General features: G+C 41.9%; 58 protein-coding genes and 1 tRNA gene. 6 read left to right on the top strand and 53 right to left on the bottom strand.

What is annotated here, in order from left to right:
- From RIN67_RS12665 to RIN67_RS12770, 22 genes are all read right to left on the bottom strand, one after another.
- The coding region (locus RIN67_RS12665) for a phage portal protein (protein WP_313872951.1) at positions 1-1654 on the bottom strand (1654 nt) is incomplete at its 3' end.
- Entirely contained in the window at positions 1611-1955 is a 345-nt protein-coding gene (locus tag RIN67_RS12670; RefSeq protein WP_215811449.1) for a hypothetical protein, read from the bottom strand. The genes RIN67_RS12665 and RIN67_RS12670, both read right to left, overlap by 44 nt.
- Before the next feature lie 172 nt (positions 1956-2127).
- Positions 2128-3438 carry a PBSX family phage terminase large subunit gene (locus tag RIN67_RS12675; RefSeq protein ID WP_313872952.1) on the bottom strand — a complete coding sequence of 437 codons (1311 nt, stop codon included), beginning with the start codon at positions 3436-3438 and terminating at the stop codon, positions 2128-2130.
- Positions 3435-4034 (bottom strand): terminase small subunit, encoded by a 600-nt coding sequence (locus RIN67_RS12680; protein WP_313872953.1) that lies wholly within the window; start codon positions 4032-4034, stop codon positions 3435-3437. The genes RIN67_RS12675 and RIN67_RS12680 overlap by 4 nt, the downstream gene beginning before the upstream one ends.
- 39 nt (positions 4035-4073) lie before the next feature.
- Entirely contained in the window at positions 4074-4250 is a 177-nt protein-coding gene (locus RIN67_RS12685; protein WP_313872954.1) for a hypothetical protein, read from the bottom strand.
- Positions 4251-4476: 226 nt separating this feature from the next.
- Positions 4477-5415 (bottom strand): DNA adenine methylase, encoded by a 939-nt coding sequence (locus RIN67_RS12690; protein WP_313872955.1) that lies wholly within the window; start codon positions 5413-5415, stop codon positions 4477-4479.
- Entirely contained in the window at positions 5399-5566 is a 168-nt protein-coding gene (locus RIN67_RS12695; protein ID WP_313872956.1) for a hypothetical protein, read from the bottom strand. The genes RIN67_RS12690 and RIN67_RS12695 overlap by 17 nt, the downstream gene beginning before the upstream one ends.
- 401 nt (positions 5567-5967) lie before the next feature.
- Positions 5968-6025 (bottom strand) — tRNA-OTHER (locus RIN67_RS12700).
- A 74-nt stretch (positions 6026-6099) separates the two neighbouring features.
- Positions 6100-6525 (bottom strand): transcriptional regulator, encoded by a 426-nt coding sequence (locus RIN67_RS12705; protein WP_313826211.1) that lies wholly within the window; start codon positions 6523-6525, stop codon positions 6100-6102.
- A gap of 143 nt (positions 6526-6668) precedes the next feature.
- Complete coding sequence (locus RIN67_RS12710) at positions 6669-6992, bottom strand: hypothetical protein (RefSeq protein ID WP_313826210.1); 324 nt, start codon at positions 6990-6992, stop codon at positions 6669-6671.
- Positions 6993-7003: 11 nt separating this feature from the next.
- Positions 7004-7219, bottom strand: a complete 216-nt coding sequence (locus RIN67_RS12715) for a hypothetical protein (protein ID WP_168868680.1) — start codon at positions 7217-7219, stop codon at positions 7004-7006.
- An 8-nt stretch (positions 7220-7227) separates the two neighbouring features.
- Positions 7228-7425 (bottom strand): hypothetical protein, encoded by a 198-nt coding sequence (locus RIN67_RS12720; RefSeq protein ID WP_313872957.1) that lies wholly within the window; start codon positions 7423-7425, stop codon positions 7228-7230.
- Positions 7426-7580: 155 nt separating this feature from the next.
- Positions 7581-7997 carry a hypothetical protein gene (locus RIN67_RS12725; RefSeq protein ID WP_313826206.1) on the bottom strand — a complete coding sequence of 139 codons (417 nt, stop codon included), beginning with the start codon at positions 7995-7997 and terminating at the stop codon, positions 7581-7583.
- Positions 7998-8167: 170 nt separating this feature from the next.
- Positions 8168-8938, bottom strand: a complete 771-nt coding sequence (locus RIN67_RS12730; protein WP_313826205.1) for an ATP-binding protein — start codon at positions 8936-8938, stop codon at positions 8168-8170.
- A 1-nt stretch (position 8939) separates the two neighbouring features.
- Positions 8940-9659 carry a conserved phage C-terminal domain-containing protein gene (locus RIN67_RS12735; protein ID WP_233670538.1) on the bottom strand — a complete coding sequence of 240 codons (720 nt, stop codon included), beginning with the start codon at positions 9657-9659 and terminating at the stop codon, positions 8940-8942.
- Positions 9634-10341 (bottom strand): putative HNHc nuclease, encoded by a 708-nt coding sequence (locus RIN67_RS12740; RefSeq protein WP_233670539.1) that lies wholly within the window; start codon positions 10339-10341, stop codon positions 9634-9636. Before RIN67_RS12740 ends, RIN67_RS12735 begins: the two co-directional genes overlap by 26 nt.
- Positions 10342-10355: 14 nt before the next feature.
- Complete coding sequence (gene ssb / locus RIN67_RS12745; protein WP_313872958.1) at positions 10356-10787, bottom strand: single-stranded DNA-binding protein; 432 nt, start codon at positions 10785-10787, stop codon at positions 10356-10358.
- On the bottom strand, positions 10780-11463 hold the full coding sequence (locus RIN67_RS12750; protein WP_313872959.1) for an ERF family protein: 684 nt from the start codon (positions 11461-11463) through the stop codon (positions 10780-10782). The genes ssb and RIN67_RS12750 overlap by 8 nt, the downstream gene beginning before the upstream one ends.
- A gap of 9 nt (positions 11464-11472) precedes the next feature.
- Positions 11473-11958, bottom strand: a complete 486-nt coding sequence (locus RIN67_RS12755; protein WP_108477718.1) for a siphovirus Gp157 family protein — start codon at positions 11956-11958, stop codon at positions 11473-11475.
- A 2-nt stretch (positions 11959-11960) separates the two neighbouring features.
- Positions 11961-12215, bottom strand: a complete 255-nt coding sequence (locus RIN67_RS12760; protein ID WP_313872960.1) for a hypothetical protein — start codon at positions 12213-12215, stop codon at positions 11961-11963.
- Positions 12216-12397: 182 nt separating this feature from the next.
- On the bottom strand, positions 12398-12520 hold the full coding sequence (locus RIN67_RS12765) for a hypothetical protein (RefSeq protein WP_313872961.1): 123 nt from the start codon (positions 12518-12520) through the stop codon (positions 12398-12400).
- Positions 12510-12674 carry a hypothetical protein gene (locus tag RIN67_RS12770; RefSeq protein WP_313872962.1) on the bottom strand — a complete coding sequence of 55 codons (165 nt, stop codon included), beginning with the start codon at positions 12672-12674 and terminating at the stop codon, positions 12510-12512. The genes RIN67_RS12765 and RIN67_RS12770 overlap by 11 nt, the downstream gene beginning before the upstream one ends.
- A 57-nt stretch (positions 12675-12731) precedes the next feature.
- On the opposite strand from RIN67_RS12770, the gene RIN67_RS12775 reads away from it, so the two are divergent.
- Entirely contained in the window at positions 12732-12914 is a 183-nt protein-coding gene (locus RIN67_RS12775) for a hypothetical protein (RefSeq protein ID WP_084995037.1), read from the top strand.
- On the opposite strand, the gene RIN67_RS12780 is transcribed toward RIN67_RS12775, so the two are convergent.
- Positions 12892-13023 (bottom strand): hypothetical protein, encoded by a 132-nt coding sequence (locus RIN67_RS12780; RefSeq protein ID WP_263851898.1) that lies wholly within the window; start codon positions 13021-13023, stop codon positions 12892-12894. The two genes, RIN67_RS12775 and RIN67_RS12780, sit on opposite strands and share 23 nt — an antisense overlap.
- Positions 13024-13123: 100 nt before the next feature.
- Between RIN67_RS12780 and RIN67_RS12785 the strand changes: the two genes are divergently transcribed.
- The gene (locus RIN67_RS12785) at positions 13124-13333 is read left to right on the top strand and encodes a hypothetical protein (RefSeq protein WP_233741342.1); all 210 of its coding nucleotides are present in this window, start codon (positions 13124-13126) and stop codon (positions 13331-13333) included.
- Here RIN67_RS12785 and RIN67_RS12790 read toward each other — a convergent pair.
- The 3 genes from RIN67_RS12790 to RIN67_RS12800 are packed head-to-tail and all read right to left on the bottom strand — an operon-like array spanning position 13330 to position 14481.
- Complete coding sequence (locus RIN67_RS12790; protein ID WP_159074733.1) at positions 13330-13497, bottom strand: hypothetical protein; 168 nt, start codon at positions 13495-13497, stop codon at positions 13330-13332. The two genes, RIN67_RS12785 and RIN67_RS12790, sit on opposite strands and share 4 nt — an antisense overlap.
- 12 nt (positions 13498-13509) lie before the next feature.
- Positions 13510-14214 (bottom strand): Rha family transcriptional regulator, encoded by a 705-nt coding sequence (locus RIN67_RS12795; protein ID WP_233741343.1) that lies wholly within the window; start codon positions 14212-14214, stop codon positions 13510-13512.
- 15 nt (positions 14215-14229) lie between these two features.
- Positions 14230-14481 carry a helix-turn-helix transcriptional regulator gene (locus RIN67_RS12800; RefSeq protein WP_203639916.1) on the bottom strand — a complete coding sequence of 84 codons (252 nt, stop codon included), beginning with the start codon at positions 14479-14481 and terminating at the stop codon, positions 14230-14232.
- A 160-nt stretch (positions 14482-14641) separates the two neighbouring features.
- On the opposite strand from RIN67_RS12800, the gene RIN67_RS12805 reads away from it, so the two are divergent.
- The gene (locus RIN67_RS12805; protein ID WP_313826191.1) at positions 14642-15364 is read left to right on the top strand and encodes an XRE family transcriptional regulator; all 723 of its coding nucleotides are present in this window, start codon (positions 14642-14644) and stop codon (positions 15362-15364) included.
- 563 nt (positions 15365-15927) lie between these two features.
- Here the strand turns inward: RIN67_RS12805 and RIN67_RS12810 are convergent.
- Together RIN67_RS12810 and RIN67_RS12815 are read right to left on the bottom strand one after the other, a co-directional pair.
- Positions 15928-17268 (bottom strand): S-layer protein, encoded by a 1341-nt coding sequence (locus RIN67_RS12810; RefSeq protein WP_313872963.1) that lies wholly within the window; start codon positions 17266-17268, stop codon positions 15928-15930.
- 639 nt (positions 17269-17907) lie between these two features.
- Entirely contained in the window at positions 17908-18186 is a 279-nt protein-coding gene (locus tag RIN67_RS12815; RefSeq protein ID WP_216765608.1) for a BRCT domain-containing protein, read from the bottom strand.
- 759 nt (positions 18187-18945) lie between these two features.
- Between RIN67_RS12815 and RIN67_RS12820 the strand changes: the two genes are divergently transcribed.
- Genes RIN67_RS12820 through RIN67_RS12830 form a run of 3 tightly spaced genes read left to right on the top strand, consistent with a single transcriptional unit; the run spans position 18946 to position 20306 of the window.
- A complete protein-coding gene (locus RIN67_RS12820; RefSeq protein ID WP_313826189.1) occupies positions 18946-19734 on the top strand; it encodes a ParA family protein in 789 nt (262 codons plus the stop codon).
- On the top strand, positions 19727-19957 hold the full coding sequence (locus RIN67_RS12825; protein WP_313872964.1) for a hypothetical protein: 231 nt from the start codon (positions 19727-19729) through the stop codon (positions 19955-19957). Before RIN67_RS12820 ends, RIN67_RS12825 begins: the two co-directional genes overlap by 8 nt.
- Positions 19958-20012: 55 nt before the next feature.
- Positions 20013-20306, top strand: a complete 294-nt coding sequence (locus tag RIN67_RS12830; RefSeq protein ID WP_313826187.1) for a DUF5388 domain-containing protein — start codon at positions 20013-20015, stop codon at positions 20304-20306.
- 181 nt (positions 20307-20487) lie between these two features.
- On the opposite strand, the gene RIN67_RS12835 is transcribed toward RIN67_RS12830, so the two are convergent.
- From RIN67_RS12835 to RIN67_RS12955, 25 genes are all read right to left on the bottom strand, one after another.
- Complete coding sequence (locus tag RIN67_RS12835; RefSeq protein ID WP_233741310.1) at positions 20488-20757, bottom strand: hemolysin XhlA family protein; 270 nt, start codon at positions 20755-20757, stop codon at positions 20488-20490.
- Entirely contained in the window at positions 20757-21575 is an 819-nt protein-coding gene (locus RIN67_RS12840) for a GH25 family lysozyme (RefSeq protein WP_313872965.1), read from the bottom strand. Before RIN67_RS12840 ends, RIN67_RS12835 begins: the two co-directional genes overlap by 1 nt.
- Entirely contained in the window at positions 21568-21996 is a 429-nt protein-coding gene (locus RIN67_RS12845; protein WP_313872966.1) for a hypothetical protein, read from the bottom strand. The genes RIN67_RS12840 and RIN67_RS12845 overlap by 8 nt, the downstream gene beginning before the upstream one ends.
- A gap of 148 nt (positions 21997-22144) precedes the next feature.
- On the bottom strand, positions 22145-23539 hold the full coding sequence (locus RIN67_RS12850; protein WP_313872967.1) for a hypothetical protein: 1395 nt from the start codon (positions 23537-23539) through the stop codon (positions 22145-22147).
- Positions 23540-24142, bottom strand: a complete 603-nt coding sequence (locus RIN67_RS12855) for a hypothetical protein (protein ID WP_313826182.1) — start codon at positions 24140-24142, stop codon at positions 23540-23542.
- Between the two features lie 9 nt (positions 24143-24151).
- The gene (locus RIN67_RS12860; protein WP_313872968.1) at positions 24152-25387 is read right to left on the bottom strand and encodes a baseplate J/gp47 family protein; all 1236 of its coding nucleotides are present in this window, start codon (positions 25385-25387) and stop codon (positions 24152-24154) included.
- Positions 25371-25769 carry a hypothetical protein gene (locus tag RIN67_RS12865; RefSeq protein WP_313826232.1) on the bottom strand — a complete coding sequence of 133 codons (399 nt, stop codon included), beginning with the start codon at positions 25767-25769 and terminating at the stop codon, positions 25371-25373. The genes RIN67_RS12860 and RIN67_RS12865 overlap by 17 nt, the downstream gene beginning before the upstream one ends.
- Complete coding sequence (locus tag RIN67_RS12870) at positions 25766-26179, bottom strand: hypothetical protein (RefSeq protein WP_313826231.1); 414 nt, start codon at positions 26177-26179, stop codon at positions 25766-25768. The genes RIN67_RS12865 and RIN67_RS12870 overlap by 4 nt, the downstream gene beginning before the upstream one ends.
- Positions 26172-27104: a hypothetical protein gene (locus tag RIN67_RS12875; protein ID WP_313872969.1), complete on the bottom strand. Its 933-nt coding sequence runs from the start codon at positions 27102-27104 to the stop codon at positions 26172-26174. The genes RIN67_RS12870 and RIN67_RS12875 overlap by 8 nt, the downstream gene beginning before the upstream one ends.
- A gap of 5 nt (positions 27105-27109) precedes the next feature.
- Positions 27110-27445, bottom strand: a complete 336-nt coding sequence (locus RIN67_RS12880; protein ID WP_313872970.1) for a phage baseplate plug family protein — start codon at positions 27443-27445, stop codon at positions 27110-27112.
- Positions 27445-28629 (bottom strand): LysM peptidoglycan-binding domain-containing protein, encoded by a 1185-nt coding sequence (locus RIN67_RS12885; protein WP_313872971.1) that lies wholly within the window; start codon positions 28627-28629, stop codon positions 27445-27447. Before RIN67_RS12885 ends, RIN67_RS12880 begins: the two co-directional genes overlap by 1 nt.
- Positions 28629-32720: a tape measure protein gene (locus RIN67_RS12890; protein WP_313872972.1), complete on the bottom strand. Its 4092-nt coding sequence runs from the start codon at positions 32718-32720 to the stop codon at positions 28629-28631. Before RIN67_RS12890 ends, RIN67_RS12885 begins: the two co-directional genes overlap by 1 nt.
- A complete protein-coding gene (locus RIN67_RS12895) occupies positions 32720-32917 on the bottom strand; it encodes a hypothetical protein (RefSeq protein ID WP_042253738.1) in 198 nt (65 codons plus the stop codon). The genes RIN67_RS12890 and RIN67_RS12895 overlap by 1 nt, the downstream gene beginning before the upstream one ends.
- 61 nt (positions 32918-32978) lie before the next feature.
- A complete protein-coding gene (locus RIN67_RS12900; protein WP_060463133.1) occupies positions 32979-33608 on the bottom strand; it encodes a hypothetical protein in 630 nt (209 codons plus the stop codon).
- A gap of 215 nt (positions 33609-33823) precedes the next feature.
- On the bottom strand, positions 33824-33913 hold the full coding sequence (locus RIN67_RS12905) for a putative holin-like toxin (RefSeq protein ID WP_107504371.1): 90 nt from the start codon (positions 33911-33913) through the stop codon (positions 33824-33826).
- A 153-nt stretch (positions 33914-34066) separates the two neighbouring features.
- Positions 34067-34567 (bottom strand): hypothetical protein, encoded by a 501-nt coding sequence (locus RIN67_RS12910; RefSeq protein WP_265000482.1) that lies wholly within the window; start codon positions 34565-34567, stop codon positions 34067-34069.
- A gap of 13 nt (positions 34568-34580) precedes the next feature.
- A complete protein-coding gene (locus tag RIN67_RS12915; RefSeq protein ID WP_313826224.1) occupies positions 34581-35669 on the bottom strand; it encodes a hypothetical protein in 1089 nt (362 codons plus the stop codon).
- Between the two features lie 3 nt (positions 35670-35672).
- A complete protein-coding gene (locus tag RIN67_RS12920; protein ID WP_024526950.1) occupies positions 35673-36158 on the bottom strand; it encodes a phage neck terminator protein in 486 nt (161 codons plus the stop codon).
- Positions 36151-36522, bottom strand: a complete 372-nt coding sequence (locus RIN67_RS12925; protein ID WP_313872973.1) for a hypothetical protein — start codon at positions 36520-36522, stop codon at positions 36151-36153. Before RIN67_RS12925 ends, RIN67_RS12920 begins: the two co-directional genes overlap by 8 nt.
- 2 nt (positions 36523-36524) lie before the next feature.
- The gene (locus RIN67_RS12930) at positions 36525-36845 is read right to left on the bottom strand and encodes a hypothetical protein (protein WP_313872974.1); all 321 of its coding nucleotides are present in this window, start codon (positions 36843-36845) and stop codon (positions 36525-36527) included.
- A 4-nt stretch (positions 36846-36849) separates the two neighbouring features.
- Positions 36850-37452, bottom strand: a complete 603-nt coding sequence (locus RIN67_RS12935) for a hypothetical protein (RefSeq protein ID WP_042253726.1) — start codon at positions 37450-37452, stop codon at positions 36850-36852.
- Positions 37449-37790: a hypothetical protein gene (locus RIN67_RS12940; RefSeq protein WP_313872975.1), complete on the bottom strand. Its 342-nt coding sequence runs from the start codon at positions 37788-37790 to the stop codon at positions 37449-37451. The genes RIN67_RS12935 and RIN67_RS12940 overlap by 4 nt, the downstream gene beginning before the upstream one ends.
- A 16-nt stretch (positions 37791-37806) precedes the next feature.
- Positions 37807-38883 (bottom strand): phage capsid protein, encoded by a 1077-nt coding sequence (locus RIN67_RS12945; protein WP_313872976.1) that lies wholly within the window; start codon positions 38881-38883, stop codon positions 37807-37809.
- Positions 38884-38895: 12 nt separating this feature from the next.
- Positions 38896-39534 carry a DUF4355 domain-containing protein gene (locus RIN67_RS12950; protein WP_313872977.1) on the bottom strand — a complete coding sequence of 213 codons (639 nt, stop codon included), beginning with the start codon at positions 39532-39534 and terminating at the stop codon, positions 38896-38898.
- A gap of 212 nt (positions 39535-39746) precedes the next feature.
- Entirely contained in the window at positions 39747-40682 is a 936-nt protein-coding gene (locus RIN67_RS12955; protein WP_313845731.1) for a phage head morphogenesis protein, read from the bottom strand.
- Between the last annotated feature and the right edge of the window lie 54 nt (positions 40683-40736).

Genomic DNA, 40736 nt, shown 5'->3' on the forward strand with positions numbered 1-40736 from the left:
TATTTGTTGTTCGTTCATCTTGATCGCCAGACTCATCATCTACTCGTTGCTTTTCTTGATCAGCCGGAATCCCAGTAATCGGTTCAGCTAAATTACGCAATGTTTCTGCAGAAAATTTGCCCGTCTGATTGAGACCTTGAATAAGTGTCATCGTTTCCTGATTGTTCTTAGGCAGATTAGGCGTGAATGCGATTGTCACATTGTCGGCCGGATTGTTTTCAGCGGTGATCGTAACGTCGTTATTTTTGAGATAGCTCCAATACGTCATTAGTAACCGCAACCGACGCCGTATACCACGCTGATAAAGTGTTTCCGACATAGCCATCTCTTGGTCACTGCCCCATAGCTTGTAAGCCATGGCTACGCCCGACGCATTGGCTGCAAAGTTTTGGTCAGTTGTGTCGGGTGTATTTGTGTCCTTATGAATGTCGGATAACAATTGGTTAATGTAAATTTGCCACTCACTAGCATTCAACGACTTAGTCAGATAAGCTGCCGATGTTGGCACAATAGTTGGCGATCCGTTTGGATTTTTCTGGACATATGGCCGTAGATACAAAACGTTTGTGTTGCTATCAAGCACCTTTTCAACCATAACGGGTGCATTGCTTTTCCCGTTGGTTGTGGATTCATTTGTATATCCACCACTCACATTGTCAATGTAAACTGGCTGGCCGTCTGGTCCTAGTTTTTGCTCTGACTTACCGGAATTGTTGGCAACTTTCCCGTTGATCATCAGCATTGAATTGCTAAAGTCTTCTTGGCTGTTAGCCATTTCGGATAACGCTTGGTCATAGGCATCAATTTCATCAAGTTTAGTCTCCCAAGCGCCCACGCGTTCTTCATTTAAGCTATATTCAGTTAACGGTACTTGTTGGAAAAAGTGTTCTTCGGTGTCTGTCAGAGTCCAATCACTATCGGGTTCGTCCCCCGCTTTAAAGTGATAAATGTTCTTATCCGTATAGACTTCAACTTGATAGTTTGTTTCATCTGCCACCTTAACGACGTAATAACGCACAGCAAATAGTTCTACGGGTTCTACGTCGGTAGACCAGACTACAAACGTACTATTGGGATCGATTGCCGTAACTCGTGGACGTTTTGACCCGTCTGCTACATATAGCAGTTCATACGCACGACCAGTATTCGCTAAGTTCTTGCCCATAATCTTTTCGTGATACGGTTCATCATTAGTTTGATTAAAATCATCTAGTGCTTGCATTGGCCCTTCGCCAGTGTCGGTGTCATCATCTTTGTTTTGGTACCCGAACGTTAATGGCGTGCCAAACTCATATCCTACTTGAATGTTAGTAATATAGCGCGCCAATGCACTAGAGATACGGTTATCTGCTCGATGGCTCTTCTTGTTAGACAACCAGTAGTGAATGTTATTGTCTGCTTGGTAATAACGTTCCAATTCAAGAATTCGTGGCAATTGATTTGTGTAGTGATCGTTAACGTACCACTGCACTAACTCTTCAAACGCCGCTGGGGTATCTTTAATAGCGTCCCAGGTTGCTTGCGGAATGCTGTATCTTTGGTTAGTGTCGAACGCATAGCGCCCACCATAACGTTTGCCGTTTAGCAGGCTAATCGAGTCTGGCTTAGGATTAATCGACAGGCTGTGAGCTGTTTTGTCGTTTGTCTCTGCCATCATTGTTCACCTCGCTTTCATGCAGCTTGCAATAATTGTGTGCAAACTTAACGGCCAGCAACCTATTAGAGTCGCTGACCGTCTTATCTTCTTCGTTAATATTCTCGTTAATCAGTTCTGCCATCGCTTCAATAATATATTTGACATCTAAGCCAATTGGCACTGAATAAGTAATGCCTCTATCGGTAAATTCAAGTGGTTTACCATTAAGCATCGGCTCAAACACATTCATATCAAGCGGCGCTGTGTCCTTGGTAGTTGCTTGTTTTTTCCACTCTTCCATCGTCATGAGCTTTGCCATCAATTTCACCTCAAAACCTATGCTTAAATGTCCAATCTAGGTGTACTCTATATAGACATTACAACTTAAAAGGCCAAATCCCCTATAAAACCAAAACCCGTAAGCTTAAGACCTGCTTTTTAATTGTTTAATCAACTGTCCATTTTGAGTGTCTATTTTAGACATGAATAAATTACCAAAAATCATCAGGGTAATCGATCAACCCATTATCAGCTAATAGCTTTGTCTGATCGTTATAACTGTTATCCGGTTGTTTGTTATTTTGATTCCACAGCTTGGTTGCAATCGCATATCGTACAGCGTCCATGACATGGTCATGCTCTTTAACCGGCTCACCCGTTTTGTCATTCCAGACGTACTGATACACCTCGTCTAAGAACTGCTGTATGCCTTCTTGAACAGCCATAAACTTATGCTGCTTAATAAGCCCCGCAACTTGTTCAATGCCCTTTAAAACTGATTTATACGCATACTGAGCGTTGATGTTGTTTTCCTTGAACTCATCAATATGTTCAACCCGGGCTGTGTCACAATAAAATGGAATATTGTGCCCATAGTCTTGCTGTATCTGCTTAGCGACATTAACCCAATGGTCAATCTGTTGTAAATTACCGGTGTGTTCCTCAACCAAGTACGTATTACCCTGATTATCGTCAGCAAGCACCACAAGCGACGTATCGTGCTCGTAGCCCCAATCGACGCCACAATAGTACGTTAACTGTTGATCAGCAGTTCGTTTATCAAACTCGGCGCGAGTAATTAGATTCTTTGATTTGTCAAAGTCTTGATAGACCAGGCCTTCACCAGCAACCCATAATCCTAAGATACTGCGATCATAGAACATGCCGCTCATTTGAGCCTTCATATCATGCACGTACTTCTTAGGCAAAAATGTATTGTCGTCCATCGTGAAATGATTGTAAATGATACCCTTTGACTCGTCCTTAGCCTGATCAATGTACTTTCGCTTAAGCCAATGGGTTGGCGTATCTGGGTTGGTATCACCAATGATTCTAGCCCCTTCAAATCCACGAACACGATTACGAATTTCTGTGAATACTTGTTCATTAGCTAATGACATTTCATTAATATAAGCTCCCCAGGCATTCATACCACGAATAGATGCCATACCAGCAATTGAACCCGTATAGGCTTGTACAACCCGCACGCCAAACAATTCAAAAGCACCATGCACATCAAACTTAATATTAAGCATAGGGTAAGCCTGCATGATTTCTTGCAGCACGTTGTTAGCGATCGTCTTACTAGAAAATCCGGCTAGAATGTATTGCGCTTTCTTATCCATTGATTGGGCTAACTTGCCAATCCGCAGTAGCTCACGCAAGAACATGTCATTGTCAATGACCGTCTTGCCAGAACCAACGGCCCCACTGTTGATCATTAGCGACCAGTCGTCACGGTCAAACTGCTTGAAGACTTCAACTTGCTTCTTTGTATACTTCAAATCGGCATAAGTTGTCATTTGTCGCTGTCCTCCTTCAACCGCTCGAACATCTTGTCAAACTGCTTACCAACATCTTGGCCACCGCTTCTAGCATCACGAGCCTTTTGTTCTGCCACATCAGCTTCAGCTTCTAGCTTGCGAATCTTTTGTTCTTCGACCTCTTTGCTGTCATTTTTGAGCTTGCCATTTAGTTTGAACCACAGTTCAGCTGCAGCTACCTGCTCTTTAGTGGCCGCTGGCGTTATAGTGGTCTCATTCGTTTCATATCCAGATCTCATAGTAGCTGTTGGCTTAGATTCCTTTTTCACGCCTCTCAAAGCAATTTCTTTTTTTAAGTTGTCGGTTTGAACAAAATCACGTTTGATAGGCTTACCAGCAGCAATTCGATAGACGTTTTTGAGCACTTCATCAGCTTCATCAGATTCGTGTTTTTCAACATTTTCAGTCTTTTTAATGATATATTCATGAATTCCAGTGTTTTCCAGTAATTGTTTAGTTGCGTTGCGAGCTGTACCCTTTGCGTAGCCTGCTTTTATAGCTGATTTATATGCGTTGTTAGTTTTAATGAATTCGTTAGCAAACTTGCGCTGTTTTGCTGTTAATTTACGTGTCATTACATATCACCACGCCTCCGTCCTTTAGAATTTCGTTTCTTAATACTTAAGCACATTTTCCGTTATTTTTTTGTACAAATTTTCTGTATCTTCTTTTGATTTCTGATCATCACCGTACCCAATCTTCGATAGAATCTTGATACAATCTTCGACCTTACCTTCGAACTTCACATTTTGTTGATTTTCACCGATGTTACTATCAATAGTTACTTTCATGGTCAATGACCTCCTGTGCTTGCTTATGGTTGCCCCACGTCATGGCACCCTGGTTGTCTACAGCGTCTTACCCTTGGCATGATCACCACCACCTTTGTATAATTGGAATTAATACCACTTGGCAAGATCATTACTAGCTAGTGTGCTGTCTAACATATTGTCTAATGGATTTACAATCTTTTATCGTTTCAAATGTTGTCAAGCCCATCCTCGTGCATCATGGCGTCTAATGGACTACTCTTAGCAGCAACTCATCTCTACGTTTGCCTGCTGCAGAAAAGTTTGTTTTCTTGCCAAAATTAAAAGCCACCTCGGTATGAGGTAGCTTTGTGTATTCGCTAATATAAATTTCTTTTGCTGGGCATTCATGTAGATACCAATTCTCGAATGCTTTATGGTCGAATCCACCATAATCATGCTGAGTCCCAACGTATGGCGGATCACAATAAACAACGTCATCAGTATCGATGACTAGTTCGCGATAGTCATTTACGGAATATTGCAGTCGCTGCAGTCGCTCCAGTTGTTGCAGTTGTTCCAGTTGTTGCAGCCGTTCCAGTTGTTGCAGTTGTTGCAGCCGTTCCAGTTGTTCCAGTTGTTGCAGTTGTTGCAGCAAATCATAACGAGAACTAATATTCATTTGTTCTCGTCGCCATTTATGGAATAATCTGTACTTCTCACTAATTGTATTAGCATTTAAAGAATAGCTATATAATTGGTCAAATTCCGTCCCAGTGTTTCCGTAAAAGAGGGCCCTAGTTAGCAATAACTTTTCCTCTTCATTCTTTTTATTCCACAAATAAGTACTCTGATTATTGCTAAATGAATAAGCAATTAACACTAACGTTCGTTCGATCGAATCAGGTTGATTATCTCGCCAATCAAAAAATTGTTCTCGTGTTAATGCTACGTAATCCATCAGGTTGAAATGCGGTTCATCATTGACTAATGCTCTTAATAGCTCAACTACAGTTTTTCTTCGGTCATTATATATTACTTCTTCGTATTTACCAGATGAAGCAGCTGTCAAGCTAACACATCCACCACCGCCAAATACATCAACAAATCGTTTGCCATTGGGTAAGGATTCCATAATTTGTTCAACCTTCTGTCCCTTGTTGCCAACGTATGGCAGTCCACGCTTCCATTTATCTTTTACTTTCATCTTGGCTATGTTTTCCTTTCGATTCCAAATTAAAAGCGCCATGCTTATCAGCACGACGCTCACGTTTCTTCTTATCAGCCAACCAACGCTCTAAGTCACGATAGCAATAATCTTCTATTGGGCTAGCATAACCATACTCAGTGTGTCGCATGAAGCCACACTCCCAACACGATAATGAGTAGCACCATCAGCAGGCCGAATATTAAGTCCCAACACGAGTTGTCCCGTTGATAGTTTCTCATTACATCACTTCCGAACTAAAAGGCCGCCTCGTTTGAGACGACCGTGTATGTGATTGGTGTGGAATCGAACCACACGCGGTAATGAACCTCCTGACGTGGGCAGTCCCCATTAGTGGGGAATTTATTCAGCCACGTTTCAACCACCCGTCGACTTACGCTTTTAGCTTAGCGTATAGAACTCGCATTTTGGGATTGCGCAATACCGCGGTTGCTGACCAATGGTCCCGGTGGGAATCGAACCCAAAACATTTCACAATTATAAGTTGTGCGTACTAGCCTTTATACATTACGGGACCTAACTTAATTGCAATACGTGCAACGGGAGTCGAACCCGTATCTTCTTTACTCTGCCGTTGAGCTATGCACGCCCATTTCATCAATCGCTTATGGTACCAATTTACACCCAAATTAGGGGTCAAAAGTGCGCAATTAGTGCACGATTTTATAAATCATACAGCCCTAATTCTTTAGCACAATCATGTATGAACTGCTTTTTTAAATAAAATGCCTTTCTACGGCTTACATGGATCAATCCATTAGTGATTAACCCATCAATCGTATATCGAGGCCGTTTTCTGAAATACAGTTCGTCAATAATAATCTCGGTATCTTCTCCCACTTCATCTAAGCAGTCATCGATAACCTGACGCTGCTTTTTGAGTGCGTTAATCCGTTTGTCCTCATCCAGCGTTATAATTAATCGGTCTGTTCTGTCGTTGAATCCGTTCTGTGCTCGACCGCCGCCAACGTTCTCATCAACTGGTGTTACCGGATAACGTAACTCCTGCGCACGTTGTTCAATGTACTTATCAATCTTAGGATAATCACGCAGAATATCTTCTACTGTTCTAATCGTTGATCGTTTCACCCATCATTCCTCCATCTTAAGCTTATTTTAAGTTTGCTTTAATGTTAATGGCATAATATTTCATTCGTTGGCTGCGGAGTAAGAGTTAATTTAAATAGTCAATTTGGGGTAAGGGCTGCCGGTAAGTGGCCCTTTTTTGCTGTCTAAATATTTTGTGATTGCTTTTCCAGCTCTAACCCATGCTCATAAACCGAATGGTTGAGTTCCGCATCTACTGACTTGGCCTTTTGTACGTACTGCTCAACGCTTGTAACGCGCTCATCTCCACGTTTCATCATATCCTTAGCAACCGCCTGCAAAGCTAGTGGCATAGAGTTGTAGTAGCCCAAAATGCGCTCATTAAAAGCCTTTCCAGTCTTAGTTGTGATAGTTTTAGGCGTTCCATCGTCATTAATCTTAGCTAGTGACACAATGTAATTTCGTGGTTCACTCGTAATGTGATACTCACTGATTCGCATATCGATCATGATCATTCCTCCTAAAATGGCCGTGTCAGCTCGTGTAGCACGTTAGTAATCTCCGCATTGCTCAGCATACCCAAAGCAATGTAAACTTCCTTAGGAACGCTGTGATTGCTTAATTTTGATTGGAATACAGCTAGTCCCATAAGCACATCATCTTTTGGCACTAATGATTCCAGATAGCTAAGTAACATACGCTGGTTACCGTTCATTACGTCTCGTGTTTTATCCATACGTCCTCCTACATGAATACCATCGTCAGCTCATGGATAACCTGGTTTCGTTCCTTCGCTGACAGCTTGTTAATCGCGCTGCGTTGGCTATTGCTCAACTTGATAAAGTGATTGCCACACCACACTAACGCCTGTGCCACATCGCCGTCATAGCTTTCCATGCCTTGCAGCACGTAATTGCGATACTCGATCTGTTCGTGTGTCATCGTTCGCCCTCCCAATCTCAACATCACTCGGTGCCACCTCAATATGCCTGTGGCTACCTTCAACTTTAATCATCGCTAACCGCCTATCACCACGCGTAATCCAGCATATCCATGTAGCAGGCTGTTTATCGTGGCGCCGATGGTAATACACCTTATCACCGTGCTTCATTGGCTGCCTCCCGTAGCTTCTCTCGCATACAGCGCACCCAATCCTTATCACGGTGCATAACACTAGCGACTCCTTTATTATTAGGCTTGTTCATGTGTTTGACGTTGTATTTCAGTTGTGTCAGCTCATCTGGTGTGGCTTGGTAATCCAATTCGTCACGTTTTCGCATTCTGTCACGTAATTGCTGTATATATTTCGGTTTATTGGACCGTTCTTGTGCAATATATTTGTTGGTATATCCGTGTAAAATCATGTGGCGCAGCACATTATTTTCTGCTGTGTGTTCTTCCTCAGTTTGACCGCGGATCTCTTTTTTAACATCTTCCGGCCAATCATCTGGATCGTCGCCATAATTGGCATAAGCCTCCCTGATTGCGGCCGCCATTTTCTTGTTTGATGACATACACCTCTACCCCTTTCTCAATAGTCGTTTTGTCTCGTTCCTTAGTTCTTCAAATTCAAGTTTACGCCGTTCTTTCAAAACTTCATTGCAATTAGGACATGGGCTAGCTGTGACGGTGCTTGCCGTGCAGTGGTGAAAAACGCCAGTGCCATGACACAATGGGCATTCACTCATATGTTACGCACCCCTTTCATGCCGTCAAAAATAAGTTGCTGTTCTGGGTTGTCTGGATATACGCGATCAATGAACTTGCCTTCATACATCTGTTTCAGCTGTCCTTTGGTGTTGTTGGTTGTAATGATGGTGATACCCTTAGCAGTGTTGTGGTTAAAATCAACTCTAGCGTTAGACACCCGATACATGATGTCTTGCAGATCCTTATGAACCGGTTTAATGTTGCCAGTCATACCGCCTTCTGTGCCAAAATCATCTAGTACCAATACATCAACCTCAATCATTGAACGCGTTATGTTGAGTAGTTTGGAACGAATTGAAGTGTCCTCATATTTATCATTGACCATTCTTAGCAGTTCAGCAGTTGATACAAACATACCACTACGTCCATGGCTCATCAGGTGGTCCAACATAGCTAGTGCTAAAGACGTTTTACCAACGCCACGATCACCCATCATAGCCACGTTAAAGTTTTGGTTTTCCAATTGCTTGGCCAACACGAATGCCTTCTTGCCTAGTGATTTAGCTAAGTGTGGATTGTCCTGCTTAGCAATATCCCAGTTGCCAAACGAGAATTTGAGCGGTATGTTTCCTGACCAAACCGAGTAGCTATAGTACCGGGCCATTTTGTCCCGTTTCAATTGTTGAGTTGCTTGTTCGGCCGTCTTACGATCTAATTCTTCTTTAGTCGGCAAGTGGTTCAGGTCAACATGGTGGGCATTGGCTAGCCGCTGAATATATCTCTTGTCAAAAGTAACGTGCTCCATATTAACCTCCCGTCCAATACTCGCGGCCCTCATGTTTTGGTTCATCAGGTACTGCATTCAAATATCCTTCAAATTTACTAGCTCTAAATAAAGTAGATGGCCTTAAATACTGAGCCATATCTTTATTGTTGAGCCACAGTTTGCATTGATGGTCTATTACTTTTTGCATATCTTCGGCGCTAAATCCATCATGCTGTCGTGCCATAACTAATCCCTTGTTAGTGTTAGTGTGTTTGAAATGCTTGCCAGTCTTTTCGTTGAGATAGTCAATTACAGATTGCCAAGAAAACTCAGGTGCTGCGTTAGCTGCACAATGGTTTTTACTTGTATTTAGTATTTCTTGTTTTTGGTAATTCTTATTATTGGTAGTTCTTAGTGACGGGTTTTCCCTTGGACGGCTTTCCCGTCCGACGGGTTTCCCGTTCGACGGATAATCGGATAAAAACCATTCCATTCCTTTTATTTGCTTAGCTTCATCAAATTTTACAGATCTGATTAAATATCCAGCATTTTCCAGCTCCTTCAACCCATTTTGTAAGGATTCTCGTCCATCAACAACTGAATGCTTCTCAATTTCACTTACGTAGAATTTCCAGTTGTCCGCCTGGCTCCAAAGATAAAGGAATATTCCTCTTGCTTTCCAGCTAAGGTTAGAATCTCTGACAACTTTATTGCTTACGTTCGTGTAAGTATTATTAGTGCTCTTTATGAGTCTCGCCATAATCTCCTCTAACTCCAATCTTTTCCAACGTTTCTTCGTCCAGCTTGATCCCAGTAACCGGAATGTGATGCTTCTCGCCAAACGCTGTCGGCCCGATTTTGTGCCATTCTGTATGGTGCTCACGACACAAACAGTTAACTCGTAGTTGCGTATGGTCAAGATGATTCCGATCACGGCCAGACCCAACCGTATCAACATGGTTAATATCCGCATGTTCACGGCCACACACCATGCACCGACGATGCCGGCAACACTGATATTGGTAATACTCTTGCTCTCTCGGTAGCAATTCATAGCCTTGTTTGAACGGTACACGCCACGTAAACATGAAGTCGATAACTAGGTCGAGTAACACGTTAGCATCGCTCACAGACGATTCTGTCGTGTCTGACAGGCTAATCTCATTACCGTTGGTATACTCACGATATTGGCCATAAAACATTGCTTTCAGGAAGTCTTGTGGCACCACGAAGTAATCAGCAATATCATTTAGCAGGGCAAAGAATAGACGCCGTTGTTGCGGTCTAGCTTTGCGTGTGTCGGCTAGTTCCCAATCTAGGTAAAGTTGGTCACGCGAACCGCTAACGGTCTCGATATGGTCTAAATTAGGCTGGTGGTCAAGCTCAACTAACAAGTATGACTTGCCATTACGTTCAAAGTATTTCGATCGTGACCGCTGCATTTAATCACCTCAAATCAGAATGGTAACTGATCATCCTGAATGTCAACATTGCCAGCGTTGTTAGCAAACGGATCACTCGTATTATTTTTCGGCCGGTTGTTTTGATAACTACCGTTACCAGTAGAGTTTTTTGATTCTAAGAATGAGAAGTTTTCAACAATAACTTCTGTGACGTATACGCGTTGGCCTTGCTGATTTTCATAGTTGCGTGTTTGAATACGTCCTTCAATGCCGACAAGAGAGCCCTTGTGGAAAAAGTTGGCAAAGTTTTCTGCCGACTTACGCCAGATAACGCAACTAACAAAATCAGCTTCCCGCTCACCTCGTTGGTTGGTAAACCGCCGATCAACGGCCAGATTGAAAGTAGCTACAGCAGCACCGCCTTGCGTATACCGTAAATCCACGTCACGGGTTAGTCGCCCAGTTAAAACTACTCGATTAATCATTTGAATTCCCCTTCTCACTTTGTTTTTTTAATTGAGCAGTCACTAGGCTGATCAGTTGGTTAGCACCATCATGCGTCAAATCGTTGACCTGGCTAACGTTTAATTTTTCCAGATAACCGTTTCTAACAGCTTCAATTGGGGCGCTTGCTGCCTTACTCATTGCCTCAAACAATCCATTAAGTGTTGTGGCCTGCTGTTTAGTTACAGGCAGGGGTTGACGATTGTTTTGTTGTGTCCCGTTATTTCTATGAGCTGGTTGTTGTGCCGTACGGTTGCTAGGAGCCGCTTTAGTTGCTTGTTGTCCATCGTCATCTTTAGAAGCGGATACACCGAATGCGGCTGATAAACTATATCGTCGTGCATAAGTTTCGGCAGATCCGAATGCCTGCGCGTCTTTACGCTGTACTGGCATACTAAGCGGATTGTAAATAATGTACTCGCCACTAGCATCAAACAGCATAGTCGTAATAGAAACACCATTAGGATCGCTGGTCGCTTCCTGCGTATAACCTAACGACTCTGGCAACGCTCCATCTACTGCAGCGGTTAGGTCTTCCAAAGTTACATAGTTCCCATAATGACTTTTTCCATCTTTACTTGGTTGCGCTTTGAGTAAATTCTTACGGAATTGTGCCATACTGGTGGCCAAGTTTTTAATTGATTCACTTTTTTCCATAATTTCCTCCTACTTGATTCGAATTGACCGTGTCTGTACTAGCTTGGCGCCAGGAACCTCTTCGCCATCATTGAGGGCCTGCTTAATGGCCGTTTTATTCAGTTTCTTTTCTACCTCAGTAAATTCACCAGGAATAAGTTTATCGTCCGTCACAGCAACGCTAACAGGGTTATTTTGAATCCAAATAGACAGATCAATATCTTTGATTTTGTCCTTACCTGCTGTTTCCATTCCGTGTTGTAATGCCAATTTCAGCCGACTAATATTGTTGGACAACGCACGCTTTCGTTCTTGATCGTGTTTAATTTTATCTGCAAGTTGCTTTTCATCAGCTACCAGCTGATTAATAACTTTGCCGTAGCCAATTGCTTTGTCAGCGATGCTGTCTTGTAAACTTTCAATTGTGTCAGCAAACAGCTGCTGATCTTCTGGTTTGGCACTATTGGCTAATTCAACGACATGCAATAAGTTGCCCTCAAGTTCGTATAGATTCATACTTATCCCTCCGTTCGTAACTGTTCTAATCGCTGATTAGTGCGGTCAAGCTTAACTGCCAAATGCCGCTTATACTTTTCGTCAGTGGCGTGTTCCAGGCAATTCCGTAAATCTGTTGCTAATGTTTTCAGCGCCTCAACATGGACGTTATGTTCTAAGAGCGCTTGCTCCTCGTCAGTCTGATTAATGTGCGTGACCACAGGCTCAGCAAATTTTCGGTCATATTCCGCGCTTGTTCCGCCTAAAGCCATTGCCAACGCCCCGCTTTCTGAGTAGAATCGTCATAGAATAGTTTTGACAAACGTTTCATCTTTTCGAGTTCTGACGGCCAGGTCAGGGCTCTTTTTTTGTGCCATAATTTCATCGATCAACGACCTCCAATCCGTTAGTGAACATTTCAAATGGCTCATGTCCACGCTGCTTAATGACAGCAATTTTCTTATTCGACTTTCCGTAAACGTCTGGCTTGAGTTCCTACTTTACCAACACCAGCAGACACCACCTTGATACCTGCGGCATACGTATCTTCGTAACTGACCTTGTCACCAACATTAATTTTCATGTTGATTCTCCATTCCAAAAAAGTTTTTCCAAAATGGTGCCCATCCGCCGGCACGCACCACTGACTTACGTAGCTGATAACCGGCTGAGGCAATCAATACAATTACTGTTAGCCAGAAGGTTAGAAAGCCAACTAGCAGATAAGCTTCGTACATATAACCATTCCTTTCAGTTGTATACTTGGGTTATTCCAATTAATCGAGGTGATATAAATGGACAAGTATTTGTTGGACAAAGCCATTGAGTTAACAGGACACGAATTGAACTTTAATGCTTTGACTGCTATCGGAAACGATAGAGTTTCAATGCAAGCAGCAGATCACGATGAAGTCATGTCAATGGTCAAAACATTCTACGGTGATCTTGAGAAATTCAAGAACGACGCTGAGAAATAGCCTCACCATTTGCTTTAACTAGTATCTTTTTATTTTGGACTTCAGTGTTACTTGCGATAACACTGAGGTCTTTTTCAATTGCCCATAAGACGTTGATCAGTTTCTTCATGTTGTTTCCTCCTTATGCTGTCTGCTCAGCTTCAATTTGCTTAAAAAATAATTCTATCCGCCTTTTAAGTGACATAATTATCACAAAGGAGGTGAATGCTATGCCGAAACGTGTCAAGGTAACTCAGGAAGACAAGACTGGTCGAAATACCAGGTTTCACGATAACTTCACCGGCGAAGATTTTACTCGCGCTCAATTCAACAAAAAAATTAAGAGTGGAGATTACGTTGGATATAAAGTCAAAATGATAAACGGTGTTGAAACGCCTGTCTCTAAGCCTGACAAGACCAAGAACAATAATCTTGGCTAGTTACCCTCACCAACATCAAACAGGATTTTGTAGCCTTTTTTGGTAATTAGTTCATCCGCTGCGATGACTGCCACAGGCTCGCGATCCTTGTTAATGACGGTGATATTTGAGTAGCGTTTCCCAGCAATTTCTATTTGGGGACACTGCTCTTTTTCTTTTTCCATCAGCTCACCTCCTTATGCTGTCTGCTCAATACGTGGCAAAATTCCTTTCGATTTCAGGAAACTGTATAAGAACTCTTGCCCTTTTTGTGTCCACTTCATGGTGTTGCGTACCTTTTCAATACCATCACTGTTGGTGTATCCGTAGGGTTCGACATGTGTGTAGCCTTGATCCTGATACTTGGCATACAGCAACCACGTTTTACCTTGCTTGTATTGAATACCTAATCCATGCAGTAGCTTATTAAACTCACGCGCTGAGTAGCCGTAGTTCTTAGCGATTACCGATGTTGTTTCCAATCCTGGATTAGCTAACATCTTGTCGGTGTAGTCTGCTTTGGGCTGCAGCACTGAAATTTTCTCTGCTTGGTCAGCGGCCAAACGTAATGCTTCTGGCAACGTAGCTGGAATTTGAAATTTAACTTGCTGTTCCATCTTGTTGAATGCATCAATGTACTGTAGCTTGAATTGAAGCGCTTTGCTACCAGTGAATCCCATTGCTAGTAAGGTGAAACCATCACGGTTCAAGTAATATCCGCGTCGGTTCCGACCATAAGAATCGGGTAAATTGGTTTCCGAGAACATCTGCGCAAAATTGCGCACATCTTTCAGGTCGTCAATTGCTCGCAACACATCACGGTGATTCTTACCAAATGTTTCTGCTACTTTCAGGCTACTAGTAACTGCTTGTTTGTCTTTCATAATTACTAATTCATTCATGTGGTTCATTCCTTTCTATACTGGTTGTTCGATAGGAAACTTCGGTTTTTCCGAAGTCGGGTTTAAAAAAATATCGTTTACAGAAACATGCAAAGCTTTTGCCAGTTCATCTAGTCGATCATAGTTAGCCTTTCGTAGTGAATAAACATCACTTTCATAGCTAGAAATCGTCCGTTCAGTAATGCCCGTTTCCCTTGATAAATCAGCCTTTGACATGCCTCTAATTCCTCGCCATTGCGAAAGAGTAAACTTTTCTTCCTTAACCATCGCTTCATCTCCTCTTGTTTACAGTTACTAATATACACTTCGGATTTTCCGAAGTCAACCTGAAAAATCGGAAAATCCGAAATTATGTTTCGGAAATGCCTTTCGGTTTTTATGAAACAATGCTATAATTAGCTTATAAATTAAGGGAGGGAAATTAAAAATGTTTTCTGATAATCTGAAATACCTGCGAGAAAAAAATAATATGAGTCAAATTGAACTTGCTATAAAGTTGGGACGTAAGAGTACCTCCTCAATCAGCGAATGGGAAAAAGGAAAATATCAGCCAAAAGCTGGTGTGCTTTCTGATATTGCACACATTTTTAATGTTAATTTAGATGATCTCATGAACAAAGATTTGCGCAATGAGAACGAGGTGTCCTCTCCTAAGCTTGATGTGTTAAGTATTTTTAATCAACTAAACCTAAAACGTCAACAAGCTTCTTACAATTACATTTCTAATCAATTAAAGGAACAGCAAAACAATAATCAAAACGTCATCAAGTTCCCCAAGAACGATGATACCCTCGAAATTACCGCCAGCGGTGTCCTCTCTGCTGGTGTGGGTGAGTTCCTTGATGATTCTACTAAGCCATTCACTGTAACCGTACATAAGCCCGTCCCTAGCAATTATGACTATGCCTTCCAGATAAACGGCCACTCAATGGAACCGGTTTACCAGGATAAGCAAGTTGTCTTCGTCAAGAAGGAAGACGATTACCGTGATGGTCAGATCATTGCCGCGGTTATGGACGGTTGCGCGTATCTGAAAAAGCTGTCAGTAGTTGATGGTGAAGCTATGCTGGTATCACTCAACCCACAATATCCTAATATCAAAGTTGATAAAGAGACTGGCGTCAAAGTATTAGGCGTTGTGTTCTCGTAAGTCCCCTACACGGGGATTCTCTTAGCACTCAAAAAGAACATACGTTTGATTAGCCGGGTGGTTGGTCATGGGTCCGAGTCCTGTGTAATCAGTTGATTAATTAAAAAATAATACCGCCAGTCCTCAGGATTAGCGGTATTATAACTATATAAGACCAGATACGGAAGTCGGTAAAAGCTGGACCCGTTCTAGGAGAATAATGCTATGGGACTTTTTAGAAGATAAATAAATCCATTAGGGGGGGGCGCTCGCAATGCTTTTACTACTAACACTCATAGTTATATGGGCAGGATACAAGTTCTTCACGCAGTGGATATGGTGGATCATAGGCATCATACTGCTAATAGACGTATGGAAGATTGTTACGTCATGGCCAGCGTTATTGATCATTGCCGGTACATGCTTCTACTTGCTATATAAGCGACATAAAGATAAGATACCATGTAGGAAAATTAAACCTAAATTGTCTGAACCAGTTAACATGCATGGAAAACACTTTTAATCTTATGTATAAAAAAGGGAAACCCAAATGGGTTTCCCTTTTAAAAAACTAGTTAAACTGACTAAGCAATCCAGCTATTATCGGTTGGGTTACTCGTGGCACTGCCTTCAACTAATTTAGCACCAAAACCGGCCTTTAAAGTATCCCCGTATGAAGCATTACGGTTATCACTATTAAATGGTGTTGATTCAAATGTAAATTCATAATGATAAGCCTTACCTGCGTTTGTATAGTAAGTCTTAGTTCCCTTAACTGTACCGTTTTCATCAAGTGAGTTACTAATCTTGGTTAAGTTATCAGAAATTAAGCTATTCTTAACACCAGTTAAAAGACTAGTATCCATCTTAATGGAAAGATCAGAAGCTGAAATTGATGAGTTTACATTCAGTGCACCTGCAACTTTAACATTACCATTATCCACTTGGTTTACATACAAAGCAACCTTTGAAGTAGCGGATTCTGTAACATTAACATAAACATTATTACCGTATTGTGCACCATTAGTGTAAGCACCGACTACGCGATAACCAGCAGGAGCACTGCTCTTTACAAACTCGCTCAAAGTTTGACCTGCAGCATTCTTAGCATTATTTACAAGTTTACCTGCTTTGGCGTCCTTGTCAGTAGAAACGAATACAGCTTTTCTACCAGTACCGTTATAAACAACAGTGACACTGTTATCATTGGTTAGGGCAACGTCACTAAAGGACAACGTCAAACCACCTAAGTCTTGCTTATTGGTATCGTATCCCTTGCCAGCGTAGATCCAACCAGAGATTGAAGAATTCTTGCTATCAGTTACGTGATAGTATAAAGAACCTTCTTTAGTCTTAGTTGCGGCCTTATCAACTGTGAATGGATCAGTCTTGGCAACACCGTAAAGGCTAACCTTCTTGGCATGGATATCAGTATTCTTAGGAGCAGTCCAAAGAGTATGCTTTGAAATATCCTTCAAGTAATAACCAGTAGTACGTACTGGATTAGCAACAGTAGTCAAAGTATCAGTGGTCTTGATACCGCCAGCAAAAGCGCCGGCAGTCTTACCACCGTAGATGTAACCACGGTACTTCTTGTCCATGGTAACAATCTTGTAGTATACGGAACCACGGTTAGTAGTCTTAGTACCGTATGCGTAGAAAGTGTCGTTGGACTTCTTTGAAGCAGCTAACTTAGCAACTGTCTTCTTAGAAGCAACAACCTTAGCACCCTTAACAGTACCTGGCTTTGAGTAAATAGCATGAGTACCGTTTACCAAAACATTTTGACCCTTAGTAAGGGCAGTGTATGAGCCTGCAGTTGCGTAGCTCTTAGCACTTGCAGTAGTGGTAGTAACAGCTGAAAGACCAGCTAAACCTAACACTGCAGCGCCTACATAAATAGACTTTGCGAATGATGAACGCATAGATGAAAACCTCCTGTAATTTCTTTATTAGCAAAAAAGTTATGTAAATTATTACAATCATTTCTGCTAATGAAGATTATACCATACGATGTCTATTACGCCAAAAGAAAACTTTAACAAATTCACAAAAAAGTCATAATTACGGAAAAGGGCATAAAAAAACCCTTCAACAGGTCAGCGGAAGGGAAGAAATCAAGGATTCATCTATGCAAAAACAATTATAACCTATATGTAGTAAAAAAGCAATGACGATGAAATATTCGTAACAAAAAAGGACGCCCTGCTTGAAGGAGCGTCCAATCTTCAAAGAAGGAAGAATAAAAACCAACTTTAAAGAAATCTCTTAATGTAGACTAACATCTATTTAATATAATGTCAATAAGAATAGAAAGAATAACGTTTCCATTAAGTTACTAACAGTAACCTAATAACACTTACCATCATCTCATTGCTTAACATGCTATGGTTGATAATACAATTAGCTATACCGATTCTTACTTTACATAAGGCGGCTTATCCCAAGTAACCACCATTCACCCCGATACTTCCACATTCCGTTATTTTTCGATTGTGAAAAGCGGTGGAGGAGGATTGGTCTAGGTGAAAATCGCGAAAACTTAGGAAAGCCACTTTGTGAAGTTAACCGTCCAAACTCCTAGACCATTGCGCCAATCGTGCCTGACACCAGGCCAAAAACTCACGTTCTGAAATCGTTGGGGTTCCCGTCAATAACTTTTTTGTGATCGGCTCCTCACCTAAAACCGTCTCAATTAACCCCACCACTAAATAATCCGTCTGTTTCGTCACCCAATTTTGTGGCTTTGCCCCCAAGACTTGCGCCAAGCTAAAAGCTTGTTGCCGAGTCATGGTTGTTAAGCGACCGGTAAAAGCAATCTCACAATTTTTTAAATCAAGCATTTCAAATCATCAACTTTCTTGATTTTAATGTTGGTTTTGACTTGACGGGTTACGGTTTTCCATTCAGTTTAGAGGGAGTGACGTTTTGAGCGCAGAATTGTTCCCTGGAATCAGCTATTTGGAATAACTGAACCAGAGTACAATTCTACGCTAAGGTTTCCCCTTAGTTCGTCGGTCGTTAACGCCCGTCGCTTGTCTGTACAATTGCGGTATTGCTACCACCACTCATTATAAACCTACGTTTTCGGTTTAACCTACTAAAAAACGCCCTAGCAGGCGTTGGTAATACGTATTTTTATTTGTTCGATCACCAACTAATCAGTGGCACCAAGCCGAAGCTTCGTTTTACCACCCGCGCCGTTAATGGTCGCGCTCACCATTCACCACCCAGCCGTACAGATGACCTTGTTGTGGTATAGCCAGACTTATTGAAGTCGCCCTGGCAAACGTGTCCCCTTGGATTTAGACCCCAGCTTGTCCCCTAGGGCTTTAAAAATCGCACCGGCCATGATATAATAGTCATTAAACAATGATGACTTTTTTGTGGCGCTCACCGATTCCTGTCGGTGGGTGTTTTTTTGTATATAATTTAGTAGACTTATTATTTATTAATGCCCACGAAGTAATGGTAACCCTGAATCGACAGTTTGTCAAACTTCTAATAAATTATAAATAATAAATTATTTATTTTAAATTACATATTATTTATTTTAAATTATCTTCTCATTGTGTTATCATTGCGTCATTGGAGGATATACTATGAGAGCTAAAACATTACTACATTTTAACTTTAAAGGTGGCGTAGGCAAGACTACACTGAGCGTCATGAACACATATTTATTAGGTGCCAGCAAAAACAAAGTTTTGCTGATTGACCTCGACCCACAGGCAAACGCTACCGAAATTATGAAAGCCACATTTAACAAAGAAATTGAACCGGCTGTGTCTCTTTACAACGGACTACTAAATTTTGATTTAAGTAAATCAGTAGTTACTCTAACCGACAATATCTCAATAATTCCAGCTGATTGGGAACTAAGTTTATGGCCTGGTAAAGCTGAAAAAATTAAGTCTCATGACCGCATGCTTATATTAAGTGAGCTGATCAAGAGCTTTAAAGAACAATTTGACTACATTATTATTGATGTTCCGCCAACACTCTCCATTTTTACCAATAATGCAATTTTAGCCAGTGACTATATATCATTAGTATTGCAAACTCAAAAGCAAGCTTACACGTCTGTTCTTAAAACTGCACAGTATATGTTTCAATTAAAAAGTGATTATCAAGCATCTTTTAACGTTGCTGGTGTAATTCTTTACCTCGTTAAAAAAGACGCCAAAGTTGATAAAGAAATAACACAAGCTGCCATAGATTCATTTGGAGACGCTGTATTTTCCAACAGAATTTGGCAGCAGGAACGAGTTAAGCTGTTTTCAAACGAAGGCATCAAAAATGAAGACCACTGGGATAAACGAGCAATTGGAATGTACGATATGGTGCTAAAAGAACAACTAAAACGGATTGGAGAAATGGAAAATGGCTAATGATTTTTTAGGAAAATTAGCAAAACAAGCTAACCAACAACTAGGCGACAATGAAAGCCCATTTAAACAAAAAAAAGAAGTCACTAGGCCCGTACAAGTACGTGAAGGTACGTATAAAATGATTAAAGATATAGCCTATAAGGAAGCTAAGATAGTTGATGTCATTGACTCTATGCTTAAATACGCTATCAATTCAGGCGAGTTTGACGAAGATAATAAATAATTTAAAATAAAAAATAAATTGTTTATTTTAAATTACAAAAATTCGAGGTGCTTTGATGAATAAAAAACGAGCGACTATTATATTTGATGAAGATGTCTCAGCTCAAACTAGCAGTGTCAGAAAGCCTGTTGCAGATTCGGTCACTTTTGACACAAACCTAAAAATCAACAACCACATTAGAAACAAATTGCAAGCAATGGCTGTATTAGGGTATAGTGACAATCAAAAGGCAGCTATTGAAGTAGCTTTATCTGTTTATATTGAATCTTTGACTTCAGACGAACGTAAAGAATTAGAATTTCAAATTGATTCTTTAGAAAAACGTGATGTACGCGTAAAAAATAAATAATCACGCGCGCTCAGACAACACGTTCACCTTTTAGACGTATAACTTGTCCGTTTAAATGAAGCAGAATGCACACAAAAAAAGACCATCCAAAGAAGATGTTATGTGGGTATCTTCTTAGACGGTCTTTTTTTATGGATGGAATGTCAGAACGAGATTAATTATAACACTTGGTTATCCGTGGTTACAGAAATTTCTCGATAACGTATATCAGGAGGGTGACTCCAATCCCTGAGATTAGAATGCCAATCAGCCAGTTTTGAATACTGGTCAATCGGTCAATTCGATGAGAACTCTCAATGGATTTTGCCAGAGCTTTATCGGCTTTGTTATCAATCTCATCTACCTGATTGAGTTTGTCCTCAATGTCTTCAACTTTCTGCTTGGTGGCACTCACATCCTTTTGAATGTCAATCAGCATTCGGGTGGTATCCGTTAAGTCTCCATGGGGCATTACTTACCACCCGATTTTCTAACCAGCTTCACGTATTTCTTGTTAGCTGAGATATAGCCAACGCCAGTCTTAATCCGGTAAACCTTACCGTACTTGACGGCCTTACCGTAAATGGTACTGCCCTTGGAGAAGTGAACACGGCGCTTATTAGCCTTGTTTAGGGCTGGCTTACTATACACGTTAACATGATTGGTAATCACTTCGTACAGGCCGTTATCAGCCCAGTATGAGGCTTTCTTATGGGTTGCCTTGGTAACCTTACCAGACAGCTTACCATCGAAGTCATAACTGCAATCCACACCGTGCCAGTTGTTGGTGTATTGCCAAGCGTTGGCCTTAGCTACCCCCGGTTGACTGACACCATAAGCCGCCACCCAGATTGCTTTATCTACCAGTTGGGAACGATTGATCCGGCCAGCATTGAACCAGCTACCTGATCCGTACGTAATCACATTCTTATACCCGTGACTAATCAGATACCGAAGGAACACATTAACCTGACTGGTCGTCTTCCATGGTAAGTCGGGTGCTTCCACATCAATGGCTAATACCGTGGACTTATCTAAGCCCATCTTCTTCACCCAAGCCAGAAAGTATTGAGCTTCAGCCGTTCCCCGACCATGAAAGAAATGGTAAACCCCAACGGTATCAAACACTTTGAATCCATTAGCAATCTGGTTACCAGCCTTGGGACTGAGATAACCAGTGCCTTCAGTCAGCTTGACCATAATCCCATCAGCACCCCGCTTTTTGAGTTGCTTAATGTAAGCCAAAGAGTCGGCTTGGTATGATGACAAATCAACAATCTTTTTAGTCATTGCTGTCAGTCCCTTCTGATGGGGTCATAACCTCCGTTGGTGCTGGGGCAACTACTGGGGCATGATTATCCCCACCGGCTACCTTGTAAGCTTGGTAAGCCTTCTCAACCAATCCTGAGATAGTTTGAATATCTAAGTTGAAACCATTGGCCGTTAATTGAGCGTTGACGAAGCGGATTGCTTCCTTTTTGCGATCAGACAGAGATAAGCCAGCCATGACTGCCATTTCGGGTACAATCGTATTAGCCAAGTTTAAGCCCACTTCTAAGCCTTGCTTGACGTGGGTATTCTTTTCTGTCTGAACCTTACGAGTTAAGAGTGGTTTTACCAACTTGTAAACGGCGGGAATTAATACCATTAAGAAGGCAAATACCCCCGCATTATTGAGCCAATTGAACATATCGGTAATATCTTTGAACATAATATTCCTCCAATTTTGGGTAAATTAAAAGCACTGACTAACCGGCTCTTTATGGCTAATTAGTAGCAGTGCTTGAACTAAAGTCTTTGTCTGGAAACTCGTTATCTGAATCTGGTTTTACATAATATATTGACATTTCTTTTCCTCCTTAAACTAATTCGTCATAATTAACAAAACACGAAGAGTAGATCCACCCTGCGTCATTTGCATTAACCATATAGCTAGAGTATTTTGAGTTTAAAACAGTTGTATCATAAATCTGAATTTTAAAACATATTCTATTTCCCACAATAGAGCCATCAGCAGTAGATGATGCTGTGTTTCCCTCAAGATAATAAAGATGGTAACTTGGAAAAGATAAGTTTTTTACTATACTCGTTAAATCAATATATATACTGGAATTTTCTACAAAATTTCCTAATATCGTAAAAAACATATAGACACGCTTATTTACCTCATCTATTTTTACTAAGAATAGGGAATTCTCATCGACTTTTATACTCGTATTATATTTAGTAAATGCAGTAATGCATTTGTTGTCTAAGACACGCCAAGCACTTGTTTCAAGGCTTTTCAAATCGTCGCTGGTAGCGACTGATTTACCTCCGTTCACAGTGAGATTAGTAAAATCAGTAGGTTTAGAAACAACCCCAGTGTCAGGGTTGCGGTCAACCACGTTAGCAGTAGCCGCATTAATTGCGGTTGTAACATCTGATTTAGTAATGTATGGGTTACCTGTTGTTTTATCAATTGGTGCAGTATCAAAGGTGTTCTTACCAGTAAACTCTTGATCTGAACCCGTTCGTGCTAGGTCGGATGGCAAACTGCTTGCTAGTAATAACGGATTATTTTTAACAGTTGGAACGGCATCAAAATTGTTAGCACCAGATAGGTGGGCTACCTTGGAATCGTTAGCAGGTGTGTAACCAATTTTATCCTGCTTAGTGTTAACCTCTTCAATTCCTGCTACATCACTAGCTGGTTTACGCATGTCAGCAATATTTACTTTTTTATCCAGTTGCTGATTAACGTCAACCGTCTTGGCGTAAGGCTGTAATGCCTCTGTTAAGTCTTCCTGAGAGGCATACACATCATTCGAGTTCGTCATGGTAATATTGCTAGTCTCTTGAATGACAGTTTTGTAGCTGTAAGTCACTGCTTGCGGGGTGACACCATCATAAGCAGGAAAATAGTTGGGGTTGGGTGACACGGTCACACCATATAAAATTTCGGTGCCGGTATCGTCTTTGGCGAAGACCCCGTAGGTTTTGACGTATACGCCGTCGGCTAATTTTTCATTAGTCCCGGTAGCTCGAATACGAGTCTCTCCAGAATTGGTGTCCAGTGTCGTTTCTGGTGAGCTAACCACCACCTCTTGTGGGGCAATTGCGGTTAAAGCCTTGACTTGCATATCGGATAATTGGGAATTATCCATCGATGAAAAGACAATTTTGCTGAAAGTAATTTTAGTTTTACCAGCATTAACTTGATCAATTAAATTTTTACCTGCATTAGTTAAGATCCCTACGTTTGGCGTTGCCAATTAAACCATCTCCTTAACAGTAATTTGTGGATAAGACTGGGCATGAACTCCTACATAAAGTTGGTTGTTAACTGTCGTTGCGTACTGTAAGTCTTTCAACAAATATTCTGGTGGTAGCATTGATTGAATCGCGTTTGTTAAAATCTTCCGTTTTATCTCAGCCTTATCGCCAGAGTTGAAGTCAAACGGAATATTGGTCACTTCGATCTCTTCTGGATTATCTGTGCCATCAATATCAAACACGCTAGGATCAATGCTTAAGACCGTTGCAATGAGCTTTTTGATGTCATTGGTTGTCACACCACTATGATTTTTAAGCAACTGTAACCGCACCTGAAAGCGCAAGAAATCATCATCGTCATCAAGCCGTGTGACACCGTAATCCGCCGCAATTTCAGTTAAAACTTGACCAGCAGCTTTTGACAGTCGCAATTGGTCCGAAATGTTGAGCAAGTCATTCTTATGTGCCAAAAAAATATCGCTGATAATATTGAGAAGCCGTTGGTTGTTGGAATCATCTTCTTGATTAAGTTTGCCAGGCAGCATGGCCGTTATCCAATCACGCAGCGAATCATTTGATAAATCTGCTTCAGTTTGGTACATCTAGTCACCTCACTCGATTATATTGACCGTGATATTAGTTGAACTGGTTACCGCTAGTTGAAAATCACTAACACTTACATCAGCCTCAGTTAATTTATCTAAACTGGTTCCCAGTGTTAGTGCCACATCAGTGACACCAACCGGCGAATACGCGGGAGCAAATAGTTTAGAATAAAGTACCTTATCGCCCATGCCCAATGTGTCAAAGTAATTAACGATGTTTGTTTTAATACTGGCCGGTCCATTGTCCGTATCAAACTTTGTATCATCAATATGAATATCGGCTTTAATGAAGACAGGGACCGTTTCTGCTCGATCAAAAGCCACAATGTGTTGACGGCCACCAATATCCGTTGCAGTTCCCATCACTGATCCAATCGTGTTGGATTGTGGTGGTAAGTAATTAAAGTAAGTTTGGATAATGTCAGCATCAGCACCGCCAATGACATACAAATGTACTGACTTGGCCGGATTACCGTAACCGTCTTTGCTCATTGTGTTGTTGTTAATCAGTCGAACGTCGGTTACCCCGGATAGATTTTTAATAGCGGTTTGAATCCCATCTGGCGTTGAATTGGGCGTATTTAAACGGTTAGCTAGTACGCGCTGGCGTAACTCGTCATCCGTTTCTGGATCGCCACCACCGGTTGCTGCGGAAGGATTTGTCACCGCATAAAAACCGTCAATTGAGTCTTCCGGATTAACGATCGTATTGGGCATGACATTCGAAGCTGTTCCCGTCTCGATGGCTACCGCTTGAACGATCTGCCGGCCTAATACATTACCGTCGTCATCTTCTAATGGCTGCGTATTACCCCCACTATCAACGTAAGTAGCTTGTTGTGTAATCTTCGTGTCAGCCATGGTCGAAAATACCTGTCCATCTGGTGTGGAAAATTGCGTTTCTTCTGGAATGATTGTTGGTGAATCTGGGTCTACGTACCCGTCAATTTGCAATTCTACATAAGCATTCACTGCAGGCTTACGATAGACCTCAAGTTCTGCCGCCAAGTCGTCTAAGTTAGCACCGGAACTTTTCAGCACAAAGAATGAGTTATAAACGCCTTGGGCCAGTTTTTCTAATGTGTCGTCTACTTCAGATAACACGCCTGCCAGCATGCCGGGTGTCTGACTGTCATCTAAGTCAATGCCATCACCAAATCGCTTAATGAATAGCGCATTAATATCATCACGTAAGTCGTCTAACTCTTTTCGGTCAAATCCTGTATCAGTCGTTAGTGGCATCAACGTCGCCTCCTTCATCTACTCCGACTGTTGCCACAATTGTGGTGCCGCCATTAAGGGTTACTGTCGCTGACAAGTTAGTGATTCGCTGTTCAGCATTCACCTCAAAATCAGTTATCTCAACCGCATCAAACTCTTCGGGCCATTGTTCTTGTAAGTAATCAGCGAGAATTGACTGGATAACCCCTTGATCGTCTGCATTGGCTAGTAGATCATTATGATCAATCCCAATATCCTCGTTCCACAGAAGTTCTGCCGTGTTGATATTGAGCAATAAGCTTAGCTTTTGTGCCAACTCGTCGTCATCTTCAACCAAATTAAAAACACCAGTGTTGGCATCAAAATCCAAGTCACCGGTGTTGTCTAATCCAAAAGCAATCATGGTAAAATCACCGCCTGTATAATTGTGTCTTGTAGGCTGTGAACCCGTTTGGTTTCAATTCGATAGTTGCTCTTGCCCGTCCAGTTGTCCATTTCACGGTCGCAAAAGCCAACGCTCACAACTGAACCGACTTTCATTGGCTTCCAACTTTTACTTAGTTTCCCAAGAACTTCATCAAGCTGCCAAATTGACGATGGTACCACGCACTCAACTAGAGGCGCACGCTTGTCCCCGTCAGACTGTAGCGGCAACGGTTGAATACTACAACGATGATCAGTTTTTCTGTATGAAATGACCCGGCCAATCATGTTGCAATTAATCTGCGATGAAATCAACGGAATTAATTCTTTTTCCAGAAAATCAGACATCTTGTGCTTGGGATCAACCACTTTCTTTTTAACTTTAGGCATAAACAACCACCTCCATTTTGTAACTATCTCGATCGTGCGTATGGGTAACGCTCTTCACTCGTTTCAATCCAGTAAGCTCCGTTGATTTGACATAGACAGCTGAGCCAGCTAGTATTCGTGGATCATCGAAACACTCTAGCGTCCAGGCTGCTGAACCATCGTCAGTGCTGTTATAAGTTGGCTCTTGCGTTAGTCCATTAGTCATTGCTAGATACAAATGCTCATTGTATGGGTTAGGCTTCTGCCAATCATCAATATAAATCGCGCCTCGTCGATAGTAGACCTTGCTCCCGCAATCCTTAGCGATTGATTTAATAGCAGCCAATGGCTTAGATGAAAGCGAGTAGCCTTTCTTGTAAACCTTGTTCTTTTTTAAATGCACTGTGGCAATGTCAATCTTAGCGTCGCGTTTAATCCTAGCGATAATTTGACTAGCTTTAACATTCTTTTTAAAGGCAATGTTTACCTTTTTAACTTGCTTAGTTTGATAAGAAATTGTCTTACCGTCGCTCGTCTTAACCTTATGTGTAACTGTTTTCGATCCATTAAATTTGCTGTACAGTCGTTTTTCTTTGCTGTAGTCCTTACCTTCAGTGAACGTAATCTGCGTTTCCTTATCCATGCCGTCTCTCGTCTCCGGTGAGACTTGCGAAATGGTCCCCTCGGTAAGTAGACCATAGAGTCCTGTTGGTCCCGTATGCAGCATTATATGGTCGCCTTTATGAATCTTATTGAGGTGTGTTTTGGCCAAATTAAAAACGGTGACTGTACACGTTGCCGGACTGCCACCGTCATCAGACGGTACTTCATAATTAATTGGAACACTGCTTTTTTCAGATAAAGTGAACTTGGCCCCGTTGTGAGTAATCACGATAGTTGTCGTATATCCCCAGTAGTAACCGTCACTTTTAACTTTCACTGACATTACAATCACACCTCGCCATCAGGAATATTATCAATGCATAAATTAACGGTATCCCCCAGATTGCCTGGATCAATTTCAATTTCATTTCCGGACTCGTCCATAGGAATAATCGTTTCTGCCGGCAAGCCATCAATGTTAATATTCCGCCAAAGTGGTTGGTTAAGCACCAGCACTTCACCTTGACGAATAGCAACGCCATCAAGCGTAGAAACGTCTATCGTAAAGGTACGATCAATTTCATTCCACTGAAATCCAAAGATATAACTTCCGGAGTCTAAATCCACTTGGCGATTATATGGCATATCATCTGGCTCAATTGGTATCGTGTCATGAACGGTCATTACTGATACCTCACTTTCACACCAATTGGCAACTTTCTAGCGGGCCACTTGTTCATCTTTTCCAGGCTAGAAACTGACACATTATAGCTTTGAGCAATTCCCCAATAGGTCATACCAGACTTTATCGTTACCGTTTTGTGCTTTGTTTTCTTGGTACCGGCCTTTGCTCCCGTCGAAGACTTCGACTTCTTTTTAGTCTTTTTCTTGGCATAAGCAATTTTGTCTTTTTTGGCATACGTGAAGGTAATTGATAGCTGCATGCTATTTTTATTGCCTGCTGTATAAGCCGTCTTACCAACTGACGATAGATAAGCATGGTTCCACTTAGAGAAGCCTCGTACAGTTACCTCGACGCCCTTACGTGCCCAACCTTGTAAGATGTCATACTGCTTATCACAATCAGAAAAAGACTTACCAAATAAATAGTAAGTCCCCGATAACTGTTTAGAATTTCGTACGCTGTAGTTAGTTCGTGGATCAGACTTGTCAACTGCATTAGTTGGCACATCTTGACCATTAGTTTCTGAGGGGCCAAATTCCCCTAGCATAAATACTCGACTAGTCTTTAAATCAGCACGATAGATAGCCGTCTGGCCACCATACTTTTTCTTGACCGCTTTAATCTTGGATCGAATACTCTTGCCATTAGCCTTTTGAAGTTTTTTCCGTGCGGCTAGCTTGCGTGCAGTATTTGTAGAAGAATATTGACCATAAATTTTTTTGTCTTTAGACTTCTTAGTCTTTAGACTGCTAATCTTGCTTTTTTCCGTTTTAATGTTCGCTTGTGCCTTGATTTTTGCTGACATTTGTTTCTGGTAACCAGCTGAGGAGGCAATCTTCTTCATATCACTTACTAATGATTTTTTATCTTTTTTCAGTGACGTAATTTTGGAAGCAATTGTTTTCTTCTTGGACGAACTCTTTGTCTTAGCAAGCAACTCCTCTTGCGCTTCGATTTGAGTTTCAAGAGCGTCGTAAGCTGAACTCTTAGCTTTATAGCCATTGGCTTTGTTTAAATAGTCATTAGCCGTGTCAATTTTCTTTTGGGCAGTAGTAATCGCCTTACCGGCCTTAGAAATCTTGGCCGCATCAGCAGAAACGGTTTTCTTCCATTTCTGGGTTTCGTTGGCAATCTTCTTGTCACTCTTGCCTTTTAAATTAAGCTTCTTCGTTTTGCTAGCCATTAGACAGTAAGCCCTCCTTCATCATTTAGCCCCCAAAGTTCGCGGAGCTTTTCAACTAAATCGTCATTACGTTTTTCTAACCGGCTATCTAACTCGTCAATTGATGACTTGTCAGCGTTGCCTTGAATAACCACCTTAGTGGGAGCACTAATGGTTACTTTACCCTTACTACCACCACTGATCAGTTTTTCTGAAGCTTCATGAGGAATGACTACACCGGAATTATCTGGATTAAACAGTTCCCAACCTTTTTCGCCGACTACTGATAATTGATTCTTAGCTAGCTTTCCACCTTTTTCCCGGCGAACGGCACCAGTTGGACCCCAACCACCAGCGTGAACATCGGAGCGCCAGTTGGTATCATTGAACATTGCTAATAATTGGTCGTAAGCTGATAAGATGTTGTTGTGTCCTTTAACAGCATAAGAACTGAAAGTGCTTGGAACAAATTGAAGTAATCCTTGGGCTGGGTGTCCACTAGCTGAATTAATATCGTGAACCTTTTGAATAACTTTGGCGTTACCACCAGATTCGTGCATAATTACACTTTTAATTGTAGCTAGTTCTCCAGCACTGAGGTTGACGTGCATAGCTTTAGCGGCCTTTTCAATCATGGAAGAACCACCATAACTAGATCCACCTGAACCTCCAACAGAACCAAACATATTGGCTAATTTATCCATGAATTTGAAGAATCCTGAGCCAACTTGGGACTTAATGCCCTTGATGTTACCGGATTGCTTACTAGACTTAGGAGAACCATCAGGCTTACCGTGCATTTTAGTTACGTCATACCAGCCTTTGGTTGAGGAACCGCCATGATCCCATAGAGAACCATGGGATACCCCAATATGGACGTGTGAACCACTACCAGCACCGTTTAAACGGCCAAGAGTAGCAATCCTTTGTCCAGTCTTAATGACATCTCCCGTGCCAACTTTAATGTTGTTCATTCCACCAAATTCTTGATAGATTTCTTGCCATCCGTCATTTGAAGCAACCGTAATAACATCGCCCAATTGACTGTAAGGCCAGCCGTGTAATGGACGTCCAACGTGAGTAACCGTCCCACCATGTACCGCTCTAATAGCTGAACCAAGGGGACCAGAGAAGTCAACACCATCATGGCTACCAAAACTACGAGAAGCCCCAAAACCATTGGTCTCAGATAACCCAGGATTATGCCGCCAGTTACCACCAGCAGAACCTCCATCTAAATCAACCATTGACCAGAGTGAACTCCACCAATTAGTGGCCGATGATTTCATCTTATCAAAAAAGCCATTAGCAAAGTCTGATAAAACAGTTCCCTTGCCAGATGGCTTTTTAAGCAGTCCGGTTAAATATTTACTTGGATCTTTAACGATTGACTTAACGGTATCAAATACGTTCTTAGTGGCCTTAAGAACGCCACCAGCGAAGTTACCAATTGCTCCGAATCCTTTTTCAACACCACCGACAACCGATGAGCCAACACTCTTAGCACCATTCCATAGATTGCTTAGCAAACCAGTTCCCTTAGCAAAGTGGCTCATCCCATTCAACGACATAGCAAACTTGGCTTCCGTGGCATTCAGCACTTCAGCGCCCGGCTCTAACATGCGCATAACATTGGTTCCTTTAATCAGTTCACCCATACCATTAGGGTGAATTAGCATTTCTCGATTACCAGTTTCTGGACTATCGTTTCCATCATTAAGTACCGCCATGGTTGGCTTAGTAATCGCTCTACGCTGACCAGATAAAGCACCGGTCCCAGTTGCTAAGTGAACTGGATTAATCGTCCCAATTGCTTTGCTAGATCCACCAAATGCATGAATGACTGAATCAATACCGCTGATCCCTGAGTTGAGAACTTTGATAACATTGTTGATACCGTCCTGAACGTGCTTAACGATGCCTTTCCAGAGATCGCCAAACCAATCAGATATCCCATTCCAAAATGATTTCCAGCCCTTGCCAATATCTTTCCAGGTATTGCTAAATGCCTTAGTCATTTTTTCTAATTTTCCACCAGTCAGATCATTGATAAAGTCAAAGTCAGCCTTAAAGACGTCTTTGGCTAAGGACCAAAATGATTTGATCAGCTTAACGCCGTCTTTCTTAAAGCCTTTCCAATCGCCAGTTAGAACATCAATTCCAACATTAACAATGCTTTCAATTGTCTTAAATCCATTTTTAAAGATGCCTTTGGCGTCTCCCCACAAATTTTTAAACGACTTAGCCATCTTTCTAACCGATGCCATAATGCCATTAACAAACTTGCGGAATTTTTTATCATGCTGGTATAGCTTAACTAAGATTGCAATTGCCGCGGCAATACCTGCAATCCATAAAGCCCAGGGAAGTAATTTAATGGCTGATCCCATTAGTCTCGTTGATGACGTGAACTCTAAAATGTTCTTTCTTAGTCCCAGAATCCCAGTACCCATGCCTAAAAGCTTTTTAGCGGCAAACATACCAGCTAGAATTTTCCCAGCAGTTTGAAGTCCTTTGCTGTGTTTGGAAATAGATGCCAAAGAATCTGAAAAACTACGAATGTGTTTACTGTTGCTACCCATTTTAGCAACTGGTGTAGCAATGGCGCTAAGCCCTGATGCAATTCCTTTGAAGAATCCCAAACCAACATCCTTTAATATCTTTAAAGAGTAGTAAAAGCTTCTAAAAAACTCAACTATGGATTGAGCGTGGCTTGCAATAGTTCTCGATATATCAGTAACCGATTTGGCCAAACTCTGCATCATTTCATCGGCAAAATGTGGCGCATTATTAGGGTTAAAAACTTTAGCAAATGCCTTAGTAATCGTGTTTAATCCCTTAGAAGCAGCTGACCCAACTTTAGTAAATTCCTTTTCGGTGTTTTTATCAGAAACCCATTTAGAGATAGCAGAAAAGATTGGGTTTTTTGCTTTCATAAAAGGCTTTTCAAGTGCACCAAATAACGCAGACCCTCGTGCGGACATGACACGTTCCATGCCAGGAAGTGTCTTCATCATATTTTCTAAAGCTTTAGCGTATTTCTTACCCAGCCCATTCATGACAGCTTCTGCATCTTTTGCGCTAACCTTTCCTGCGCTCATATCAGCTCTAAGCTGGCTCATCGTTAGATGTGAATTCTTCATTGCCTTACGTTCGTACTCTAACAGTTTTTCACCAAACATTGGTAATTGGTCTGAAATCATATTGAAGTCGCCCAATTGCATCTTAGAGGAAGCCATCATATGTGTGAAATTAAGGCCTAAGCGTTTGGTGTTTTCAGCCCCCATGCCTAAAGTATCAGCCATAGTTAACAAAGATTTAGTCAGCCGATCAGTTGGCCCCTGCTTGTTTAAAACATGATAAAATTGTTGGTTTAGTTCATTAACTAGGCCCGCTGACTGTCCAAATTTAACCGAAATATCGTTGATTGCTTTAACCATTTTTTGACCTTTTTTAGCTGAACCAGTCAATGTTTGCCAAGTTGCACTCATTACCTGTTGTTCTTTGTCGTACTCTTCCCCAGCTTTCAGAGCATTACTAATGCCCCCCTTCAAAGCATACCAAGAAGATATAACCGCATTGGACACTAGTGCTGCCCCTACTACTTTCTTTACAAGCCCTGATCCTTTGCGCATTCCATCAAATGTCTTTTTAGAAGCACTATTTAACTCATCTAAGCGTTCGTGATATTTGCCTAAAGACTCATTGCTGCCTTTAATGGATTCGTTTGCTTTTTTAAAACTTCCACTTATTCCTTCAATAGGCTTTCCAGAAATTTGTTTGACTTGATCGTTGAGCTTACGCATCGATTCAGTGTCTTTAGCCCCTACATTGGAAAAGTCCAGATTGTGCTTAAAAATATCAGCCTGCTGCGTCGTCTTACGAAACTCGCTTTGAAAGCCAGCCATGCTTTCTTTAGACTGATTAACATCACGAGATATGTTAAGCCCGGAACCTAGTGATTCTTTTAGTTTATCAGCCTGACCAGTGATTTCATGAAACGAACGCATGAAGTCGTCAAGCATCGAGTTTGCCTTACGAAATTCCTCTAGTCCATTGACGTTAAGATCAATGCCAATACCGGCATGCCGCAACTCTTTAGTTTCTGCCATCATTTCCCTCCTTTCTGACCTAATATTTTTCCTAGAGCCATTAGGACTCCATCAGACACGCCTTTTGCAATGATTGTTTTTAATTCCTTACCAATCCGTTCAGCAATTTCATTGCTAACCAAAAATTCATCTTGTGTCTGTTGCCGTATATCATGTTCTGTCATTCCTAGAAACAGCGCTGGGTTAACAAATGCCATGCGCTTGTCAACCACCTTGTCTAGTAATGACTGATCAACATTACCATGATCGTCGGTAAACTTAGAGTTTAACTTGTTGTAACGACTCCATAAGAAACTGAAATGCTTCACCTAATACCGATTGGTCACCATTACGGTCCGTGATTTCTGCTAAGAACTTCGTAGCTTCCTGCATGGCAATCATACCTAGTCCACTGCCATCTCCTGTAGCGTCCCAGAAGTTCATCTTCAGCACTTCATTCTTATCTGTGCGGAAAACTTCACTATTAAGCTTGGTCATCGTACCGTTCATATTAGATGCCCCAGATGGCCGCGTTGACATGAAAACAATCTGCAAAGCAGTACGATAACCTGGCCAAACCATGTTGATATGCACGTCTTTACCGCTACGATTTTTCTTAGTAACGGTTTTCTTCTTAATGTCGTCTGGAACATCTGCATTCAATGATTCATAATCCATATGTGGGTTAACTAATACGTTATGCATAATAAGGTCAAACAGTCGCCCTGCGTCTCCGGTATCTTCACCAACGTTTAGGGCATCAATTGCTTGTGAGGCAATATCAAATCCCGGATCTTGTAGCGTGATCTTACGAGTCTTCTTGTCACCCTTCGAATCGGTATATTCTACCGTTCGTTCAAATTGATTATCCATAAACGCTGCAATGGCTTGTTCATCTTTTTCTGACATATAAAAGTCTCTCCTTAATTAAAAATAGGACACCGTCTGGTGACCTCATAGTTCATTTATAAGCTTATGGTTTAAACTTATGTTATAATGTGGGCATAGAAAAAGGTCGGTGCTATCACACCGACCCCTGCAAGCCGCTTCAAAGGCGGTGGCAAGTTATTCAAACGATAATTTTGTCGTCCTGCAACCTACCAAAGTTGAGCAGGGCGGCTTTTTTATTTGTTTCTTTTGTCGATATAGCTGAGTAGCGCGATTAAAAACGTGCCAAACAGCAACATCAACGAGAGTGTCTGGAAGACGCTCATTGACTGTGAAACCTTCCTGAAGATTATTCCATGTTCCCATGGGCCTCACCTCACAAGGGAAAAGACAGCCACCGCCCTTAAAACTTCTTGCTCAGTCAAGTATAACATGAAAACAACGCGCTAATCTGCCCTTAACGGACGGTTAGTGCGCTTTTAGTTTGTAAACATTGAGTCGTCAACATCGGCACCGGTGTTTTGGTAGTAACCTGCCAGTACCGTCCAGGCCAGCGAGTATGCTTGCTCATTACCTTGGTTATTAGGCAGGCCAGCTAAACGGCAGCCTTCTGCAGTGATCTTTTCACCAGTAGAATCATTGACGATATTGAGGCCAAACATTTGGTCAGCGCTCAATAGCCCTGCTTGCATTTCATCGTGTTGTAAATGATAGAGTTTGAACAGAATATCAGTGGTTGAAGTGCCAGGATAGGTATTCAACGTTAGGGTCCCTGTCTCGTCATCAGTGTCGAAGAACATAACGTTTGAGTGAAAATCGCCTTGCATAGTTGTATCTGCAGCCGTACGTTTTGAACTAAAAGCTTCACCGTTTTGGAAGCCACCTAATTCTTTCGATTGTCCTTTCCACAACAAATAAATGTGTAAGAACCGTGCGGAATATAAATTGACTTCTTTTCCGTTTGATAAAGTGATTGCCATAACTTATCCCTCCTTAAAGCGTCAAATCAATCTTGGCGTTGATCGTATCAATATCATCGGCAATCTGAACATTGAACCCGAATCCGTTGTACTTACGTGCGGCCACATCACTGTTAAGCACATTAGAACGAGGCACACTAGTAATTTCAACAGCACTAGCCAATATGCCTTGCTGTTGCAGTTGCTGACCGCAAGCTTCAATGGTTTGTGCCATTTCTTTAATCGTGGCGTCATTGAAGATTGGGAAGTTATGACGATTAAGATATTTCTGCAATGCCGTCTGGAACGTATCGATGACCAGTTGTGTATGAACAAATTGGTCGACGTAGTTTCCAGCCAAAGCTAGGCCGTTCAGCAACATGTAATCACCAGACTTGTTTACAACTACTGTCCCATTAGCTGCAGCAATCGTGTCGTAATCACCGGTTGATAAATCGGTGTCTGGTTTGAACTGTGACTGATTACCAATGTGCTGAAAATCAACTGGTAAGTTGGCTGCAGCGTATGCGGCCGCTTGAGCAGCCACAAAACGATCACTAGCCGTTTCAACAATAGCTGCTGTATTCCCAAGCGAATTCTTTTCTGTTTGAATGCCCTTAACATGGGTAGACAACGTTTGGAGATCAGTAACCGACTTAGGTTGCGTAACCAGCATGATACGTTGGTTGTCATACAAAAAGTCTGATACGGCCTCAGTCTCTGCTTCAGTAGCCCCGTCCAGAACTAAATACTTGAATCCATCAAATAGGTGTTCAGTCAGACCAACCACAATCCCAGGTGTGGTCGTTGCCGTGACAGTTGCACCAGTAGTTGTTCCCGTCGTTTTAACATTGGCTGGGGTCGTTGAGTCAACATTAGGATAGGTGACAACTTCCACTGGACCCTTGAAGTTGTCAGCGTCAAACATTGCCTCCGCTTGGGAGTAAACGCCAGTTGTTTCATCAAAATCTGCTGACAGACTATCTAAGTCTGTATAAATAGACGCCTTAGTTGTTGCGTCTGCCCCTTTAGTTGCAATACCAACGGCTGGCGTGCCATTTGGGTTCTTTAACGCATGAATAGCAACAATAAAGTGGGCGTCTGTTGTTTGCTTAATTGCCAAAATTTATTCAGCTCCTTTTGTATTAATTTGCGGGTCAACACTCGCAATACTTCCCGTTTGCGTCTCATCAGTGAAGTTGTCTTGAACACCAAACGTGTAGTCAGCACCAGACATAAACTGCCAATCAACGTCAAGAAACGTGTCAGTTGATGGAATCGTGTTACAATCCTTGGCAACAATGTGTTGCTGAAATAGCTCATACGCTGGTTGTTGCAAGAAAAAAAGCTTCCGCAACTCGTGACCGAGTGTTTTAGCTTCTCCTTCGTCATTTGAGACGGCTTTAAATTGAACGTGAATATCAAAAATTTCTTCATTCACGGTATTGAATAGCACTCGGTCGTAATCGTCATAAATTTTGTACGTAACATACGGATAATCAGGTGTAAAGTGTTTAACGCTCTCCGGACGAACCGTAACTTGTGGCATATACGTTTTGATTTGTTTTACCAGTGCTGCTGAAACAGCATCATACAGGTTGAACTCACTCATCTGTGCCAACCTCCTTCAACTGGTAGTACACACGTCCAGCCGCAAAATCATCACCGTGATTAACGACCTCATAGGTCACGCCAGAAGCTCGTTGCACCTTTGTTCCTTTGGGGCAGCCAACTAGACCTGATAACCAATAAAGTGTGCCTACAGGCAATTGACCACCCAATTCTGGGGTATACGTCATGTTTGGATTAGTCGAATTAACAATCGGCTCATGCACCTTTTTTGCCGTAGCTGGGGCCATGATTGGTCGACCTAATTCATCAGAATCTCCGGTGTCATGACCTGGAATGGTGATTGTCAGGTCTTCAGCTAACATGTCATTTATGAATCCAAAATTCCCAAAATTTTGAAAATTCATCTCTATTTGCCTGCTGCGACTTCAGCACCAGTATCGGTTGGCGTTACTTTAAGATCACTCGGCGTTGATTCGCCTGCAACCGTGAATCCAGATACTGACACAAATTGTCCCAGGAACTTTTTGGTGTCTGGATTATAGAAAGCAGCAAAATATTTGCCGCTTGGAATTGTATCGCCAGGCGCGTACCCCGTAATCTTGACAACCTTTGGATCGCCTTTTGGGAAGAAGGCAATGTCACTCGTTTGTTCCGTATCACGACTTGGTGTGATATAAGCACCATCTGTCCCCGTCTTTGCTGCAACAATAACTAATTCCATACTCATAAACTCAAATCCTTTCTGTAATCCACGTGATTGAGTCACGCAGTTCTCCACTATCAATTAACGGATCATTAAATCCTTTATTCTTGGCAGTTAATGGCGCGTTACTTGGTGTGCTGAAGTCAGTAATGGTTTGCTTAATGTCTTTGACCATCGCTTCTCCCAATACTGAGTACACATCTTTCGGCTCAATTTCACCGACCATACACTTAAAAGCCAAGTCGGCTCCCAACTCTGTCCACCGACCGAGATGGTGATTAAACGAATAACGCAAGAATGGCCGTGGTGGGATCACAACACTCTTGCGCAGAATAAACATGATTTTAAAACCACTATTGGCATCTGGCATGGCTAAATAGGCTTGATCAGCAGTTTTTCCTAACATGAAGAAAAGGTTTTGAAAATCCGCTGGCCGTTTATCACCTGAGTTCGGTGTTGGCAACGCCAGCCACTGTCGATTGACTGGAACAATTGTCTTACCGTATTCCTGGACCATAGCAATCATGTTCAAATGATTATTAAGCCACGGCACACCCACGGACAACCTCACCGACTGCAACTCTTGTAATCGTCTAATTGCCTCTGCAGTATTATCAAAGTCTTCAGTCATTCAGTCCACACCGCTCCCATTGAGTCCGATACACCATAATCATCAACGATGTCATCATACTCAGCACGGTAGTCGTCATATCCATTAAAATTGACCATTGTCTGCGAGTTGCCAAACGTACTTGCAGATTGAACGCCACCATAGTTCATGAACCAGTCCTTGTAAAGCAGATGACGCGTCCAAGCTCTTTCGGCGTTAATTAACGCGTCCTCTGAAATTTGATCGTGACTAGCCTTAAGCGCCGCGTCATCTAACCGCTCTATAATATGAGCATCGCTAAATCCTTGGAAGATATTAATATTACTCTTGATATTTTCCGGCGTAAGTGCGTCTTCCATACCTAATCACCTTTTTCTACTTGCTGCTGCCCGAAGAACTTGATCCACTACCCGAAGAACTTGATCCAGTGCTTGCTGCCTTCTTAGGCGCATTAATCGTTGGCACTACATAGTCTGTACCAACCTTGAATCCATACTTAACCAATTGAATCTGTCGTGGATCATAAGACACGGCAAACAGCGGCTTAGTGCCGGCCTTCAAATCGGCTTGGTAAGTATCAGGATTAGTCTGCGTTAAGTCAACGTTAGTGCCGGCCACATGGCAAGTTACTACTCGCTTTTGAATGATAGCTACCATGCCGCCCTTTTGGAATTCATCGCGTTTTACGACTAAACCATTGTTCGGTGTAGCCGTTGCATAATCAATGGCTCCGGGACCGAAGATTAATGCATAGGTAGTCCCATCATCAGCGACTGGAATGCTATCGTCTTGAACGATACTCATGCCTTGGTACGTAGCAATTGGAGTAGCTGCACCAGCAGGTTGCAGGTATTCAATCAATTGTTGTTCACGCATCTCTGAGTACGCAGCTGAATTAACTACTAAAGTTGACAACGTGTTATCCATCACATCGCCCATACGTGCGAGCGCCTTAACAAAGTCTGCGGCAGATAATTCCTTTTCAGAACCAACACCGAAAGACTTTGCAGTTGCAATATCTGCGTTGTTGAAAGTTGCTTTTACCGTGTTCAGCAGTAGACCAGTATCTTGGCGAGTCCACCAGTTGCCAAAACGATTGGCAATCTGTTGCTGGGTGCTTGCACCAGAAATCAAATCGCCCCAGTCAGTATTACCAAACGACTTACTTTGATACATCTTAATGCCGTGTTCCATCGCAGAGTCGACACCATTCGTTTGAATGTCATGCGTATCGTTCCATTCATCAGCATCGCCGGACAAGTCGTTCATTGCCGGGATTTCAACCGTCCGACCTGGTTGAAGCAAACGTCCACCTAAAATGGGATCGTTCTTTAAAACACCAGACGCCACAAAACGATTAGTTTGCGTATTTTGTCGATAGACCCAATCAAGAAATACTGTTGGTTCAATTAAGTTACTAAAATTCGTAGGATTGCCGTTAATTACAGCCATTACCTACACCTCCTATTTAAGTTTGTTGTATAAATCTGGATTCTCACGATAAATTTGAGTTTGCTGATCCATGTTGAGCTTGGCAAAATCTTCGCGTGTCAGTGATCCAGGAATTGTTTGGCCACCATTTTGTGGCGTATGCGTGCCATGGACACGTTGTTCTACGCCATCTTGAACAGCCTTGTTGAACAAGTCGATAAACTTGTCGATATTGTTCTTACGTACATCGTCATCTTTAGAAGTAACGAATTCTGCAAATTCAACAGGAATCTTGCTATCCGTTAAGGCTGACTTAGTTGCAGCCAAAGCATTTTTCTCATCAACGGCGTCTAGTCGTTCCTGTAATCGTTTCTCTTGGTCTGCCAGGGCTTGTCGCTTGTCATCGAGTTCTGCTTCGGCCTTCTGTTGTGCATTCATGCCAGCACGTTTTTCACCTTCGGACATCCATTCTTCTTTGAGGGATTCCAGCTGACCATTAAACTTTTCTTCCAGCTGCTTAGCTTTAGCACCCATCATTTTATTCACGTCATCTTGTGAATATGCTTTACCGGATGGTTCCTGACCTTTAGGTTCTTGTTGCTGATCCTTATTATGATCGATTGGCTTTGGTTCTTCGCCAGGTTCAGCAAAATATTGCAAGTTCATCTTCATCGTAAAAACTCCTTTTTAAAGTCCGCAGACTAGATCGGTTAAAGTCCGAATGACTAAATTGCTTGTTCTTTTAGGGCTGCAAGTAAGAAAAAGCCCACAAAAATAGGGGTTATTATCATATAAAGCAGATAAATAACTCCTATAATTTCGATTCTTTGTTAACTACCCTTATTTGTAAGTGTTCTCAAGGGACTATTACTTAGAAATCGCCCCTAATCAAATTCACCTGTCATCATGCCGTCTAGTTGGCCATCAAGTAAATTACCATCTTCATCGCACGCTACCAATTGGCATCGACAACGTGGGTGAGTATCTTCTTGAGGAATCGGTGCTTGGCCGAATGGAAATCTCTGTTTGTCTAATGGTTGGCAAATATCACAAACATGGTAGTCTTCTTCGGTTAGCCACATTACAAATTTAACGTCGCTATCTTCGTAGGCTTGTCGTTTACCTTTGTTGGTGTTCTCAACCGATTGTATCTGCATTAATCCATCGATTCGAGATAATAGCTGATTCATTGGTGTTGCCAAGTTATCATCAATTCGATCGCCCGACTGTGGAATGCTTCTAGTTAGCTTGTTCATTGCGGTTACTGAAATACCTCGACTCAGACCTTTATTTAAGGTCTCAATCATGCGATTAGCCATAACATCTTGGTGCACCCATAGTCGTTGCACGTATTCGGCCTGATCAGTGCTCTGTGGAACGTTTTGCTGCGAACGTGAAGAGTTATCTGCATACGCTGCCGAACGCTGTCTATTTAGTTCTGTGACACCATATAGTTCGCTTCTCGCTGTCGCAATACTCATACCAGCCCCAATCATTGCACCCAACATATCTCGCTTAGTTAATGAGGCTTTAACATAAGCAGCTTGTAACTGCTTGGATAGTTTATCGTCGGGTTGAACGTCCGTTAACATTTGGTTAATAGCAGCGTAAAAGTGTTGTGTGTCCCATGAACTAACTGCTGACGATACTTGATTAAGAGTTAATCCACTATCATCGGCGTACTCGTTATAGAACTCTTTTAGATGGTTGGCGATAATGCTTAAGGCTTGCTGATAAAAGCTATTGATCGTCTGACTGTTCGCCTTGTCCTGCTTGACCAGTTGGCGAATCTTCTGGCGCTCCTTCTTGATCGTTGTCAACGCTATCACCTACCCCATTCACGTTCTGCAGTTTGGCTTGCGCAGCAGCAATCA

It is taken from the genome of Levilactobacillus namurensis (genome assembly GCF_032197885.1).
Lineage (GTDB): Bacteria > Bacillota > Bacilli > Lactobacillales > Lactobacillaceae > Levilactobacillus > Levilactobacillus namurensis_A.

Excerpts from the sequence above, each read along its gene's own strand:
- RIN67_RS12670 (WP_215811449.1), bottom strand. The coding sequence starts at position 1,955 with ATGGCAAAGCTCATGACGATGGAAGAGTGGAAAAAACAAGCAACTACC.
- RIN67_RS12675 (WP_313872952.1), bottom strand. The coding sequence starts at position 3,438 with ATGACAACTTATGCCGATTTGAAGTATACAAAGAAGCAAGTTGAAGTC.
- RIN67_RS12680 (WP_313872953.1), bottom strand. The coding sequence starts at position 4,034 with ATGACACGTAAATTAACAGCAAAACAGCGCAAGTTTGCTAACGAATTC.
- RIN67_RS12685 (WP_313872954.1), bottom strand. The coding sequence starts at position 4,250 with ATGAAAGTAACTATTGATAGTAACATCGGTGAAAATCAACAAAATGTG.
- RIN67_RS12690 (WP_313872955.1), bottom strand. The coding sequence starts at position 5,415 with ATGAAAGTAAAAGATAAATGGAAGCGTGGACTGCCATACGTTGGCAAC.
- RIN67_RS12695 (WP_313872956.1), bottom strand. The coding sequence starts at position 5,566 with ATGCGACACACTGAGTATGGTTATGCTAGCCCAATAGAAGATTATTGC.
- RIN67_RS12710 (WP_313826210.1), bottom strand. The coding sequence starts at position 6,992 with ATGATCGATATGCGAATCAGTGAGTATCACATTACGAGTGAACCACGA.
- RIN67_RS12715 (WP_168868680.1), bottom strand. The coding sequence starts at position 7,219 with ATGGATAAAACACGAGACGTAATGAACGGTAACCAGCGTATGTTACTT.
- RIN67_RS12720 (WP_313872957.1), bottom strand. The coding sequence starts at position 7,425 with ATGACACACGAACAGATCGAGTATCGCAATTACGTGCTGCAAGGCATG.
- RIN67_RS12725 (WP_313826206.1), bottom strand. The coding sequence starts at position 7,997 with ATGTCATCAAACAAGAAAATGGCGGCCGCAATCAGGGAGGCTTATGCC.
- RIN67_RS12730 (WP_313826205.1), bottom strand. The coding sequence starts at position 8,938 with ATGGAGCACGTTACTTTTGACAAGAGATATATTCAGCGGCTAGCCAAT.
- RIN67_RS12735 (WP_233670538.1), bottom strand. The coding sequence starts at position 9,659 with ATGGCGAGACTCATAAAGAGCACTAATAATACTTACACGAACGTAAGC.
- RIN67_RS12740 (WP_233670539.1), bottom strand. The coding sequence starts at position 10,341 with ATGCAGCGGTCACGATCGAAATACTTTGAACGTAATGGCAAGTCATAC.
- ssb (WP_313872958.1), bottom strand. The coding sequence starts at position 10,787 with ATGATTAATCGAGTAGTTTTAACTGGGCGACTAACCCGTGACGTGGAT.
- RIN67_RS12750 (WP_313872959.1), bottom strand. The coding sequence starts at position 11,463 with ATGGAAAAAAGTGAATCAATTAAAAACTTGGCCACCAGTATGGCACAA.
- RIN67_RS12755 (WP_108477718.1), bottom strand. The coding sequence starts at position 11,958 with ATGAATCTATACGAACTTGAGGGCAACTTATTGCATGTCGTTGAATTA.
- RIN67_RS12765 (WP_313872961.1), bottom strand. The coding sequence starts at position 12,520 with ATGAAAATTAATGTTGGTGACAAGGTCAGTTACGAAGATACGTATGCC.
- RIN67_RS12770 (WP_313872962.1), bottom strand. The coding sequence starts at position 12,674 with ATGTACGAAGCTTATCTGCTAGTTGGCTTTCTAACCTTCTGGCTAACA.
- RIN67_RS12775 (WP_084995037.1), top strand. The coding sequence starts at position 12,732 with ATGGACAAGTATTTGTTGGACAAAGCCATTGAGTTAACAGGACACGAA.
- RIN67_RS12780 (WP_263851898.1), bottom strand. The coding sequence starts at position 13,023 with ATGAAGAAACTGATCAACGTCTTATGGGCAATTGAAAAAGACCTCAGT.
- RIN67_RS12785 (WP_233741342.1), top strand. The coding sequence starts at position 13,124 with ATGCCGAAACGTGTCAAGGTAACTCAGGAAGACAAGACTGGTCGAAAT.
- RIN67_RS12790 (WP_159074733.1), bottom strand. The coding sequence starts at position 13,497 with ATGGAAAAAGAAAAAGAGCAGTGTCCCCAAATAGAAATTGCTGGGAAA.
- RIN67_RS12795 (WP_233741343.1), bottom strand. The coding sequence starts at position 14,214 with ATGAATGAATTAGTAATTATGAAAGACAAACAAGCAGTTACTAGTAGC.
- RIN67_RS12800 (WP_203639916.1), bottom strand. The coding sequence starts at position 14,481 with ATGGTTAAGGAAGAAAAGTTTACTCTTTCGCAATGGCGAGGAATTAGA.
- RIN67_RS12805 (WP_313826191.1), top strand. The coding sequence starts at position 14,642 with ATGTTTTCTGATAATCTGAAATACCTGCGAGAAAAAAATAATATGAGT.
- RIN67_RS12810 (WP_313872963.1), bottom strand. The coding sequence starts at position 17,268 with ATGCGTTCATCATTCGCAAAGTCTATTTATGTAGGCGCTGCAGTGTTA.
- RIN67_RS12815 (WP_216765608.1), bottom strand. The coding sequence starts at position 18,186 with ATGCTTGATTTAAAAAATTGTGAGATTGCTTTTACCGGTCGCTTAACA.
- RIN67_RS12820 (WP_313826189.1), top strand. The coding sequence starts at position 18,946 with ATGAGAGCTAAAACATTACTACATTTTAACTTTAAAGGTGGCGTAGGC.
- RIN67_RS12825 (WP_313872964.1), top strand. The coding sequence starts at position 19,727 with ATGGCTAATGATTTTTTAGGAAAATTAGCAAAACAAGCTAACCAACAA.
- RIN67_RS12830 (WP_313826187.1), top strand. The coding sequence starts at position 20,013 with ATGAATAAAAAACGAGCGACTATTATATTTGATGAAGATGTCTCAGCT.
- RIN67_RS12835 (WP_233741310.1), bottom strand. The coding sequence starts at position 20,757 with ATGCCCCATGGAGACTTAACGGATACCACCCGAATGCTGATTGACATT.
- RIN67_RS12840 (WP_313872965.1), bottom strand. The coding sequence starts at position 21,575 with ATGACTAAAAAGATTGTTGATTTGTCATCATACCAAGCCGACTCTTTG.
- RIN67_RS12845 (WP_313872966.1), bottom strand. The coding sequence starts at position 21,996 with ATGTTCAAAGATATTACCGATATGTTCAATTGGCTCAATAATGCGGGG.
- RIN67_RS12855 (WP_313826182.1), bottom strand. The coding sequence starts at position 24,142 with ATGTACCAAACTGAAGCAGATTTATCAAATGATTCGCTGCGTGATTGG.
- RIN67_RS12860 (WP_313872968.1), bottom strand. The coding sequence starts at position 25,387 with ATGCCACTAACGACTGATACAGGATTTGACCGAAAAGAGTTAGACGAC.
- RIN67_RS12865 (WP_313826232.1), bottom strand. The coding sequence starts at position 25,769 with ATGATTGCTTTTGGATTAGACAACACCGGTGACTTGGATTTTGATGCC.
- RIN67_RS12870 (WP_313826231.1), bottom strand. The coding sequence starts at position 26,179 with ATGCCTAAAGTTAAAAAGAAAGTGGTTGATCCCAAGCACAAGATGTCT.
- RIN67_RS12875 (WP_313872969.1), bottom strand. The coding sequence starts at position 27,104 with ATGTCAGTGAAAGTTAAAAGTGACGGTTACTACTGGGGATATACGACA.
- RIN67_RS12880 (WP_313872970.1), bottom strand. The coding sequence starts at position 27,445 with ATGACCGTTCATGACACGATACCAATTGAGCCAGATGATATGCCATAT.
- RIN67_RS12885 (WP_313872971.1), bottom strand. The coding sequence starts at position 28,629 with ATGGCTAGCAAAACGAAGAAGCTTAATTTAAAAGGCAAGAGTGACAAG.
- RIN67_RS12890 (WP_313872972.1), bottom strand. The coding sequence starts at position 32,720 with ATGGCAGAAACTAAAGAGTTGCGGCATGCCGGTATTGGCATTGATCTT.
- RIN67_RS12895 (WP_042253738.1), bottom strand. The coding sequence starts at position 32,917 with ATGGCATTTGTTAACCCAGCGCTGTTTCTAGGAATGACAGAACATGAT.
- RIN67_RS12900 (WP_060463133.1), bottom strand. The coding sequence starts at position 33,608 with ATGTCAGAAAAAGATGAACAAGCCATTGCAGCGTTTATGGATAATCAA.
- RIN67_RS12905 (WP_107504371.1), bottom strand. The coding sequence starts at position 33,913 with ATGAGCGTCTTCCAGACACTCTCGTTGATGTTGCTGTTTGGCACGTTT.
- RIN67_RS12910 (WP_265000482.1), bottom strand. The coding sequence starts at position 34,567 with ATGGCAATCACTTTATCAAACGGAAAAGAAGTCAATTTATATTCCGCA.
- RIN67_RS12920 (WP_024526950.1), bottom strand. The coding sequence starts at position 36,158 with ATGAGTGAGTTCAACCTGTATGATGCTGTTTCAGCAGCACTGGTAAAA.
- RIN67_RS12925 (WP_313872973.1), bottom strand. The coding sequence starts at position 36,522 with ATGAATTTTCAAAATTTTGGGAATTTTGGATTCATAAATGACATGTTA.
- RIN67_RS12930 (WP_313872974.1), bottom strand. The coding sequence starts at position 36,845 with ATGAGTATGGAATTAGTTATTGTTGCAGCAAAGACGGGGACAGATGGT.
- RIN67_RS12935 (WP_042253726.1), bottom strand. The coding sequence starts at position 37,452 with ATGACTGAAGACTTTGATAATACTGCAGAGGCAATTAGACGATTACAA.
- RIN67_RS12940 (WP_313872975.1), bottom strand. The coding sequence starts at position 37,790 with ATGGAAGACGCACTTACGCCGGAAAATATCAAGAGTAATATTAATATC.
- RIN67_RS12945 (WP_313872976.1), bottom strand. The coding sequence starts at position 38,883 with ATGGCTGTAATTAACGGCAATCCTACGAATTTTAGTAACTTAATTGAA.
- RIN67_RS12950 (WP_313872977.1), bottom strand. The coding sequence starts at position 39,534 with ATGAAGATGAACTTGCAATATTTTGCTGAACCTGGCGAAGAACCAAAG.